This window comes from Gemmatimonadaceae bacterium, from assembly GCA_036504815.1.
Lineage (GTDB): Bacteria > Gemmatimonadota > Gemmatimonadetes > Gemmatimonadales > Gemmatimonadaceae > PNKL01.
The window spans coordinates 1-57,671 of sequence record DASXUN010000006.1; the positions used below are offsets into that span (position 1 = coordinate 1).

The 57,671-nt window shown below is 68.4% G+C and carries 52 protein-coding genes (1 of these 52 running past the window's edge); 28 read left to right on the forward strand and 24 right to left on the reverse strand.

Going from position 1 to position 57,671, the window contains the following annotated elements; translation table 11 throughout:
• On the reverse strand, positions 1 to 1,132 hold a 1,132-nt coding region (locus VGJ96_03045), incomplete at its 3' end, for an MtrB/PioB family outer membrane beta-barrel protein (protein ID HEY3286078.1).
• 17 nt (positions 1,133 to 1,149) lie between these two features.
• A complete protein-coding gene (locus tag VGJ96_03050) occupies positions 1,150 to 2,109 on the reverse strand; it encodes a DmsE family decaheme c-type cytochrome (protein HEY3286079.1) in 960 nt (319 codons plus the stop codon).
• Positions 2,110 to 2,489: 380 nt separating this feature from the next.
• Here VGJ96_03050 and VGJ96_03055 point away from each other — a divergent pair, with 380 nt between their 5' ends.
• From VGJ96_03055 to VGJ96_03095, 9 genes are all read left to right on the forward strand, one after another.
• Positions 2,490 to 4,049 (forward strand): M20/M25/M40 family metallo-hydrolase, encoded by a 1,560-nt coding sequence (locus VGJ96_03055; protein HEY3286080.1) that lies wholly within the window; start codon positions 2,490 to 2,492, stop codon positions 4,047 to 4,049.
• A 493-nt stretch (positions 4,050 to 4,542) separates the two neighbouring features.
• The gene (locus VGJ96_03060; protein ID HEY3286081.1) at positions 4,543 to 5,136 is read left to right on the forward strand and encodes a 2-oxoacid:acceptor oxidoreductase family protein; all 594 of its coding nucleotides are present in this window, start codon (positions 4,543 to 4,545) and stop codon (positions 5,134 to 5,136) included.
• Between the two features lie 4 nt (positions 5,137 to 5,140).
• Entirely contained in the window at positions 5,141 to 6,883 is a 1,743-nt protein-coding gene (locus tag VGJ96_03065; protein HEY3286082.1) for an NAD(P)-binding protein, read from the forward strand.
• Complete coding sequence (locus VGJ96_03070; protein ID HEY3286083.1) at positions 6,880 to 8,040, forward strand: hypothetical protein; 1,161 nt, start codon at positions 6,880 to 6,882, stop codon at positions 8,038 to 8,040. Before VGJ96_03065 ends, VGJ96_03070 begins: the two co-directional genes overlap by 4 nt.
• Positions 8,037 to 8,945: a thiamine pyrophosphate-dependent enzyme gene (locus tag VGJ96_03075; GenBank protein ID HEY3286084.1), complete on the forward strand. Its 909-nt coding sequence runs from the start codon at positions 8,037 to 8,039 to the stop codon at positions 8,943 to 8,945. The genes VGJ96_03070 and VGJ96_03075 overlap by 4 nt, the downstream gene beginning before the upstream one ends.
• Before the next feature lie 385 nt (positions 8,946 to 9,330).
• Positions 9,331 to 10,731, forward strand: coding sequence for an NADP-specific glutamate dehydrogenase (gdhA, locus tag VGJ96_03080; protein ID HEY3286085.1), 1,401 nt, complete (start codon positions 9,331 to 9,333; stop codon positions 10,729 to 10,731).
• Positions 10,732 to 10,907: 176 nt separating this feature from the next.
• The gene (locus VGJ96_03085) at positions 10,908 to 13,889 is read left to right on the forward strand and encodes a PEP/pyruvate-binding domain-containing protein (GenBank protein ID HEY3286086.1); all 2,982 of its coding nucleotides are present in this window, start codon (positions 10,908 to 10,910) and stop codon (positions 13,887 to 13,889) included.
• A gap of 165 nt (positions 13,890 to 14,054) precedes the next feature.
• The gene (locus tag VGJ96_03090; GenBank protein ID HEY3286087.1) at positions 14,055 to 15,503 is read left to right on the forward strand and encodes an aminotransferase class V-fold PLP-dependent enzyme; all 1,449 of its coding nucleotides are present in this window, start codon (positions 14,055 to 14,057) and stop codon (positions 15,501 to 15,503) included.
• A gap of 118 nt (positions 15,504 to 15,621) precedes the next feature.
• Complete coding sequence (locus VGJ96_03095; GenBank protein HEY3286088.1) at positions 15,622 to 16,017, forward strand: plastocyanin/azurin family copper-binding protein; 396 nt, start codon at positions 15,622 to 15,624, stop codon at positions 16,015 to 16,017.
• A 9-nt stretch (positions 16,018 to 16,026) separates the two neighbouring features.
• On the opposite strand, the gene glpK is transcribed toward VGJ96_03095, so the two are convergent.
• Positions 16,027 to 17,505, reverse strand: a complete 1,479-nt coding sequence (glpK, locus tag VGJ96_03100; protein HEY3286089.1) for a glycerol kinase GlpK — start codon at positions 17,503 to 17,505, stop codon at positions 16,027 to 16,029.
• A 234-nt stretch (positions 17,506 to 17,739) separates the two neighbouring features.
• Here glpK and VGJ96_03105 point away from each other — a divergent pair, with 234 nt between their 5' ends.
• On the forward strand, positions 17,740 to 19,182 hold the full coding sequence (locus VGJ96_03105; protein ID HEY3286090.1) for an amidohydrolase: 1,443 nt from the start codon (positions 17,740 to 17,742) through the stop codon (positions 19,180 to 19,182).
• Here the strand turns inward: VGJ96_03105 and VGJ96_03110 are convergent.
• Complete coding sequence (locus VGJ96_03110; GenBank protein HEY3286091.1) at positions 19,170 to 21,902, reverse strand: alkaline phosphatase family protein; 2,733 nt, start codon at positions 21,900 to 21,902, stop codon at positions 19,170 to 19,172. The two genes, VGJ96_03105 and VGJ96_03110, sit on opposite strands and share 13 nt — an antisense overlap.
• Positions 21,903 to 21,979: 77 nt before the next feature.
• Between VGJ96_03110 and VGJ96_03115 the strand changes: the two genes are divergently transcribed.
• From VGJ96_03115 to VGJ96_03130, 4 genes are all read left to right on the forward strand, one after another.
• Positions 21,980 to 22,870: a c-type cytochrome gene (locus tag VGJ96_03115; GenBank protein ID HEY3286092.1), complete on the forward strand. Its 891-nt coding sequence runs from the start codon at positions 21,980 to 21,982 to the stop codon at positions 22,868 to 22,870.
• A 113-nt stretch (positions 22,871 to 22,983) separates the two neighbouring features.
• Entirely contained in the window at positions 22,984 to 23,898 is a 915-nt protein-coding gene (locus VGJ96_03120) for a c-type cytochrome (GenBank protein ID HEY3286093.1), read from the forward strand.
• A 140-nt stretch (positions 23,899 to 24,038) separates the two neighbouring features.
• Entirely contained in the window at positions 24,039 to 24,734 is a 696-nt protein-coding gene (locus VGJ96_03125; protein ID HEY3286094.1) for an HNH endonuclease signature motif containing protein, read from the forward strand.
• Between the two features lie 104 nt (positions 24,735 to 24,838).
• Positions 24,839 to 25,240 (forward strand): hypothetical protein, encoded by a 402-nt coding sequence (locus VGJ96_03130; protein HEY3286095.1) that lies wholly within the window; start codon positions 24,839 to 24,841, stop codon positions 25,238 to 25,240.
• A gap of 53 nt (positions 25,241 to 25,293) precedes the next feature.
• On the opposite strand, the gene VGJ96_03135 is transcribed toward VGJ96_03130, so the two are convergent.
• From VGJ96_03135 to VGJ96_03145, 3 genes are read right to left on the reverse strand one after another with little or no spacing between them, the layout of a single operon-like run.
• Entirely contained in the window at positions 25,294 to 26,385 is a 1,092-nt protein-coding gene (locus VGJ96_03135; protein HEY3286096.1) for an AI-2E family transporter, read from the reverse strand.
• 15 nt (positions 26,386 to 26,400) lie between these two features.
• On the reverse strand, positions 26,401 to 26,865 hold the full coding sequence (locus VGJ96_03140; protein HEY3286097.1) for a response regulator: 465 nt from the start codon (positions 26,863 to 26,865) through the stop codon (positions 26,401 to 26,403).
• Positions 26,862 to 28,031, reverse strand: a complete 1,170-nt coding sequence (locus VGJ96_03145) for an ATP-binding protein (protein HEY3286098.1) — start codon at positions 28,029 to 28,031, stop codon at positions 26,862 to 26,864. Before VGJ96_03145 ends, VGJ96_03140 begins: the two co-directional genes overlap by 4 nt.
• A 261-nt stretch (positions 28,032 to 28,292) precedes the next feature.
• Here VGJ96_03145 and VGJ96_03150 point away from each other — a divergent pair, with 261 nt between their 5' ends.
• The 11 genes from VGJ96_03150 to VGJ96_03200 all read left to right on the forward strand — a co-directional run bounded on the left by VGJ96_03150 (position 28,293) and on the right by VGJ96_03200 (position 36,694).
• Positions 28,293 to 28,943: a response regulator transcription factor gene (locus VGJ96_03150; protein HEY3286099.1), complete on the forward strand. Its 651-nt coding sequence runs from the start codon at positions 28,293 to 28,295 to the stop codon at positions 28,941 to 28,943.
• 184 nt (positions 28,944 to 29,127) lie between these two features.
• A complete protein-coding gene (locus VGJ96_03155) occupies positions 29,128 to 29,352 on the forward strand; it encodes a hypothetical protein (GenBank protein HEY3286100.1) in 225 nt (74 codons plus the stop codon).
• A 2-nt stretch (positions 29,353 to 29,354) separates the two neighbouring features.
• Positions 29,355 to 29,933: a porin family protein gene (locus tag VGJ96_03160; GenBank protein ID HEY3286101.1), complete on the forward strand. Its 579-nt coding sequence runs from the start codon at positions 29,355 to 29,357 to the stop codon at positions 29,931 to 29,933.
• 271 nt (positions 29,934 to 30,204) lie between these two features.
• Complete coding sequence (locus tag VGJ96_03165; protein HEY3286102.1) at positions 30,205 to 30,858, forward strand: hypothetical protein; 654 nt, start codon at positions 30,205 to 30,207, stop codon at positions 30,856 to 30,858.
• A 49-nt stretch (positions 30,859 to 30,907) separates the two neighbouring features.
• Positions 30,908 to 32,965: an ice-binding family protein gene (locus VGJ96_03170; GenBank protein ID HEY3286103.1), complete on the forward strand. Its 2,058-nt coding sequence runs from the start codon at positions 30,908 to 30,910 to the stop codon at positions 32,963 to 32,965.
• 69 nt (positions 32,966 to 33,034) lie between these two features.
• A complete protein-coding gene (locus VGJ96_03175) occupies positions 33,035 to 34,078 on the forward strand; it encodes an OmpA family protein (protein HEY3286104.1) in 1,044 nt (347 codons plus the stop codon).
• A gap of 104 nt (positions 34,079 to 34,182) precedes the next feature.
• Positions 34,183 to 34,473: a transposase gene (locus VGJ96_03180; protein ID HEY3286105.1), complete on the forward strand. Its 291-nt coding sequence runs from the start codon at positions 34,183 to 34,185 to the stop codon at positions 34,471 to 34,473.
• Positions 34,474 to 34,491: 18 nt separating this feature from the next.
• On the forward strand, positions 34,492 to 34,635 hold the full coding sequence (locus tag VGJ96_03185; protein ID HEY3286106.1) for a lmo0937 family membrane protein: 144 nt from the start codon (positions 34,492 to 34,494) through the stop codon (positions 34,633 to 34,635).
• A 12-nt stretch (positions 34,636 to 34,647) separates the two neighbouring features.
• On the forward strand, positions 34,648 to 34,866 hold the full coding sequence (locus VGJ96_03190; GenBank protein ID HEY3286107.1) for a hypothetical protein: 219 nt from the start codon (positions 34,648 to 34,650) through the stop codon (positions 34,864 to 34,866).
• A 62-nt stretch (positions 34,867 to 34,928) separates the two neighbouring features.
• Positions 34,929 to 35,612 (forward strand): OmpA family protein, encoded by a 684-nt coding sequence (locus VGJ96_03195; GenBank protein ID HEY3286108.1) that lies wholly within the window; start codon positions 34,929 to 34,931, stop codon positions 35,610 to 35,612.
• 29 nt (positions 35,613 to 35,641) lie between these two features.
• On the forward strand, positions 35,642 to 36,694 hold the full coding sequence (locus VGJ96_03200) for an OmpA family protein (protein ID HEY3286109.1): 1,053 nt from the start codon (positions 35,642 to 35,644) through the stop codon (positions 36,692 to 36,694).
• A 168-nt stretch (positions 36,695 to 36,862) separates the two neighbouring features.
• Here VGJ96_03200 and VGJ96_03205 read toward each other — a convergent pair whose 3' ends face one another.
• The 6 genes from VGJ96_03205 to VGJ96_03230 form a co-directional block, all read right to left on the reverse strand.
• A complete protein-coding gene (locus VGJ96_03205; GenBank protein HEY3286110.1) occupies positions 36,863 to 38,656 on the reverse strand; it encodes a hypothetical protein in 1,794 nt (597 codons plus the stop codon).
• Positions 38,656 to 39,048, reverse strand: coding sequence for a cupin domain-containing protein (locus VGJ96_03210; protein HEY3286111.1), 393 nt, complete (start codon positions 39,046 to 39,048; stop codon positions 38,656 to 38,658). Before VGJ96_03210 ends, VGJ96_03205 begins: the two co-directional genes overlap by 1 nt.
• Before the next feature lie 127 nt (positions 39,049 to 39,175).
• Positions 39,176 to 39,913: a DUF4397 domain-containing protein gene (locus VGJ96_03215; GenBank protein ID HEY3286112.1), complete on the reverse strand. Its 738-nt coding sequence runs from the start codon at positions 39,911 to 39,913 to the stop codon at positions 39,176 to 39,178.
• Between the two features lie 227 nt (positions 39,914 to 40,140).
• Positions 40,141 to 40,545 (reverse strand): hypothetical protein, encoded by a 405-nt coding sequence (locus tag VGJ96_03220; protein HEY3286113.1) that lies wholly within the window; start codon positions 40,543 to 40,545, stop codon positions 40,141 to 40,143.
• Positions 40,542 to 40,901 (reverse strand): phage holin family protein, encoded by a 360-nt coding sequence (locus tag VGJ96_03225; protein ID HEY3286114.1) that lies wholly within the window; start codon positions 40,899 to 40,901, stop codon positions 40,542 to 40,544. The genes VGJ96_03220 and VGJ96_03225 overlap by 4 nt, the downstream gene beginning before the upstream one ends.
• 20 nt (positions 40,902 to 40,921) lie before the next feature.
• Positions 40,922 to 41,251, reverse strand: a complete 330-nt coding sequence (locus VGJ96_03230) for a hypothetical protein (GenBank protein HEY3286115.1) — start codon at positions 41,249 to 41,251, stop codon at positions 40,922 to 40,924.
• 145 nt (positions 41,252 to 41,396) lie between these two features.
• Here VGJ96_03230 and VGJ96_03235 point away from each other — a divergent pair, with 145 nt between their 5' ends.
• Both VGJ96_03235 and VGJ96_03240 read left to right on the forward strand, forming a co-directional pair.
• On the forward strand, positions 41,397 to 41,981 hold the full coding sequence (locus tag VGJ96_03235) for a DUF1003 domain-containing protein (GenBank protein ID HEY3286116.1): 585 nt from the start codon (positions 41,397 to 41,399) through the stop codon (positions 41,979 to 41,981).
• Between the two features lie 102 nt (positions 41,982 to 42,083).
• Positions 42,084 to 43,703, forward strand: a complete 1,620-nt coding sequence (locus VGJ96_03240; GenBank protein ID HEY3286117.1) for a GMC family oxidoreductase — start codon at positions 42,084 to 42,086, stop codon at positions 43,701 to 43,703.
• Between the two features lie 37 nt (positions 43,704 to 43,740).
• Here VGJ96_03240 and VGJ96_03245 read toward each other — a convergent pair whose 3' ends face one another.
• From VGJ96_03245 to VGJ96_03265, 5 genes are all read right to left on the reverse strand, one after another.
• Positions 43,741 to 43,920: a helix-turn-helix domain-containing protein gene (locus tag VGJ96_03245; GenBank protein ID HEY3286118.1), complete on the reverse strand. Its 180-nt coding sequence runs from the start codon at positions 43,918 to 43,920 to the stop codon at positions 43,741 to 43,743.
• 482 nt (positions 43,921 to 44,402) lie between these two features.
• Positions 44,403 to 45,536 carry a ketoacyl-ACP synthase III gene (locus VGJ96_03250; GenBank protein ID HEY3286119.1) on the reverse strand — a complete coding sequence of 378 codons (1,134 nt, stop codon included), beginning with the start codon at positions 45,534 to 45,536 and terminating at the stop codon, positions 44,403 to 44,405.
• Positions 45,537 to 45,645: 109 nt separating this feature from the next.
• Positions 45,646 to 46,710 carry a hypothetical protein gene (locus VGJ96_03255; protein ID HEY3286120.1) on the reverse strand — a complete coding sequence of 355 codons (1,065 nt, stop codon included), beginning with the start codon at positions 46,708 to 46,710 and terminating at the stop codon, positions 45,646 to 45,648.
• Between the two features lie 133 nt (positions 46,711 to 46,843).
• On the reverse strand, positions 46,844 to 48,682 hold the full coding sequence (locus VGJ96_03260; GenBank protein ID HEY3286121.1) for a hypothetical protein: 1,839 nt from the start codon (positions 48,680 to 48,682) through the stop codon (positions 46,844 to 46,846).
• 115 nt (positions 48,683 to 48,797) lie between these two features.
• The gene (locus VGJ96_03265; GenBank protein HEY3286122.1) at positions 48,798 to 50,963 is read right to left on the reverse strand and encodes a protein kinase; all 2,166 of its coding nucleotides are present in this window, start codon (positions 50,961 to 50,963) and stop codon (positions 48,798 to 48,800) included.
• A 98-nt stretch (positions 50,964 to 51,061) separates the two neighbouring features.
• On the opposite strand from VGJ96_03265, the gene VGJ96_03270 reads away from it, so the two are divergent.
• Complete coding sequence (locus VGJ96_03270) at positions 51,062 to 51,571, forward strand: hypothetical protein (GenBank protein HEY3286123.1); 510 nt, start codon at positions 51,062 to 51,064, stop codon at positions 51,569 to 51,571.
• 137 nt (positions 51,572 to 51,708) lie between these two features.
• On the opposite strand, the gene VGJ96_03275 is transcribed toward VGJ96_03270, so the two are convergent.
• The 6 genes from VGJ96_03275 to VGJ96_03300 form a co-directional block, all read right to left on the reverse strand.
• Entirely contained in the window at positions 51,709 to 52,650 is a 942-nt protein-coding gene (locus tag VGJ96_03275; GenBank protein ID HEY3286124.1) for a hypothetical protein, read from the reverse strand.
• A gap of 136 nt (positions 52,651 to 52,786) precedes the next feature.
• The gene (locus VGJ96_03280) at positions 52,787 to 54,667 is read right to left on the reverse strand and encodes a serine/threonine-protein kinase (GenBank protein ID HEY3286125.1); all 1,881 of its coding nucleotides are present in this window, start codon (positions 54,665 to 54,667) and stop codon (positions 52,787 to 52,789) included.
• Between the two features lie 22 nt (positions 54,668 to 54,689).
• On the reverse strand, positions 54,690 to 55,190 hold the full coding sequence (locus tag VGJ96_03285) for a response regulator (GenBank protein HEY3286126.1): 501 nt from the start codon (positions 55,188 to 55,190) through the stop codon (positions 54,690 to 54,692).
• The gene (locus VGJ96_03290) at positions 55,187 to 55,531 is read right to left on the reverse strand and encodes an Hpt domain-containing protein (GenBank protein HEY3286127.1); all 345 of its coding nucleotides are present in this window, start codon (positions 55,529 to 55,531) and stop codon (positions 55,187 to 55,189) included. Before VGJ96_03290 ends, VGJ96_03285 begins: the two co-directional genes overlap by 4 nt.
• Before the next feature lie 71 nt (positions 55,532 to 55,602).
• Positions 55,603 to 57,162: a M20/M25/M40 family metallo-hydrolase gene (locus VGJ96_03295; GenBank protein HEY3286128.1), complete on the reverse strand. Its 1,560-nt coding sequence runs from the start codon at positions 57,160 to 57,162 to the stop codon at positions 55,603 to 55,605.
• 206 nt (positions 57,163 to 57,368) lie between these two features.
• Positions 57,369 to 57,671, reverse strand: the 3' portion of a protein-coding gene (locus VGJ96_03300) for an amidohydrolase family protein (protein HEY3286129.1). The gene runs 1,248 nt beyond the window's last position; 303 of the gene's 1,551 nt are visible here — the last part of the coding sequence; its start codon lies off the right edge, out of view; its stop codon occupies positions 57,369 to 57,371.

The window sequence follows — 57,671 nt, forward strand, 5'->3', positions numbered from 1 at the left end:
CGTTGAGGGCATCCACCTGGCCTTCGGCGGTCGGGCGGTGCAGGGACGCCAGGCCGGGGAAGAACGCGTAGGTCGCGGGCTGCGCGATCTTCGTGTTCGTCGTGAACGGCAGGAGGTCATCGTCCTGCGTCATGCGAATGAGCGCGATCTGGCCGTTCAGCGTCGTGTGGTTCGGCATCTTGTACAGCGCCGTGAGCTTCAGCGTGTTCATCGCGCTGCTCGGCGCCATCGACATGCGGCCGAACGCCGGGCCGTTGCCGTTGGAATAGCCGCTCGGATCCCACGGACCGGCCGGCGGCGTCTTGCCGTTGTCGAAGTCCGTCGCGCGGAGCGGGTTGTCCCATTCCATCGAGGCCAGGTTCTGCTTGAAGAACGAACCCTGGTACTCGGCGCGGACCATGCCGTACTCGTTCTTGGCGAGCTCGAGGCCGGCGGTGATCTCATTGACGCCGTTGTCGAGCGTCATGGGCAGTTCCTGCGCGTCGCTGAACGCGAAGGCCGCGCCCCACGGCTGGTTGCCCGACTTCTGCACCATCTTGTAGCTGAAGTCGACGCTGGCCAGCTTGTTGAGCGTGTACTTGAGGCCCATGTCGAGCGTGTTGCGCTGCGCCGACATCGGGAACTCCGTGGCGATCGACCGGTAGATCGAGGCCACGTTGGTCGCGGCCGTCGTGCCGATGCCGACCACACCCACTTCCTTGTTCTGCACGCGGGTGCGGAGCGCCGGGTCGAGCGTCCACTTGTTGTTCCCGGCGTCCCGGAAGGGCGTCAGGGTGTTGAACGCATAGTTCAGCGGCTGGCCATTGAAGTCGAGCGTGAACTTCGCCTTGCCATACCGGTTGTAGCTGAACGAGAAATTCTGATCATCGTACCCGACGTTCGCGGCGCTGAAATCATAGGCCACGGCGTCGGTTTCCTTGCCGATGAGGATCTTGCTGGCCAGGCCGGACTTGAGGTCCTCATACCGCTGATAGCGGCCCTCGTCGCCGGTGGTCGTCGTGGACCGGAAGCCGAGCTCCCAGGTCTGTTCCCAAGCCGGCTTTGCCGGCGCCGCCGCCTTCTGCTGCGCTCCCGCCACGCTGGCGGAAGCGAGCACGAGGAGCGCGGCCGAGAAAATGTAGCTAGTGCGCATCTCTGTCTCCCTCTCCCTTAGCGTAGGAACGCCTTGCCGTTGGGGTTGTTGGAGCCGTGAATCTGCTGGTGGCAGTTCAGGCACGAGCGGCCCGTGATCTTGTTGGCGTTCGACGAATTCTGGAGGACGAACTTGTCGTAGACCGTTGGCGGATGGCGTGACGTCACGTGGCAGCGCTGGCAGATGCCCGGCTGCTTGGCGACGAGCATGCGGTCGTTGCTCGATCCGTGCGCGTCATGGCACGTCACGCACGAGTTGGCGACCGGGGCGTGCTCCCACAGGAACGGACCGCGCTTCTCCTGGTGGCAGCTGACGCAGCTCTGGTCGATGTTCGTGCCGGCCTTGAGCATCCGGACGTTGGCCGAGCCGTGGACGTTGTGGCACGACGAGCATGCCATCTTGTCCTCGCGCACCGGCATGTGATTGAAGCGCTGCACCTTGTTGGCAATCGCCTGGTGACAGCTGCTGCACAGCTTGGCCTGCGACGCTTCCTTCAGCTGCGGCGCGCCCTTGGGGCTGTGCACGCTGTGGCACGAGACGCAGCTCACGTTGCGCGCTTCGTGCTTGCTGTTGGCCCAGAAGGCGTGCTCGCTGCCGCTGTGGCACGACGTGCAGGCCGCCGAGGCCTCCACCGCGCTCGCCTTGTTGAACTGGAGCGGCTTCACCTTTTCGGGATCGTCCGCGTGCTTGCTGCCCGGACCGTGGCAGGACTCGCAGCCCTTGCCGCCGGCGGGCGTGCGGAGGTCGGCCGCCTTGGCGTGCAGACCGGCCGACGCCACCTTCTCATGGCAACCGACGCAGGTCTCCTGACCGACGTAGGTCGCACCCGAGACGGCAGCGTCCGCTTTCTGCGCCTTTGCCTGGCCGCTCGCCGCGACGGGCGCAAACGCCACCGCCGCCACGAGCGCACTGCCGACGAGCCAAGTCAGCGGCCGCATCGAGCGAATGCCACTTCCTCGAACGTTGAAAAATGTCATGGCACCCTCCTGAGGTGCACACACGAGTGAAATGCTCTTGCTGCCCGCTACTTATTGATCCAGCCCTGCCGAACGGCAGTCGGGCAGCAAGAAATGTGCAGGTGAGAGTGATGCTCATCTGTCGGGTGGCATACCTAAATCGAACTGGGACATAGTTATACAGCGATTGAGGGATTCCTTTACGTAGTCTCACTAACCCCCAATCGCTGCCTCCGAAGGTGGTGAAATGGCACGACGTTACCCGGCGTATGCCTTCATGCAACGTGAAAGAAGACAAACGTTTACGCATCGACACGCCGCGTCGAACCGTGCCGTCGCATCTTCAGCGCTTCTGCTGCACTTTCGTCACCACGCCGTCGCCACGCCTTCACTTCGAACCCGTGATCATTCCCATGAACGCCATTCGCCGCATCGCGATCCTCGCCCTGTTGCTGGGCACGACTGCCGCCGCCGCTGGCGGCCCCGCCTCCGTCGACTGGGCGATGGTCGCGAAGATCCGCGAGGAGGGTCTCCAGCGCTCGCGCGTGATGGACCTCGAGTCGTACATGACCGACGTCCTCGGCGCGCGGCTCACCATGTCACGCGACATGCAGCGCGCGCAGCAGTGGGCGTCCGCCGAGATGACGCGTATCGGGCTCGTGAACGTCGCATTCGAGCCGTTCATGGACTACGGCGTCACGTGGGACAACGAGTACGTCTCGCTGCACCTGCTCGCGCCCGACTACACGCCGATAACGGCCTATCCGATCGCGCACACCAACGGCACGAACGGCAAGGTGGTGGCGGAGGCCGTGCTCCTGGACCTGCAGTCACGCGCCGACCTGGAGAAGTACCGCGGCACGCTGCGCGGCAAGGCGGTGCTGGTCACGCCGCCCGCGCCGGTGAACACCGACGCGATGGCGGCGGGCACGCCGCGGCTCACCGAGGCCGAGCTGGCCGCGATCGAGCGCACGGTGATCGTGCCCCCGCGTCCGGCGCCGCCACGCACGGTGCGGAATCCGGAGCTGCTCTCCGCGGTGGAGAAGACGGCGTTTTACGCCGCGGAGGGCGTGGCCGTCGTCCTGCAGAGTGAAAGCGGCGGCGTCGGCTACGTGCGGGGCTTCTCTCGTCCCGGCTCACGCGAAGACGGATGGGCGCGCGCCGGGATGCTGGCGTCGCCGGCCATCGTGGCCGTCACGCCCGAGCACTACAACCGCATGCATCGAATTCTCACGCGCGGCATACCCGTGAAGATCGAGGTCGAGGTGCGCAACCGGATTGGCGAGAAGGTGGAGCAGGCGGCCAACCTCATCGGCGAAATCCCGGGCACCGACCTGAAGGACGAAGTCGTGATGATCGGCGCCCACTTCGACACCTGGCACGCCAGCCCGAACTCGAGCGACAACACTTCCGGCGTCGCGGTGGCGCTCGAGGCGGCGCGCATCCTGAAGGCGGTGGGCGTGAAGCCGCGGCGCACCATCCGCGTGGCGCTCTGGAACGGCGAAGAGCAGGGGCTCTGGGGATCGCGGGCGTACGTGCGCACGCATTTCGGTTCGCCTCGCGACTCGCTAAACCCGCCCAAGCCGGCGTACGAGAAGCTCTCGGCGTACTTCAACCAGGATTACGGGGCGGGGCAGTACCGCGGCATCTACCTGCAGGGGAACGAAGCGGCGCGCACGATGCTCGCCGCGTGGATGGAGCCCTTCCGCGACTTCGGGATGACCACCGTGAGCAACCAGAGCGTCGGCAGCACCGACCACGTGCCGTTCGACGACGCGGGGCTGCCGGGCTTCCAGTTCATCCAGGACCGCCTGCCGGGGAGCGCCGGGCACACCAATCTCGATTACCTCGAGACGATCAATGCCAACGACCTTATGAAGAACGCCGTCGTGATGGCATCGTACGCGTATCATGCGGCGATGGCGGATGAGCGCGTGCCGCGGAAGAAGGTTGCGAAGTGAACGGAACGAGGAGGGGGGGGTAGAGGCGAAACCCTCGATCGGAACGAGGAGGGGGTAGAGGCTACGGAACGAGGGAGGAGAGGTGGAACGAGGAGGGAGACCTGGTGCGCGCCAGTGATCTTCCTCCTCGTTCCGTTCGGTTTGACTTTCGCTTGTGCGGCTATCTCGTACGTGAATGACAGGCGTTCGCCCCACCATCCTTTCCCGACCCCTCCGTTAGTATGACGTTGTCGGCGGTCAAATGACCGCTGCGTCCAAACGGAACGGGAAGGGATCATGAGCGTCGCCCCGGCAGTTCCTGCGCGCGCCGCGGACTCTCCGCAGTCCGGCACTGGCGTGCCCTGCCAGATTGCGCAATCCGACGGCGTTCCCTGCGCCGCGGTCCGTGTCGACTGCGAGCACTGCGACCGATCGACGAACGGCGTGTGCGACGAACATCGTGACGCCACCGGTGATGCCGCCGGCGAGCCAACCCGACCACAGAAATCCACCCATGCGTGAACTCCGACTGCACGGCCGCGGCGGACAAGGCACGGTCATCGCCTCGAAGTTGCTTGCCGTGGCACTCTTTCTCGAAGGGCGAGAAGTCCAGTCCTTCCCCATGTTCGGCGTCGAGCGCCGCGGTTCGCCGGTGACGGCCTTCCTGCGCGTCGACGACGAGCCGCTCAAGCTGCGCTGCGAGATCCACGAGCCCGACGAGCTGATCGTGCTCGACCCGACGCTGATCGGGACGACGGACATCACCTCGGGACTCAAGCTCGGCGGCCGCATCCTCATCAACACCGAGCAGGCGCCGGGGGATTTTCCGGACCTGCTGGCGCGGGCGCACGTGAGCACCGTGGACGCCACCGGCATCGCCGTGCGGCACGGCCTGGGCGGCAAGGCCCAGCCCATCGTGAACACGGCGATCCTCGGTGCCTACGCCGCCGACACCGGCCTGATCTCGGTTGCGAACATGATCAACGCCATCAAGGAAGAGGTGCCGGTGCAGATCGACGCCAACATCGCGGCCGCCATGGAGGCCATGGTGGCCGTGCGCCATGCGCCGATGGGAAGCGCCGACGTGCGGGAGGTGGCCCGTGTCTGAGTCGATGACGACGACCCCGGGCCCGCATGCGGTGCCGCAGGTGGCGATGAGCAGCACCTCCACGCTGGTCACGCGCACGGGATCGTGGAAATACCAGATGCCCGCCTACCACGACCGCGTGGCGCCGTGCAACGCGCGATGCCCGGTGGGGATCGACATCGAAGGGTACATGAACCTGCTCCGCGAGGGGCGGGTGGACGAGGCGCGCGACCTGCTGCTCACGGAGAATCCCCTGCCGGCCGTGACCGGACGGGTGTGCCATCACCCGTGCGAGAACGCGTGCAATCGCCACGCGCTCGACGGCGCGGTGGCCATTCACGCCGTCGAACGCATGCTGGGCGACCTCGCGCACCAGCGTCCCGCGCCGGTGGTGCGGGGGACGCCGCGCGCCGAGCGCGTGGCGGTGGTGGGCTCGGGACCGGCGGGACTGGCCTGCGGCTATCATCTCGCCCGGCTCGGGTATGGCGTCACCATCTTCGAGTCGGCCGATGCGGCCGGCGGCATGCTGCGCCTCGGGATCCCCGAGTATCGCCTGCGGCGCGACGTGCTCGACCGCGACATCGCGCGCGTGGCGGCGCACGGGGTCGAGATCAAGTGCGGCGTGCGCGTGGGAACCGACATTGCGTGGAGCGAGCTGACCAAGTCGTTCAACGCGGTCTGCATCTCGACCGGCGCCCACACGAGCCGCGCGCTCGGGGTGCCGGGCGAGGACCTGGCGGGTGTCCGCCCCGGACTGGCCTTCCTGCGTGAAGTGAACAGCGGCAAGCGCCCCGCCCTGGGCCAGCGCGTGCTGGTCGTGGGCGGCGGCAACACCGCGATGGATTGTGCGCGCTCGGCGATGCGGCTCGGCGCCAAGGTGACCGTCGCGTATCGTCGCACGCGCGAGCAGATGCCGGCCATCAAGGAAGAGATCGAGGACGCGATGCGCGAGGGGGCGGAGTTCGTCTTCCTCGCCAACCCGCTCTCGTTCAATGAAACGAACGGCCGCGTCAGCGCCATGGTGTGCGAGCGCATGGCGCTGGGCGAGCCCGATGCGAGCGGCCGCCGCCGTCCGGTGCCGACCGGCGAGCAGTTCACGCTCGAGGCCGACACGGTGCTGACGGCGATCGGCGAGTCGTCCGCGTTGCAGAACTTCTTCCCTGACGTCGAGGGGTCCGACTCCGGCCTGCGCGTCGACGCGCTGGGCGGCACGACCAGGGACCTGCTCTATGCGAGCGGGGACGTGACCGATCTGGAGCGCACGGTGGCTGACGCGCTCGGCGCGGGCAAGCGCGCGGCGATCGGCATCGACCGGCACTTGCGGCATCATCACGGCGACACGGCCGAGCTCAACGCGCTGCGATTCGCCGAGGGCAACCTGAGCGCCGCGCGCTGGAGCGGACGCGATCCGATTCGTCGCACGGCGCCGCTCAACACCGTGGTGAAGCCCGACGACCTGAACTTCACGCAGTTCCGCCGCGTCGAGCGGCACGCCGATCCGCACCTGCCGAGCGACCTCGCCGCGCAGGGCTTTGACGAGGTGAACGCGGGGCTCTCCGCCGCGGACGCGATGGACGAGGCGCAGCGCTGCCTCAACTGCGGCGTCTGCACCGAGTGCGACGTCTGCCTGATCTTCTGCCCGGACGCGGCCATCACGCACGCCGAGGGCGGCGCGTATGTGGTGGCGATGGACTACTGCAAGGGATGCGGCATCTGCGCCGCGGAGTGTCCGCGAGGGGCGATCACCATGACGCAGGACCGGCCATGAAGAAAGTGATGGTGGGAAACCACGCCGTTGCCTGGGGGGTGCGGCTGGCGCGCGTGGAGGTGATCTCCGCGTATCCGATCACGCCGCAGACGCAGGTGGTGGAGAAGCTCAGCGAGATGTGCGCCGACGGCACGCTGCCGGCGCGGTTCATCAAGGTGGAGTCGGAGCATTCGGCGATGGCCGCCGTCATCGGGGCGAGCGCCACCGGCGTGCGCACCTTCACGGCGTCGAGTTCGCACGGCCTGCTCTACATGCACGAGATGTTGCACTGGGCGGGCGGGGCGCGGCTCCCCATCGTGATGGTGGACGTGAACCGCGCCGTCGGCGCGCCGTGGAACATCTGGACCGACCAGAACGACAGCCTGTCGCAGCGGGACACCGGGTGGGTGCAGCTATACTGCGAGCACAACCAGGAAGTGGTGGACACGACGGTGATGGCGTTCAAGCTGGCGGAAGCGCTGGACGTTCCCGTGATGCTGATGCTCGACGGCTTCTACCTGTCGCACACCGCGGAGCCGGTCGACATTCCGGACCAGGAGATGGTGGACCGGTTCCTCCCCAAGCGCGAGGCGCCGTACCGCCTGGACACCGAGCACCCGCACGCGTTCGGCGGCCTGGTGAAACCCGACGCGTACATGGAAATGCGCTGGCTGCAGCAGGAGGCGCTGAACCACGTGCCCGAGACGCTCGCGGCGATCGAGAAGGACTGGCAGCGAATGTTCGGCCGCTCGTATGGCGCCATCGAAGCCTATCGCGCCCAGGACGCGGAACTGCTGCTCGTGACGAGCGGGACGGTGACGAGCACGGCGCGCGCAGTGGTCGATGCGCGGCGTGCGCAGGGCGAGAAGATTGGCGTGCTGAAGGTGAAGATGTTCCGCCCGTTCCCGTCGGCGCTGCTGCGCGATGCGCTGCGCGGCGTGCCGCGCGTGGCGGTGCTCGACCGCAACGTGTCGCCGGGGCACGGCGGCATCTTCGCCGAGGAGCTGCGCTCGGCGCTGTACGACCTGCCCGATGCGGAGCGTCCGGAGCTGTTCGGTTTCGTGCTGGGGCTTGGCGGCCGCGACATCACGCCGGCGGTGATTGACGACGTGATCGCACAGACGCGCGCGGGGCAGGTGCCGTCGCGCGAGGACCTTTGGGTGGGGGTGAATCCGTGAGCCAGGTGCGCATCGACCAACTCATCCCCGAGGGGAAGCTGCTCGCCTCCGGTCACCTCGCGTGTCCCGGCTGCGCGGCACCGCTGGCCATGAAGCTCGCGCTGAACGCGCTTGGGCCGAACACGGTGGCGGTGATCCCGGCGAGCTGCTTCACGATCATCTCCGGGCCGTGGCCGCAGAGTTCGCTGCAGGTGCCGGTCTTTCACACCGCGTTCGCGACCGGCCCCGCCGTGGCGTCCGGCGTGCGCGCGGCGCTCGACATGCAGGGGAAGCACGACACAAACGTGATCGTCTGGGTGGGCGATGGCGGCACGTTCGACATCGGCCTGCAGTCGCTGTCGGGCGCGGCGGAGCGCAACGAGAACATCATGTACTTCTGCTACGACAACGAGGCGTACATGAACACCGGCATCCAGCGCTCGTCGGCGACGCCGTGGGGCGCGTGGACGACGACGACGCCGGCGCAGTTCCCGGAGGCCTCGCCCAAGAAGGACATGCTGGCGATCATGGCGGCGCACGGCATCCCATACGCGGCGACGGCGACGCCGGCCTACCCGGCCGACTTCATCGAGAAAGTCATGAAGATGAAGCAGGCGCGCGGCACGCGGTTCATGCATTTGTTGTCGCCGTGTCCGCCGGGGTGGAAGTGCGGCGACGACGAGGGACTCGAACTCGCGCGCCTGGCGGTGCAGAGCCGCGTCTTCCCGATGCTCGAGGTGGAGTACGGACAGCGCTGGCGGCTCACGATGGATCATGCGGGCGATCCAGTGGAGCCGTACCTGCGGCGCCAGGGGCGGTTCCGCCACCTGAACGCCGAGCAGGTGACGCACATCCAGTCGGAGATCGACGCGCGGTGGGCGCAGTTGCAGCGGCGGCTCGACGCGGAGACGCTCGCTGCCGTGTGAGTCGCCGTGCGGTGCGCCGGCCTTCATCATCACGGAGGCACGGAGCACTGCCTGAGGGCCACGGAGGACTGCAACTGTGTGGAGAAACGGCGCGCGCCACCCAAACATGTGCGTGGCGCGACGTCTTTGACCCCAGTCTTTGCAGCTCTCCGTGGCCCTCTGGCAGTGCTCCGTGCCTCCGTGGTGAAAGAGCCCAGGTGGCGCACCGCACCGATCGGCCGGCGGCAGGGTTGGACGATGCAAGCCCGACTTTACCTTATACGGGGATGGCAACTTCCCTGTCGCCGTCCTGCGGCTCCAGAAGGTATTCTCCAAGGCAGTCGCAAACCGTGTCCCCGTCACCATCGTGCTCTTCGGAGCTCTTCATACACAGGAAGCGGACCACATGACCGCCATACCCCCGCGCGACGCGCGCTCACTCAGCCAGTTGAAGAACCTCGCCGGCAAGGCCTACGTGGCCGCCATCATGGAAAAGGTGGTCGCGCAGAATCCGGCCGAGCCTGAGTTCCATCAGGCGGTGCATGAGGTCGTCGACTCGCTGAGCCTCGTGCTCGACCAGCATCCGGAGTACAAGGCCGCGCACATCATGGAGCGGATGATCGAGCCCGAGCGCGTGATCCTGTTCCGCGTGCCGTGGGTGGACGATCACGGCGAGATCCAGATCAACCGCGGCTTCCGCATCGAGATGAACAGCGCGATCGGCCCGTACAAGGGCGGCCTGCGCTTCCACCCGTCGGTGAACCTCGGCATCCTGAAGTTCCTCGCCTTCGAGCAGGTGTTCAAGAACTCGCTCACCACGCTCCCGATGGGCGGCGGCAAGGGCGGCAGCGACTTCGACCCGAAGGGGAAGAGCGACACCGAGGTGATGCACTTCTGCCAGAGCTTCATGACGGAGCTCTTCCGCCACATCGGCGCCAACACCGACGTGCCCGCCGGCGACATTGGCGTGGGTGGCCGCGAGATCGGCTTCCTGTTCGGGCAGTACAAGCGGCTGAAGAACGAGTTCACCGGCGTGCTGACGGGGAAGGGGCTCAACTGGGGCGGCTCGCTCATTCGTCCAGAGGCCACGGGCTTCGGCGCCGTCTACTTCGCGCAGGAGATGCTCGCGTCGAAGGGGACGGATTTCCAGGGCAAGCTCGTGGCCGTGTCGGGCTTCGGCAACGTGGCGTGGGGCGCCGTGAAGAAAGTGGGAGACCTGGGCGGCAAGGTGGTCACGATCTCGGGTCCCGACGGCTTCGTGCACGATCCCGACGGCATCGCCGGCGAGAAGTGGGAGTTCATGCTCAAGCTGCGCGCGTCGGGCCAGGACGTGGTGGCGCCGTACGCGGACAAGTTCAAGGGCGCGAAGTTCCACGCCGGCAAGCGTCCGTGGGGCGTCAAGGTGGACGTGGCGCTCCCCTGCGCGACACAGAACGAACTCGACGGCAACGACGCGGCGGAGCTGGTGAAGAACGGATGCCTCGCGGTGGTGGAGGGCGCCAACATGCCGAGCACGCCGGAGGCGGTGGAGGCATTCCAGAAGCACGGCGTGATGTTCGCGCCGGGCAAGGCGGCGAACGCCGGCGGCGTGGCCGTGTCGGGGCTCGAGATGTCGCAGAACAGCATGCGCTACAACTGGTCGCGCGAGGAAGTGGATGCCAAGCTGCACGGGATCATGAAGAGCATCTACAAGGCGTCGAGCGAGGCCGCCGCGGCCTATGGCTCGCCGGGCAACCTGGTGAACGGCGCGAACATCGCCGGCTTCCTCAAGGTGGCCAACGCGATGATGGATCAGGGCGCGGTGTAACGGCCGGCGGTTCCTGGCGGTAGACGAGCGCGGGGTGGGCGGGTGCCACTCCGCGCTCTTACATTTGGGGGTCATCGGCCATCCGCCATCGGCCATCGGCCATCTGTGGCGGGGCGGCCGATGGCTGATGGCGGATGGCCGATGGCGGATGGGAAAACCGTGATTGCGGAGGGCGCGTGGCTGAGCGAGTGCCGGTGACGAAACTGGACGATGCGCTGCCGAGCGAATTGTTCCAGGACCTGATGCCGTACCGCGTGCAGGATATCCTGCTCGTGTCGAGCCTGTACGACGCGTTCACGCTGCAGGAAGACGGCCGGCTGAACGAACTCGTGATGCGCGAGTTCATCGACCTCGATACGCATCACACGCCGCACATCACCCACGTCTCCAGCGGCGCCGAGGCAATCACCAAGGCCAAGGCGCAGCGCCAGTTCAACCTCGTCATCACGACCATCAATCCGGGCGACATGGACGCCACGGAACTGGCGCGCCGGCTGGCCGAGGCGGGGCTGGACGTGCCGGTGCTCGTGCTGGCCTACGACCACCGCGAGTTCAAGGACTTCGAGTCGCGCGCGGACCTGTCGCTCATCGACCGCTGCTTCATGTGGCAGGGCGATGCACGCATCCTGCTGGCGATGGTCAACTACGTGGAGGACCAGCGCAACGTCGCGCACGACACGGCGACCACGGGCGTGCGCGTCGTCCTCCTCGTCGAGGACAGCATGCGGTTCTACTCGTCGCTGCTGCCAAAGGTCTACACCGAGATCATCCGGCAGTCGGCGAATGCGCTGGGGGAGGGGAGCAACCTCTCGCACAAGCTCGTCCGCCTGCGGGCGCGTCCCAAGATCCTGCTCTGCACCTCCTACGAAGAGGCGTGGGCGCAGTGGTCGCGCTATCGCGAACATGTGCTGGGCGTGATCACCGACGTGGAATTCCCGCGAGACGGGACGCTGGCGCGCGACGCGGGGTTCGCGTTCGCGCGCGCCGTTCGCGTGGAGGCGCCGGACGTGCCGATCCTCATGCAGTCGGGGCGCGCCGATTACCAGGAGCGGGCGACAAGCGAGGGACTGCCCTTCGTGCTGAAGGGATCGCCCACGATGCTGCACGAACTGCACGGCTTCATCGTCGAGCACTTTGCATTTGGCGATTTCGTCTTCCGCCTCGCCGACGGCCGCGAAGTGGGGCGCGCGGAGGACCTGCGCGACCTCGAGGTGAAGGTGGCCACCGTCCCGGCCGAAAGTCTCGTCTACCACGGTGAGCGCCACCACTTCTCCACGTGGCTGGCGGCGCGCGCCGAGTTCGACCTCGCCCAGCGCCTGCGGGCGCGCCGGGTGTCGGACTATACGTCGCCCGAGGACCTGCGCACCAAGCTCATCGCCGCCATCGCCGAATATCGCGACGACCAGTCACAGCTCCAGGTGGGCGACTTCGATCGCGAGGTGTTCGACGCCTCGGTCCCGTTCTTCGCGCGCATCGGCGGCGGCTCGATTGGCGGCAAGGCGCGCGGCCTCGCGTTCGTGCGGCGCCTTGTGGGACTGCACGGCGTCCATCGCAAGTTCGAGGGCGTGCGCGTGGGCGTACCGCCGGCGGTCGTGCTTGGCACGGACGTCTTCGACCGGTTCCTGGCCGACAACGACCTGCTGGAGATCGCCATCCACGGCTCGGATGACGACGAACTGTTGCGCCGGTTCCTCACGGCGCGGCTCCCCGACGAGATCCTCGCCGACCTTGACGCCTTCCTGCGGCAGGTGCGCTGGCCGCTGGCCGTGCGCTCGTCGAGCCTGCTGGAGGACTCGCAGTACCAGCCGTTCACGGGCGTCTACGACACGTTCATGCTGCCGAACCGGCATCCCGACCACGACGAGCGGCTCGCGCGGCTGGTCGAGGCGGTGAAGCGCGTGTATGCGTCGACCTTTACGCGCAACGCCAAGGCCTACCTCCGGGCCACGCCGTACCGCCTGGAGGAAGAGAAGATGGCGGTCATCATCCAGCGCGTCGTCGGCGCGGAGCACGGGCCGCGCTTTTACCCGGATTTCTCGGGCGTGGCGCGCTCGTACAATTTCTATCCGGCGGCGCCGCTTCGCGCCGAGGATGGCGTCGCCGCCGTCGCGCTCGGCCTCGGCCGGGCGGTGGTGGAAGGCGGGCGCGTCCTGACGTTCTGCCCGCGCGCGCCGCGCAACATCATCCAGTTCTCGTCCGTCAGCGACATCCTGGCGAACTCGCAGCGGAATTTCTGGGCGGTGGACTTTACGGCGGGCACGGGCACCGGCACCGGCACGAGTGCGGACGAGGGGCTGCGCGAGCGCAACTACGAACTCGAGGTGGCTGAGGAAGACGGAACGCTGCGCGCGCTCGGCTCGACGTACTCGGCGGAGAACGATGTCATCTACGACGGACTCTCGCGGCCCGGTGTGCGGCTGGTGAGCTTCGCGCCGATCCTCAAGCACGGGTTGTTCCCCCTGGCGCCGCTCGTGACGGACCTGCTCGAGATCGGCGCCGGCGGCATGAACCGCGCGTGCGAGATCGAGTTTGCGGTCCGCCTCTCCCAGGGTCCCGGGGAGCCGCACGAGTTCGGCTTCCTCCAGCTGCGGCCGCTGGTGCTGTCGCGCGAGATGCACGATCTCGATGTGTCGAACGTCGATGCCGCCACGGTGCTGTGCCGCAGCCCGCGCGTGCTGGGCGACGGCATCATCGACAACCTGCGGCATGCCGTGGTGGTGGACTTCCATCGCTTCGACCGGGCGCAGACCCGCGACGCGGCCCGCAGCATCGCCCGCTTCAACGCGACGCTCGTGGATCGCGGCGAGCCGTACCTGCTCGTTGGCGTGGGGCGGTGGGGATCGGCCGATCCGTGGCTGGGCATTCCGGTGCGATGGGACGAGATCTCCGGGGCGCGAGTGATCGTCGAGGCCGGATTCCGCGACTTCCGCGTGGCGCCGTCGCAAGGAAGCCATTTCTTCCAGAACCTCGTGTCGTTTCAGGTGGGGTACTTCACGACGAACCCCGAGTTTGGCGACGGGTTCGTGGACTGGGAGTGGCTGGCCGCGCAGCCGGCGGTCGCCGAGGACGGCCACGTGCGGCTGCTCGAGTTCGAGAAGCCGCTCGGCGTTCGGATGAATGGCCGCACGAGTGAAGGGGTCATTCTCAAGCCCACGTAGGCCGGCACGCCGACCAACGGGCGCTGCGCGCGGCGTTTGATTTCGCGATCCTCGTCACCCAGGATCAGCGCGATGTGCGCCAGTTCTGCCCGGTAAGCGGGGGGGCGGGGGCGCGAGTCTTGGATTCGCGCCCCGACTTCTTCGCTCTCCGATATCTTTCGTGCCATGTCTGCCCTCAACGCTCCCTTTGCGCCGCTGGGTGACGCGGCGAGTCTTGAACTCACTCCCGCGCAGATGCGTGCGATGGGACAGGCCGTGGTCGAGCGCGCCGTCGCGCACCTGGCGTCACTCGACCGCCAGCCGAGCCGCGGCGACATTGACGCCGCCGAGCTGTGCCGCGCGCTGCGCGAGCCGCTGCCTGAGCACGGAATGGCGCTCGATCCACTGCTGGATCAGCTCTTCGACGAGCTGATTCCGCGGTCCTTCACGACGCCGGGTCCCGGCTACCTGGCGTACATCCCGGGAGGCGGCGTGTATCCGGCCGCGCTCGCCGACTACATCGCCGACACGACGAACCGGTACACCGGCGTCTGGCAAGCGTCGCCGGCGCTCGTGCAGCTCGAGGCCAACGTCCTGGAATGGCTCCGCGACTGGATGGGCTTTCCGCCGGGGGCCAGCGGACTGCTGACGAGCGGCGGCTCGATGGCGACGCTCAACGCCATCCTGTGCGCGCGCGAACGGCACCTGGGGCCGGAGATCCGCGGCGGAACGCTGTACACCTCGGACCAGGGGCACCACTGCATCGAGAAGGCGGCGAAGCTCGCCGGCATCTTTCACGACCGCGTGAGAATCATTCCCAGCGACGGCCAGTTCCGCATGCGCGTCGACGCGCTGGCGTCTGCAATCGCCGCCGACCGCACGGCCGGGCTGCAGCCTTTCATGGTGGCGTCGTCGGCCGGGACCACGAATACCGGCGCCGTCGATCCGCTGGATGCCGTGGCCGACCTGTGCGCGCGCGAAGGACTGTGGCATCACGTCGACGGCGCGTACGGCGCGTTCTTCCATGCGGTGCCGGAACTCCGGCCGCTGCTCGCGGGCCTGCCGCGCGCCGACTCGCTCACGCTCGATCCGCACAAGGGGATGTTCCTGCCATACGGCACCGGGGCGCTGCTGGTGCGCGATGGCGAGGCCCTGCGCGCCGTCCACGCGGCGACGGCGGGGTACCTGCCGGCCCAACAGTCGGAGTTCTACGACCCGAGCCAGTACGGTCCCGAGTTGTCGCGCGGCTTCCCCGGCCTCCGCGTCTGGATGGCGCTCAAGCTGTACGGCGCGGCCCGATATCGCGCCGCGATCGCCGAGAAGCGGACGCTGGCCGTCTGGGCGGCGGAACAGGTGGCGAGGATTCCGGGTATCGTGATGGACGCGTGGCCGCAGCTGTCGCTGTTCGCCTTCCACCTCGAGGGGCCGCGGCTGCGCACGCTGGAGGCGCGCAATGCGGCGACGGCGGCACTGATGGAGCGCGTGACGGCCCGCGGACGGGTGATGCTGACCGGATGCACGGTGGATGGCAAACACTTGGCGCGCATCTGCGTCCTGAGCTTCCGGACGCGCCTGGCGGAAATGGAGGCCTGTGTGAGCCAGATCACGGAAGAAGCGCGCGACCTGGTGGCATAGAGGACGGGTCCTGGCGCCGGATCGATCACTGTGGTGACACGACGGACCGTCAGCAGGTAATATCTCAGTTGTAGGATTGTCAGTAGTGAAGAAGTGTACCTTACCCCCCGGAGGTCACATGTTCGCGACGTTGCGGAGTCGTGCAGCACTTGCTGGTCTGGTTCTACTCGCCGCCTGCGGCGGCGGTGGTGGCGGCTACAACTCGCCGACCGCGCCGTACTCCCCGTCACCGTCCCCGACGCCGGCTCCGACCGCGCCGGCCGCGAATGAGGTCATCGCGACGACCTCCAACACCTTCACGCCGGGCACGCTCACCGTGTCGAAGGGCACGACGGTCACCTTCACGTTCCAGTCCACCACGCACAACGTGATCTTCGCGAACGTGGCCGGCGCGCCGGCGAACATCGGGAACACGTCCAATAGCGGGGTCCAGCGCGTGTTCTCCACCGCCGGCACCTTTGGCTACGACTGCAGCCTGCACTCGGGCATGGTCGGCACGGTGGTCGTGAACTGACGTTCGCCGCTACTTTGCGCTCCATCCCTTCGCGCGGAGCAGCGCCTGGCGCCAGCCGACGGCGAGGGCCTTTCTCGCCGCCGGCGTGATGGCTGGTGCGAAGCGACGGTCCGCCTGCCACTGGCGCGCGATGTCCGCTCGGTCCTTCCAGTAGCCTACGGCGAGCCCCGCCAGGTAGGCGGCGCCGAGCGCGGTCGTCTCGGCGACGACGGGCCGGACGACGGGAACGCCGAGCAGGTCGGCCTGCATCTGCATGAGCAGGTTGTTGGCGCACGCGCCGCCATCCACGCGCAGCTCGCGCAGGCGGATGCCGCCGTCCGCCTGCATGGCGTGCAGCACGTCCATCACCTGCAGGGCGATCCCTTCGAGCGCCGCACGCGCGATGTGCGCGCGCGTCGTCCCGCGGGTGAGGCCGACGATCACGCCGCGTGCGTACGGATCCCAGTGCGGCGCGCCAAGCCCGGTGAACGCCGGCACGAAATACACGCCGTTCGTCGTGGAGACCGAGGCCGCGAGCGGCTCCACCTCGGCGGCCGATCGAATGATGCCGAGTCCGTCGCGCAGCCATTGGACGACGGCGCCGGCGATGAAGATGCTTCCCTCGAGCGCATACTCGGTGCGTCGGCCGAGGCGCCAGGCGACGGTGGTGAGCAGCCGGTTCTTGGACGCGATGGGTGTGGTGCCGGTGTGCATCAGCATGAAGCAGCCGGTGCCGTACGTGTTCTTCACCATGCCGGGCTTCGTGCAGACCTGTCCGAAGAGCGCCGCCTGCTGATCGCCCGCGATCCCCGCGACCGGAATGGAGCCGCCGAGGAGCGCCGTGTGGCCGTAGACCTCGCTCGACGAGCGCACCTCGGGGAGCATGGACCGAGGGACGCCGAAGAGCCGCAGCAGTTCGTCGTCCCAGTCACCCGTGCGGATGTCGTAGAGCATCGTGCGCGATGCGTTGCTCGCATCGGTCACGTGCACGGCGCCGCCGGTGAGTTTCCAGACGAGCCATGAGTCCACGGTGCCGAACGCGAGCTTGCCCGCCTTCGCCCGGGCCTGCGCGCCCGGCACGTGCTTGAGGATCCACTGCACCTTGGTGGCCGAGAAGTAGGCGTCGACGACGAGCCCGGTCTTTCGGCGGATTATCCGGTCGAGGCGTCGCTGGCGGATGGCGTCGCACATCGGCGCCGTCCGGCGATCCTGCCAGACGATGGCGTTGGCGACCGGCTGTCCCGTCTCGCGGTCCCAGACGATGGTCGTCTCGCGCTGGTTCGTGATGCCGATGGCGGCGATGTTCGACGCGCTGGCGTTGGCCTTCTGCATCACCTCCGCCGCGACGCCAAGCTGCGTTGCCCAGATGTCGGACGGATCGTGCTCCACCCAGCCCGGCTTCGGGAAGAGCTGCGGGAACTCCTTTTGCGCGACGGCGACGACGGCGCCGGCGTGGTCGAAGAGAATGGCGCGGGAGGAGGTGGTGCCTTGGTCTAATGAGAGAATCATTGGGGCAGAAGACGACAGAATAGGACAGAGTACGACAGAGTACGACAGAGTACGACAGAATGCGGCGGCGCGGGATGGGGCGCGCGTCAGAAGGTGTCCGACACGGCTGGCAGAACTTATCACGCTTTTCCGGTCGGGGAGGGCGGTGCTTGCCGGAGACGGGTCCGGGGGCCAGCATTCCTCTTCCGCCGTGACAGATCCGCGATCCCCCAAACGTCTGCCGGGTTCCGAGCCATGCGCGCACTCCTCGCCCTCGTCGTCCTCTTCAGCGTCCTTTCCGCAGGCGCCCAGCAGCCGAAGCGTGCGGATCGGGCTCCCGGCATCATCGCGTCGATTGACGCCCGGGCGGCGCACTACTCGGACGTGGCGCACCAGATCTGGGGGTTTGCCGAGGTCGGCTACCAGGAAGTGAAGAGCAGCGCGTTGCTGCAGCGCGAACTGACGGCGGCGGGCTTTGCGGTAAAGCCCGGCATTGACGGAATGCCGACCGCGTTCACGGCGGAGTTCGGCCGCGGCAAGCCGGTGATCGCGGTGCTCGGCGAGTTCGATGCGCTGCCTGGCCTCTCGCAGGACACGATACCGGAGCCGCATCCGCTGGCCGCGGGGGCGCCGGGGCACGGCTGCGGACACCATCTGTTCGGCACGGCATCGGCCGCCGCCGCGATCGCAGTGAAGGAGTGGATGGTGGCCAACCAGGTGGCCGGGACGCTGCGCTTCTACGGCACGCCCGCCGAGGAGGGGGGCGCGGGCAAGGTGTACATGGTGCGTGACGGGCTTTTCGACGACGTCGATGTCGCCATCGCCTGGCATCCGGATGACCGGAACAACGTGACGGCGACGAGCTCGCTGGCGAACATCTCGGGCAAGTTCCGATTCCGCGGCGTCAGCGCGCATGCGGCCGCGTCGCCGGAGCTGGGCCGGTCGGCGCTGGACGCGGTGGAGGTGATGGACGTCATGACCAACTTCATGCGCGAGCATATCCCGTCGGACGCTCGCATCCACTACGTCATCACCAATGGCGGCCGCGCGCCGAACGTCGTCCCCGATTTCGCCGAGGTCTATTACGTGGTGCGGCACCCGGACATTCGCGTCGTGGACCAGATATGGGCGCGCGTGCTGGACGCGGCGAAGGGCGCCGCCCTCGGCACCGGTACCACGCACGAGGTGGTGGTGACTGGCGCGGTCTACAACCTTCTGATCAACAAGACGCTCGCCAAGGTGCAGCAGCAGTCGCTCGAGCGCGTGGGCGGATACTCCTACTCCGCCGACGAGCGCGCCTGGGCGGAACGGCTGCAGCAAACGCTGCCGGGTTCGGCGGTGCCGCTGGAAGCGGTGCAGCGGATCCAGCCGCTGGACTTCACGCCGGCCGCGTTTGCCGGCTCGACCGATGTCGGCGACGTGAGCTGGCGCGTGCCGACGGTGCAGATGGGCGCGGCGACGTGGGTGCCCGGCACACCGGCGCACTCGTGGCAGGCGGTCGCCGCCGGCGGCATGTCCATCGGCAGCAAAGGGATGATGGTCGCGGCCAAGACGATGGCGCTCACCGCCGCGGAGCTGTTCTCCAGTCCGGCGACGGTGACCGCGGCGCGTGCCGAGTTCGAGCAGGCGCGCGGCCCGAACTTCCGGTACGCGACGCGACTCGGCACGCAGAAACCGGCGCTCGACTACCGCAAGTAGGGAGGGCGCTCCTCGCGTTCGTCGTCGGCCAGATGAAGGCTGAGCGGAAAGAAGACCGCCCGGCGCACACCCGGATATGCCACGCCCCATCCGCGGGCGTCATGCCAGAGAATGCGGTTCAGGCGATCTGTAGGCGCGGCATCCGGGTCCGAGAAGTTCATGCGCGCGCTGGCCAGCGCGGCGGCGCGCCGCTCCTTCGCAAAAGGTCCGGTGATCGCGCCAACCTTCACGTTGACCTCATCCAGTCGCTGCCGCGGGGTGAGCGCCTTGAATGGCGTGAAGTCCGGCGTCTCGTTGGGACCGATGAAGCTCGCGCGCATGTCGGTCGCGACGAGGTCGAACATCGACAGCGCGGGCAGGCCAAGCATGAGCTCGATGGTCTTCACCATCGACGGCTGGCTGTAGAACGTGCTGTCCACGATGCCGCGCCGCGCATAAGGGCTCGCGACGAGCGCCACCGTGCGATGCCCGTCGATGTGGTCCACCGCATCCTGGGCGTCGTCCTCGACGACGAGGATCGCCATCTTGGGCCAGAACGATGAGTGACTGAGCCCCTCGACAATGTTGCCCAGCGCGAGATCGTTGTCGGCGACGCAGGCCTTGGGGACGCACCATCCTTCGCTCGTCCCCATCGTGTGGTCGTTCGGGAGAATGACCATCACGAGGTGCGGCATGGACCGGGCCGCCTCCCACTGCTTCAGGTGATCGAGGATGATCTCGGCCTTGGCCACATCGGGCACGCCCATGGACCACCCCGGATATTCGCGCACGAGCACGCGGTCGAGCGAAGGAATCTCGCTGCGGGTGTTGTAGAGCGCGGCGAACCGCCTGCGGAAATGTCCGGCGGGGAGCGAGGCGCGGTTCATCCAGTCGGCGAGGACGTCGCGCGCCACGGCGGACTTCTCGTTGCGCGGCGAGGGGGCGTACTCTCCGAAGATCGTCACCGATTTCTTCATTCGCTGCGCCGCTTCCCACAGGAAGCCGCCGCTGGAGTAGGTCAGTGGATCTTCGCCCTCGCTCGGGTAGCTGCGACCGTAATAGAGTGGCCAGTACGGATAGTCGGTTTCATTGGCCTGCGTGAGCCACTGGTGCCCGTCGGCGCTGTTGCCGCCGCTCGCGAAAAAGTGATCGAGCGTCACGAACTGCTCGGCAAGCGCATGCGTATTGGGCGTCACGTCGCGTCCGTACAGCACAAGTGACGGGTCACCGGCGCCGCGGCCCAGCGCGCCGAGCACCTGATCGTACGTGCGGTTCTCACGGATGATGAAGACGACGTGCTCGATGGGGCTCGGCTCGCCAGGACGTTCGGGGACCGCGCGCGCGGTGGCGTTGCGACGGGGCGTGAGCGTGCGCGCCGTGTCGCGCGCCAGCGTGAGCCGGTTGTTCTGCGCGACGCTGGTGCTGTACGCGGCCAGCTGCGCCGGGGACGGGACGGCGATCACGTTCACCGAGCCGCGATTGGCATGCACGTAGCTGCCGCGCGCTCCCGGATGTCCCGACGTCTGACCCTGTCCGGAGCCGACGCCGAGCAGTGTCCCCACGGCGATGGTGCCGCCGTCCGGACTGACATCAATGGACGTGGGATACCATCCGGTCGGAATGAGCCCGAGCAGCGTGGCGGCGGGAGTGCCCGCGCTGACGTCGAGCATCGCGACGGCGTTGATGCCGCCCAGCGTGACGAAGAGGGTGCGTCCGTCGGGGGCGAGCGCCACGGCGGTGGGGGCGAAGCCGATGAGGCGCTCGTGGAACGGCGCGATGGCGATGGCGCCGAGTCGGCGCGCGGTGCGCGTGTCAATGAGCGTGACGTCGTCGGAGTTGCCATTGGCGACGTAAAGCAGGCCGCGTCCCTGGTCCCAGGCGAGGCCCGTCGGATGCAGCCCCGCCTCGACCGTGGCGGTCACCTGTCGCGTGGCAAGATCGACGCGCGCCACGCTGCCTCGCTCGGCGATGCCGCGGGCATCCACCCGCACGCGTTCGGCACGCGGATCGCAGCACTGGGCGGCGGCGCGGCTGCGGCTGGTCGGCTTCGGTCCGCCGAAGACGCTGACCCACGCCGTGCCGCCGTCGTCGCTGGTGACGCTGGCGACCGGGAGCACGCCCAGGGGGACGCCGCCCAGCGATGCGCCGTCGTCGGCGTCGAAGATGGCGAGATGATCGTTGGCGGGAAGCGGCACGACCAAGGGGCGATGGCCGGTGGCATTCGGGCGCTTGGCCACCGAAGGCGAGCCGGCGAGGTAGTCGCCAATCGAGTCGGAGCGAAACGCAAGGGCGGCGCGGGGCGGCGCGCCTGGCGCCACGGACGGTTCGCCGCCGAGCGCGAAGGCGCGGACCTGGGCGATGACGCGGGCGCCGGGTTTCTCCTTCTCACCCGGCAGCCGGTTGGGGGCCGGGAGGCGCCCGATGCTCGTGACGTAGGCGCGATTCGTGGACGGGTCGAAGGCCACGCCCTGCACGCCGGCGCGACCGTCGTACGGGGCATGCGCGATGACGCGGTTGTCGGTCCAGTTCAGGCGGTAGGCGCCGCCCGGTGCGCCCACCCAGATCTCCGAAGCCGTGGCGCCAAAGCGGACGCCGCCCACGCGCCCCGTGAAGACCGACTGCACGCCGGCGGGGGAAACCCGCTGGTCGGTGGCGATGACACCGCTGTCGGGGACGACGCGGCGGGGAAGCGGCGGCACGGCCGCGCGAGCCTGCAGGGCGATGGCGAGCGGGATTAGCATGATGCTGAATTGGCGGTGCGCCCGCGCGTTGGGGAAGTGCTGTTGCCGCGGCCCTCGCTTGCGACGAGAATTACCGCATGCACACCTCCCAATTCGCGTACGCGCTCGCCCTCGTGTCCCTCATCACGGCGTGCGGTGGTGAGGCCGGCCGCGGCGTGGCCCGCGGTGGGTCGTCGGAAACGGCGGCGCTCGACACCATGCGCATGGCGGCGCCTGACACGACCACACTCGGCCACGATCCACTATCGCGCTCAATCCGCCGCGGACTCGCGCTGGTGCGGGCGGCGCGCGATTCGCTGCCGGGGCACGTGGGCAGCCAGCTGCGCTGCGTGTCGTGTCATCTGGAGGATGGACGCCGTGCGTACGCGATGTCGTGGGTCGGCGTCTACGGTCGCTTCCCGCAGTACCGGTCGCGCTCGGGGCGGGTGGCGGGGCTCGAGGAGCGCATCAACGACTGCTTCAGCCGGAGCCTGAACGGCCGGCCGCTCCCGCTGGACGGCGATGACCTGCGCGACATCACCTCGTACCTCTCGTGGCTGTCGCGCGGCACGCCGTCGGGCGCTCGTCTCCGTGGCAGCGGCATCGACTCTTTGGCGCCACTCGTCCCCGACACGGCACGCGGCGCGCTGGTGTATGCGCAGCACTGCGTGCGCTGCCACGCTGCGGACGGCGGCGGGATGCTGGGACGTGGACTGGCGAATGCCGGGCCGCCCCTCTGGGGGCCGGGCTCCTTCAACATTGGCTCGGGGATGGCGCGGGTGCGCGTGATGGCGGCATTTGTGCACCGCCAGATGCCGTTCGACCAGCGGGGGACGCTTACGCCGCCGGACGCCTTCGCCGTGGCGGCGTACGTCGTCTCGAAACCGCGACCCGATTTCCCGGGAAAAGAACTCGACTGGCCCAACGGCGATCCGCCCGTGGACGTCGCCTATCGGACGACCGCGCGCCGACCCGCCGCCAGACCTTGAATGCCCCGCGCGTCGTCGGCCGGCGATGCGTGCATTCGTGGCTCGGGTGGTCTGGTGCGAGGGCTGGCACACGGACAGAATTCGGTATCCTCCACTGAACTCGAGGTCAGGTAATGCATCAGGATGTGCATCCGGTGAACACCGCGAAGGGTCGGGCACTGTCGCGGTTGGGGCTCGCGGTGACGATCGCCATCGCCGCCGCGTGCGGCGGTTCGGGTGAACAGGCGGCCACGACGGTCGCGGCGGCGCCCGACACCATTCTGCGCGCGCCCGCCGAGTCGCTGCTCACGCAGGATTCGGCGTCCGTGTCCATTCGCCGCGGTCTCGCGCTGCTTGTGGCCACGCGTGATTCGCTGCCGTCGCACGTCGGGAACGACCTGCACTGCACCTCCTGCCACCTGAACAAGGGACGGAAGCCGTTTGGCAATCCCTGGGTGGGCGTGGCGAACCGCTATCCGGCCGAGTGGGCGCGCACCGGCACGACGGTGACGCTCGAGGATCGCATCAACGACTGCTTCCGCCGCGGCCTGAATGGCAAGCCGCTCACGGCGGGGAGCGCGGAGATGCGCGACATCGTGGCGTACATGACGTGGCTGTCGAAGGAGCTGCCGAAGGGAGCGCACAAGGGATTGGGGGTCGACTCGATCCCGCTCATCGCTCCCGACACGGTGCGCGGCAAGACGCAGTTCGCGATGTACTGCTCGCGCTGCCACGGGGCCGACGGCCAGGGTGGCAAGAACCTGGGCGTCGAGCACCCCGGACCGCCACTCTGGGGGCCGCGCTCGTGGACGATCGGATCGGGGATGGGACACCAGCGCATCATCGCCGCGTTCGTCCATCACCACATGCCGTTCGATGCGCCGGGGTTCGTGGCCGATTCGATCGCGAACGACGTGGCCGGGTTCATCCTGTCGCGTCCGCGGCCGGACTTCCCGGGGAAGGAACTCGATTGGCCGAAGGGTGGGGCGCCGGACGACCTGCCGTACAGGGTGAAATCGCAAGCGGCCGCGGCCGCGGCCAAGCAGTAGCCGACGCTCGCTGTCGGCCAGCGCGCCCTGTGCTCGTGCACGGGGCGTGCCGCATTGCACGGGGTGCCGTTCCTGTTGTCGCGCACCGCCGCGCCCTATCTTGAAAGGATGATGGCTCGAAACTTCAGCTCGATGACCCGATGACCGCCAAGCGACCGGGAGGCGCACGCCGCGGGCGTTCGCGCCGCGGCAAGGGTGGCGGCGCCTACGCGCCAGCGCCGAAAGTGACGCTCACCTCGCACCCGACGGGACGCGCGGCGTACAGTGACACGCGGGAGTGGCTGCTCGAACAGCACGGCCCCGTCTGCGCGTACTGCGAAAGCGTGATTCCCGTGCGCTCGGTGACGCTGGACCACGTGACACCGCGGCGCGGACAGACCGCCTACGACCGGCGCGACAACCTGGTGCTCTGCTGCAAGGCGTGCAACGCGGCCAAGAAGGACCAGGCGATTCTCGCCTTCCTGCTCGGCAACCGAAAGCGCGTGGTCGCGCTCTACAAGTACGGACAGCATCTCAGCCATCAGCTGGTCGAGATGGTGAAGGACCTGCTCCCGCCCGCCGAGCGTCCGCCGCTGCCCACGATTCCGCACGCCAAGCGCGTGCGCCGCAAGACCGCCGCTGAGGTCTTTGGCGATGCAGGAACGGGCGCGTCGCCGTATCTGGACGACGCCCCAATGGCGCACGCGGTGCATCGCGCAACGCCGCAACCGACGCATCGCGTCACGGCGGCCCCGCCGGTGCACACCGATGCGCCAGCGGCGAAAGCTCCGGCCGCGGCGGCGCCCAAGAAGAAGCGCAGCCGCCGCGGCGGCCGGGGGCGCACCAAGAAGGCGTAGCCGCGCGCACTCGAGGGAGTACGCCTTCGGTGCGATGGTTCCCGACAGGATTGAGGGCTACTCATTCGGGACAGCGCCACGTCCCGAATCCCGGAGGGGTTCTCATGTCCAGCAACAGGATCTTCAGTGCGGCGATCGCCGCAGTACTTCTCGCCTCGCCCCTCGCGGCGCAGCGCGTGACCGATGCACCGCAGGCGGCGCTCCTGACGCCGTCTGCGATGCAGGCGGCGCTCGAGGTCGCCCCGGCCCAGGCCGCAGCTCCGGCCGCCGCGATGTCGCTGGCCTCGACCCAGTCGAATGCCGCGGTCGGTGTGCGTGCGATCACGATGGCCACGCCGTTCGCCCCGGTCCCCGTGCCGCGCGCGTACGGCCGCAGCCCGGCGCTGATGATCGTTGGCGGCGTGATGCTGCTGACCGGCGCCGTGATCGGCGGGGATTCGGGCACCATCGTCATGCTGGGCGGCGCCGGGATCGGGCTGTTCGGCCTGTGGAACTACCTGCGCTAGTCATTGGCAGGGAAAAGGGGCGTCGCGCTTCCATGAGCGCGGCGCCTCTTTCATTAATGTCCCAGCAGTTCGCCCACGTGCGCCAGCGACGGGACGTGATCGCACACCAGCTTGACGCACACGGTGAGCGGGACGGCGAGCACCGCGCCGGGAATGCTCCACATCCAGCCGAAGAACAGCAGGCCAAGAAAGATGGCGACCGTGTTCACCGGCAAGTGACGCCCGAGCAGCGAGGGCGTGACGAAGTTCGTCTCGATCATATGGATGACGTAGAACGCGGCGGGGGCAAGGAACGCCCGCGCCGGCGCGTCGACGCTGGCGAGCGCCGCGAGGGCGATGATCGTGGCAGTGACGATGGGACCGAGGTACGGCACGAAGTTCAGCACGGCGGCGACCGTGCCCCACAGCAGCGGACTGGGAACGCCGACCGCCCAGAGCACGAGCGCCGTGAGGATGCCCACGCCCGTGTTGACGGCCACGACGGTGATGAGGAAGTGCGAGGTGGCCAGCTCAATTTCACCGAGCAGATGCTCCCGGCGCGCCAGTTCATCCTTGCCCGGAAGCAGGCCGGCGAGTTTCCGGCGAACGAGCGGGCCGCTGGCGAGCAGGAAATAGGTCAGGAAGACCACGGCGAGGGCCACGGGCGCGGCGGTGGCGGCCTCGGCGGACACCTTGGCGAAGATCCCGGGCGTGACGACCTGCACCTGTCGTGGCGCATCGGCGGTGGCGGGGCCGGTAGCCTGCTGCATCCGATCAGCCGAGCGTTGCAGCGCGAGCAGCGGCTTGGCGAGCGTCCGCACCTTGGCCTCGAGTTTCGCCATGGTCTGCGGCGCCGAGGAGAGCAAGTCCATGGCGGGGGCGACGAGCGAGGCCGCGACGCCGAGGAAGATGGCCACCGCGCCGAAGACCACGATGGCGGCGGCCAGGCGCCCCGGCACGCGCCGGAGCTGCAGCCAGCGTACGGGCGTCGTGAGCATCAGGGTGAGCAGGACCGCGATCACGACCGGCATCACGAAGGCGCGCCCGAGCCGCAGCGTGGCGATCACCAGCAGCGTGCCGATGACGACCGACATCGTGGCCGGCGCGTGGCGGTCTGCGCGATTCGGGGCCGCGGCGACCGCCTCTGCGCCAGTGGGGGAGGTCACGACGCTCACGAGCGGCTACGCCAGCCCGGGCGGAAGCTCCACGATCTCCAGCCAGTAGCGGCCGAGGACCTGCATGGCGGCGACAAGACCCGTGAAGGTGACGGGCTTGGTGATGTACGAGTTGACGCCAAGCTGGTAGCTGCGGGCGATGTCCTGCGATAGAGACGAGGTGGTGAGCACGACGACTGGGATGTCCCGCAGCGACGGTTCGCTCTTGATGATCTTGAGCGCCTCGCGCCCGTCCATCTTGGGCATGTTGAGGTCGAGCAGGATCAACCCGGGGCGCGGGGCGAGCCCCAACTCCCCGCCGAAGGGGCCGCGTTGATACAGGTAGTTAAGCAGCTGTTCACCATCCTCCACGAACCGGAGGTCGTTGGCGATGTGCGCATCCTCCAGGGCTTGGCGTGTCAGTGTCCGGTCGTCTTCGTCGTCGTCGGCGATGAGGATCGTGACAGGGATCTTGTGCTGATGGAGGCTCATGACATCAATCCAGAGACGTGCTGCGTGACCGGCAGGGTCACCGTGAATGTTGCACCCTGGCCGGCACTGCTCGCCGCGGCAATGGTGCCGCGGTGCCGCTCGACGATCCTCCGGCAGATCGCGAGTCCAATCCCGGAGCCATCGTATTCGCTCCGGCCGTGCAGCCGTTCAAACATGCGGAAGATCCGGTCGGCGTGGTCCTGGTGAAAGCCGATGCCGTTGTCCGCTACGGTGATGATACAGCATTGCGCATCGGGACGCTCGGCGCGGAGACTGACGCGCGACGGCACGTCCGGGCGGCGGTACTTGATGGCGTTCCCCAGGAGGTTCTGAAAGAGCTGTCGCATCTGCAGCGCGTCGGCGTCAATGACGGGGAGTGAGCCGACCTCGACGCGTGTCCCGGCTTCGGCAACCGCAGTCTCGAGGTCGGCCAGGACGTCGCGGGCAACGCCCGACAAGTCGGTGGGGGCAAAGGACTGGATGTGCGTGCTGACCTGCGAGTAGAGGAGCAGGTCGTTGATAAGCGCTCGCATCCGCAGGGCCGCGCCCATCACGCGAGTTAGGTAGCCCGTCGAAGCCTCGTCGAGCGCAGGCCCCGCCGAGAGCTGCAGCCGCTCGCCGAAGGAGAGAATCTTGCGCAGCGGTTCCTGCAGGTCATGCGACGCGACGGAGGCGAACTCGTTGAGCGCGGCGTTGGAGCGCTCGAGCTCGAGGCGCTGCTCCTGGAGCCGCAGCTCGGTGAGGCGGCGCACCGTCACGTCCTCAATGGCGACGAGGATGATGCGGGGCATCTCCACCCCCTGGCGCACCACGCGTGCGTTGAGGCGCATGATCCGCCGGCCGATGCCGGGGAAGACGTGGTCCACGTCGAAATCATTGACGGCGGCGGCAACGGCGAGCTTGTCGCGCAGCAACTCGCGGAGGGCCGGGATGTCCCACTGGCCGTCGCCGAGCGCAAAGAGACTGCGCCCGACGGTGTCGGCGGGCTCCACTTGAAACGAGCTGAAGAAGGCGCGATTGGCCCGTGTGACATGGAACGCCGCGTCGACCACGATGAGGGGTTCGCGCACCGTGTCCATGATGTCGAGCAGAAGTTGCTCGGCAGCGGGAACGTCAGCCAGCGGAGTGCCCCAGGGCAGTCCGGTTGAGCTCTTGAATGGTGACACGGGCACTCCGCCGAAATGAGGATCGCGGTCGAGCGAAGCCGGACCGAATGCGGTGCGGCGCCTATGTCGGACTGTAGGGGACTGTGCCGACGCGTCGCAATCGCTCAATAGAGGTAGGCCGACGGCGCCGCGCGGATCGCGCGCGAGTTCGTCGCGAGCTTGGCATGCTTGATGCTAGGGGGGGGGACGTTGCAATCCGCACGCCCAACGCCAATGTTGAGGGTGGCGCGTGCGCTGATTCTCCCACCCTTGCCGAGCTGCATGACACCGAGTTCTTCGATCACCGTCGCGATCATCGACGACAACCGGCTGGTGCGCGAAGCGCTCACCTCCCTCTTGGGCCGACTCCCGGACCTTCGCGTCGTGGCGGCGGCGACGGCCTCGCCCGCGTTCCTCGCGGAGATGGCGCCGCACGTAGTGCTGCTCGACGTCGGATTGGGCGAAGAGGACTCGCTGGGCGTGGCGACCGCCATCCGCGACGCGGCGCCTGAAGCCCGGGTCGTGGTGATGGACCTGATCCCCGTGAACGGGGAGATCATCGAGTTCGTGAACGCCGGCGTGTGCGGCTTCGTGCTGAAGGACGCGACGTTCGATGAGTTCGTGGCGACGATTCGCGCCGTGGCGGCGGGCGAGAAGGTGCTGCCGCCGCGCCTCACGGAGTCGCTGTTCTCGCAGATCGCGCAGGAAGTGGACAGCCGCGGCCGTGAGCACGTGATGGAAGACGTGCGGATGACGCGGCGCGAGCGCGAGGTGATTGAGCTCATCGGCGAAGGGCTCAGCAACAAGGAGATCGCCCAGCGGCTCAACATCGCGACGCACACCGTCAAGAGTCACGTGCGCAACGTCATGGAGAAACTCGCGCTGCACACGCGCCTTCAGATCGCGGCGTACTCGCATCGGGCGCAGAACTAGCCGGTTGCCGTCCGGCGCGGCGCCGTCGAGGCGCCGCCCCGCCCGTCGTCCTTCGCCGACGTCGCGGCTGGCCCGGCGAGCGCCGACCCCCGTTTAGCGTAGCTCCGCTTTCATCCTTTTGGGCGATGGGTGCGTGCCGTGGTGTCCCGTAGCGTTGGGGGACACCACTCAAGGGAGCGCGCACATGAGAAAGGAAGATCGCGTGATCGCGGCGGCGGCCGCCGCAGCGAAGGTGAAGGCTGGCAAGGTCATCGATGCCACCGCTGGCCTGGCGACCGCGGCGGTGACCAAGGCGGCAGAAGAAGTGCACCGCGCGGGTGAGGCGCTGAATACCGCGAGCCTCAAGCTCGCGGCCTCGGTGGAGGCGCCCACGCCGTCCGTGCCGCAAGCGCTCAAGCTGGTGGACTGACCATGCGCCATCTCTGGCTGGCAGTCGCGGCGCTGGGGTTCGCGCCGATGGTCGTGCAGGGGCAGGACGGCGGCTTCGGCATCAAGGGGGGCCTGTCGTATGGCAACGTCTCGAATGGCGGTGCCCTGCCGGGGTCGGTCACGCAGCGCTCCGGATTCGCGGTGGGCGTCAGCGCGGTGAGCGGCGGGATGATGGGCTTCGGCATCGAGGCGCTGTATGCGCAGCGCGGCGTCACGAGCCATATCGCCGCCGACCGCTGGCACCTCGATTACCTCGACATCCCGGTGTACGTGCGCCTGGCCATGCCGAATACGGTGGTGACGCCATTCGCGTACGTCGGCCCGCAGGCGTCCTTTGAACTCAAGTGCGGCGCGGGGAGCTTCAACTGCCCGGACACCGGACGCCCCAAGGCGATCTTCGCCGGGGTGATCGGCGCGGGCCTGCGACTGCGCCAGCTGCACGGCCTATCCATCGAAGGCCGGTACATCTATGGCCTGACGGACCTCAAGCTCAGCACCGTGTCGTCGTCCAGCAGCTACCAGACGCGCTCGTTCCTGCTGCTCGCCGGCATCGGCTTCTAGCGCCCGGCGGTCCCCCGGAACGAATCCCTCGTCGGCACTGCCATGCCGGCGGGGGATTTGTCGTGCGCAACCACGCAGGGGTTACGCAACGCTAATCCGCGCGGCCTACGCACTCTTTCATCCGTTCGTGCGATGGGTTGGCCATCCCGCGACCCGTACCGTCCAGCATGTGCCAAGGGTTCAGGCGAACCGTTGCGCCCATCACGTCGCTGCCGGCCTACCGGAAGGACGCGGTGTCCACAATCCACGCAAGACGGACGGAGCGAACATGATGCGATCACTGCTGGCAGGTGCAATGGTGCTGGGTCTCGCGGCCTGCGGGAACAGCGCGGCCAAGGATGTGCCGCCGGGCGCCGATGGCGCGGCCGGCGGAACGGCGCGAACGACGGCGAGACGATCGCTGGAGTCGGGCACGCGCGTGGGTGCCACGCTGCAGACGGCACTCTCGTCGCGCACGAACAAGGCGGGCGAGACGGTGCGCGCGGTGGTGAGCGCCAACGTCACGGATTCGCGCGGGCGCGTGGTCATTCCCGCCGGGTCGAACGTGGTGCTGGGCATCGTGCAGCTCGAGCCGGGGAGCGAGCAGATCCGTCCCGAGGGACGCCTGGTGCTCGCGGTGCAGTCGGTGGAGATCGGCGGGGTGACGCACCCGATTTCGGGGACGCTCGCGCCCATCGCGCACCACTTCGAGGGGCGCGGCATCACCAAGGATGAGGCCGCGCGCATCGGCGCGGGGACGGCGGTCGGCGCAGTCGCCGGCCAGGTGATCGGCAAGAACACGAAGAGCACGGTGCTGGGCGGCGCGATTGGCGCCGTGGCGGGCACGGCCGTCGCGGTGCGCTATGCGTACCACGACGTCGTCGTCTCGGCCGGCACGCCGATCAGCTTCACGCTCACGAATGGACTCACACTCGCTGCGAAGTAGGGGACGGCGTCCCATGCTCGCATTCACGCAGGCTGCAGGAGGAGTTGCTATGACGCATCACCTGAAGGACCGTATTCGCCGGGCGTGGTCGCCCATTCGAGGGAACGCGCGGGCCCTGCTGGCCGCGACGCTGGTCGTGGCATTTGCCGCGGCCTGCGACGTGCACGGAATCTCCGATCCCGGCACCCTGGTCAGTATCGCCGTCAGCCCCAACGCGACGTTGATCGTCGGTGGTACGCAACAGATGGTGGCGACGGGCTACGACGCGGCAGGGCGCGTCGTCGCGATCAACCCGACGTGGTCCATCGCCGCGGGCGGGGGCACGGTCGCCGCGGGCGGCCTGTTCACGGCCGGCACCGTGTCCGGCGTGTATGCGAACACTGTCGTCGCTACCGTCGGCTCCATCAAGGGGCAAGCTTCCATGACGGTCACCGCCGGTGCATTGGCGACGATCACGATCGTCCCGAGCCCGGTGACGCTGGCCGTCACCGCGACGCAACAGTTCATCGCGGTCGGCAAGGACGCGTCAGGGAACATCGTCAACATCACCCCGACCTGGTCGGTGGTGGCGAGCGGCGGTTCCATTGATCAGGGCGGCATCTTCAAGGCGGGCAACACCGCGGGCACCTACGCCAACACCGTGCAGGCATCGAACAACACCATTCGCGGGTTCGCGACGGTGATTGTGACCACCGGTCCGCTGGCATCGATCAGCATCACGCCGAACCCTGACACGCTCGTGTCCGGTGCGACGCGACAGTTCATCGCCACCGGCAAGGATGCGGGCGGCAACACCGTGCTCATGGTCCCGACGTGGTCCGTCGTGGCCGCGGGCGGCACCATCGATGGGGGCGGCATCTTCACCGCCGGCCTCGCCCTAGGCACGTACGCCAACACGGTGAAGGCGACGAGCGGCACGCTTTCCGGCACGGCCACCGTCGTGGTCAAGGCCGGACCGCTGGCCACCATCGTCGTGACGCCGAATCCGGCCACGATGGTGGTGAACGGCACGCAGCAGATGACGGCAGTCGGCACGGACGCGGCTGGTCATGAGCTCGTGATCGTCCCCACCTGGGATGTGGTCACCGCCAGCAACGGCGCCAGCATCACGGCCACCGGCCTGTACTCGGCGGGCACGCTCACCGGCACCTTCGTCAACAAGGTGCGCGCCACCAGCGGCGCGATTGCCGGCTTCGCCACGATCGTCGTGACCGCGGGTCCGTTGGCCTCGATCACCGTGACGCCGACGCCCGTGACGCTGCCGTACAACACGATCCAGCAGTTCACGGCGGTCGGGCGCGACGCCAACAACAACATCTTCGTCATCACGCCGGTGTGGGGCGTGGTGAATGGCGGCGGCGTCATCAGCGCCTCCGGCCAGTTCACCTCCGGCGCGACCGCCGGCACCTTCCTGGCCACGGTCCGGGCGACCTCCGGCGCGATCTTCGGCTCGGCCGATGTGATCGTGACGGCGCCGGCCCCGCCGCCGCCGCCGATCGGCCTGCTGGGCGCGGCCGTCATGCCAAATGGCATCATGGCGGGCCTCAGCGTGACGTGCTCCGGCTTGGGCATCATCAATGCTGACATCTCCATCAGTCCGGGGAGCACCCTGAGCGGCTTCGGTCCGTGCGTCTACACGGGTGTCACCCACCTGGGCGACCCGACGGCGCTGACGGCGCAGAACCAGCTGACCGCGGCGTACAACACGCTGATGGGCATGTCGTGCCCCGCGGCGAACAACTTCGGGACGGTCGACTACGCGGGCAAGGTACTGCCGGCCGGCGTCTACTGTAGCCCGAGCACGATCGGCGTGACGGGGAGCCTGACGCTGAATGGCGGCGGTGATCCGAACGCGGTGTTCGTCTTCCAGGCGGGGAGTGCGATTACCGGCTCGGCGAACATCGTCCTGACCGGCAGCGCGCAGGCCAAGAACGTCTATTGGGTTGCCGGCAGTTCGGCCACGCTGAATGCCTCAGCCTGGAAGGGCAATGTCATCGCCCTCTCGAGCGTGAACCTCCTGGTGAACACCAACCTGGTCGGGCGCGCGCTGGCGCGAAACGGGTCGGTCACACTGGATGCCACGAGCAACGTCATCACACTGCCATAACGCTGGGGCACGCCGGGGCCGGACGTCCGTCCGGCCCTGGCACTGCACCGGATCACCGGGAGACTTCACATGTTACTGAGAGCATTTACCATTGCCGCAGCGGTCCTGTTGTCGTCGGCGACAGCCGCCGCGCAGCAGCGCGGCACCATTGAGTTCGGCGCGTTCGGCAGCGCCGGGCGGTTCGACAAGGCCCTGACGCTCGACCAGGGGATGGGCGCGGGCGGGCGCATTGGCGCCTTCCTGACGCCGCGCACGTCGCTCGAGTTCGAGAAGAGCGAGATGCGAGCCGGCCGCACGCTCGGGCTGAAGGACGTGAACGTCGGGATCCTCTCCGCGCGCCTCACGCAGATCTTCGCCCGCACGGGCGCGCTGTCGCTGCTCATTGGCGCCGGCGCCGGCGCCAGCACGGAAACGAACTTCATGCACACCTACGGCGTCAATGCGCTGGTGGGCGCCAAGCTGGCGCTGAGCCCGAACGCGGCGTTGCGCGCCGACCTCATTGGCGACTGGCTGGCCAACGAGGACTGGAAGTCCTATCAGAGCCTGCACGTGGGGCTCAGCCTCTATCGCAACCCGAGCCATGTCACGCGCATCGTGAAGGTCGAGGCGCCGATGATGATGCATAGCGACTCGGTGAGCGCTGAGGAGCAGGCGCGTCGCCGCGGGGTGGAGGCGGCGTATCTCACCCTCCGCGATTCGCTGAACCGCCCGCGTCCGGCAGTGGCGCCCTCGTCGGGCGCCGCGCTGGCGACGATGGAAGAGAAGATCCACTTCGAGACGGACAAGTCGGACCTGACCGCCGAGGCGGTGGGCATCCTGGATTCGAAGGTGAAGGTGTTTCTCGCCAATCCGGATATGCGGATCGTGATCGTGGGCGCCGCCGATGAGCGTGCCCCGGACGCGTACAACATGCTGCTGGGCCAGCGGCGCTCCGATGCGGCGAAGGCCTATCTCGTGACGAAGGGCATCGACCCGGTTCGCATCGAGGTGACGACGGTCGGCGAACGTCAGCCCACGGCGGCTGGCGTGACACCGGAGGCGCAGGCGTTGAACCGCCGCGCCGAGTTCCGGCTGCTCATCGCGTCGGGTTATCTCGTAGCGCCGAAACCGTAAGCCGGGCGCGGTGAGCTGGTCATCAACTCACCACCCCGGTGGCTGGCCGGAGGCAGGGAACCGCCTCCGGCCGGTACGGACTCGGCACGGGACAGGGAGACCCCATGCGACCGAGCAGGTATTCCGACGACCAGATCCGGCAGGCGATCGCGCGAGTTGCGGATGGCACGTCGCTCGCGGGGATGTGCCGGACGATGGAAGTCACACCGACCACGTTCTATCGATGGCGCAGGAAATATGGCGACGGCGGCGCGGCGGGACCCAATGAAACGCGCGCGCTTCGGGACGAGAACCGCCGCCTGAAGCAGCTCGTGGCCGATCTGTATCTCGAGCAACAGGTGCTGCAGGCCTCCATTACCAAACACACACAAGCCGACCGCCGCGCGCGGGGCTGAGGAGCGACACTGATGCTGATGACGATTCTGATAATCCTGGTTCTCCTCTGGCTGCTGGGGATGGTCACCTCGTACACGATGGGCGGCCTGATCCACATCCTGCTGGTCATCGCGGTCGTGGTGGTACTGGTTCGCGTCATCCAAGGACGCAGGCCCTTCTAACCGGGACAGACAATGCATGCACGCAAGGGCGTAGCGGTCGCGCTGATCGTCGTCGGCGCCGCCGGGCTGTTCTTCGGCGACTTCAGCTGGACGCGGACGACGCAGGCGGCCCAGATCGGACCGCTCGAACTGCAGGTGAAGGACCGGCGAAGCGTGAACATTCCCGTCTGGGCCGGCATGGCGGCCATCGTCGTCGGCGCCGGCATCCTGCTGGTGCCCATTCGCAAGTAGGCCATTCGCGCGCCGATGTGCAGTCGCACCTCGGCGCGCCTCACGATCTTCACGAGGCATAGATGCGGTATCATGAAATGCTGTCCACGGTTCGTCCGCGGCGCGGTGCGGCGGTGGTCCTGCTGCTCGCGCTGAGCGTATCCGCCTGTTCGATGCTGAACAAGAAGGGGCAGGGGGCGCTGGTGGGCGCCGGGGTTGGCGGCGCCGTCGGCGCCGTCGTCGGCAACCAGACCGGCTCCACGGCACGCGGCGCGATCATCGGGGCCGCCGTTGGTGGGCTCGCCGGCGGGATCATCGGCCACCAGATGGACCAGCAGGCAAAGGAGATCCAGCAGAACATCCCGGGCGCGACCGTCCAGCGCGTGGGTGAAGGCATCGCGGTCACGTTCGCGTCGAGCATGCTGTACGACTTCGATTCCGACGTCGTGCTGTCCGCCGCGGCGACGAACCTGCGCAATCTCGCCGCGAGCCTTGGCAAGTACCCGAACACCGACATCCTGATCGTCGGTCACACGGATGCCACAGGCAGCGCCGACTACAACCAGGGGCTCTCACAGCGTCGCGCGACCGCGGCGGCCAACTACCTCATTGCGCAGGGCGTCGCCGCAACACGCGTGCGCACCGCGGGACGCGGCGAGATGGAGCCGATCGCCACGAACGACACGGAGCTCGGTCGGCAGACCAACCGCCGCGTCGAGATCGCGATCGTCGCGAACGAGGCGACGCGCAAGACCGGCGGCAACTAAACGTGTTCTCACTCTTCCGGAATTCCTTCATGCAACGACAGATCACCCTGCTGGCGGCGGCCCTGCTGCTGACCGCGACGGCGTCCGAAGCCCAGCGCGCCGAGGCCGCGGAGGTCGGCGTCTTCGGGCAATACTCGAAGTACGACGCCTTCACGCACCTCAAGAACGGCGTCGGGGTCGGTGCGCGGTTCGGCATCTATCCCTTCAAGAACTTCGCGCTCGAGTACGAAGCCGACATGACCAAGACGAGCAGTTCGCTCCTCGGCGACCTGACCGCGTGGAACAACCGCATTGACGGCATCTTCTACTTCCCGATGAGCCAGAAGCTCAAGCTGCTCGCGGGCGGCGGCTGGACCGGCACGCGGTATTACTCGGATACGACGCTCAATGAATTCGACTCCGGCGGCAACGCGGTGGTCGGCTTCAAGTACTGCTTCAACGACCGGTGGGCCATGCGCACCGACGTCAACGCCGACTTCAAGGATCCGTCGGATCAGACGCTGTCGGGTGAGCGCACGCGCACGTACAATGTGCGCCTCGGCTTCAGCCGCTTCCTCGGCGGCCCGTCGCGCAACAGCCCATGCTATATCGCCCCGCCGCCTCCGCCTCCGCCGCCGCCGGCTCCGGTGAAGGTCACGCCGGCCCCGGCCCCGCCGCCGCCGATGCCGCCGACGCCCGTGCTGCAGGAGACGCCGACGCCGCAGCAGCCAGCTCCGGCCCAAAAGCCGGCGCCGACGCGCCGCGAACTGCTGACGCTGCGCGGCAATGCGTTCGAGTTCGACAAGTCCAGCCTCACGGCTGGCGCCAAGGACACGTTGCAGGTGGTCGTGAATTCGCTGAAGAACTTCCCCGATGCCAAGATCGAGATCCAGGGGCACACGGATTGGATTGGCAGCGAGAAGTACAACCAGGCGCTGTCCGAGCGTCGGGCGAATGCCGTGCGGGATTACCTCATCACGCAAGGCATCGCCGCGGGACGCATCACGACGATCGGCTACGGTGAGACCCAGCCGCTCGCAACCAACGAGACAGCGGCGGGACGTGCGCTGAATCGCCGAGTGGTGATCATCGAGGTGCCGTAACGACCGCGTGCCTCCGTGTCTCCGTGCGCTTCATCACGGAGGCACGAGGGAGCACGGAAGGAATCGGAGCAGCGGAAAGACTGCGGGGGCGTGGCGGGAGAGTTCCCCGTCACGCCCCCCTTTCCGTCCGCCATCCGCCATTCGCCATCTGCCGTCCGTCTCCCTCACCTACCATTTCATCAGACTGGCCGGCATCGCGCCCGTGCGGACACGCGCCACGTCGGCGGGTTCCCGCCACAACAACCGCGTGCGGTCGGTGGAGCTGACGCGGAGTTCGAAGCGTGACTCGCCCGGCCCGGCATTCAAGGGGAAGGCGAGGTCGGCGCGGAACGTACGCTTCCCGCCGGGTGAAGCGCCGAGCAGCGTGATCCCGGCGGCCGTGCGAATCGGAGTGGTGCGGCCGAACGGAACATCGCCCGCCAGCAGCCGGCCGGCCGTGATGAAGAGACCGACGGCCGCATCCGCGCGCGAGCCGAAGGTATTCACCAGGCGACGTTCTTCCATCCTGGCCACGAGGCGCTGGCTTCCGGCGTCACGGCTGCCGCCGAAGCCCGGCAGGCCACCCTCCGGGTCGCCGAAGGTCAGCTGGGCGGGGAAGGCCAGATGCTGGACACCGGCGATGTCGAGGCTGGCGAGATGCGCGCGCACGCCGGTGAGATTGCGGTACCACGCCAGGCGGCCGCTCACCACGACGCCATCCCAGCGGTGTGTGCGGTGGACCCCGCGCGCCTCGGCGAGCGCGCGGACCATGCCGAAGGACGCCGGACCGCCCATGCCCGCATACAGATCGCCGGCCAGGAAGATGTCCCCCTCGTGCGCCGGCGCGAGGACACTGGAGCCGGCGAGCACGTTGAGTTGCACGCCCACGCCCATATCCTGCGCGGCGGTGAGGGCGTCGAAGCCGCTCACCGTGATGAATCGCAGCGCGCGCAGCCCGCCGATGGCCGCGAGACGCGTGGTGGCGAATGCTGGAAACCGGAACGGGTTGGCCGGCCCTTCGACGAGCCCGGTGTCGCTGACGACCACGAATCCCGGCGTGGTGCGCACATCCTCACCCAGCAGGGCACCTCCGACGAGCGCCACCGTGCCGCGTCCGCTCGGGCGGCCCAACCGCGTCACCCAGCCCATGTCGTACGAGGTGCGTCGCACGAAAAGCGAGACAGCATCGCCGATGGGGCGCCGGAGACCGGTGTACCCGCTCGTCATGCCGGCGCGGGCGTGGAAGGCGCGCCGCTGCAGGTCCGTGAGATATGGCCAGGCGAGCTCCAGTCGCACGACCTGTCCGTCAATCGCGCGACGCTCCGCCTCGAGCGCCACGAAGGCGGGCCGGCCGAACAGCCCGTACTGCACCGCGCTCATGCCGTAGCCGCCGCGGTAGGCAAAGCCACGTTCGCCGTGGGCCGACAGCGCGAGGCCGCGCCCCTGGTAGTCCTGCGTGCCGAGCAGCAGCGACGACAGCGTGCCGCGGCTGACGCCAACGCCGCCCATCAGGCGCAGTTCGTCCACCACCTCGACCGTGAGGCGGACTTGCCGGGTCGCGACGCGCACGGCGCGCACGGAGGCCTTTGCGATGAAGGGCTGCGCGCGTAACAGGCGCTCCGATTCCAGCCGGTCCCGTTCGGTGCAGACACTGCCGACCGCGAGACGGAGGTACGCCGCAATCACCTTCGGTCGCGTCGGCACGTGCGGGGCATGGAGCGCGCGGGCGGTCAGGGCGCGCGCGTCGCGCGCCAGTCCAGTGACGTTTGCCGCCTGCGACCGGATGTCGATGGCGATGACGGTGTCACCGTCGCACCCCACAAAGGCCGGCGCCTCGGTCATCGCGCGCGTGGCCGGCCGTCCGGCGAAGTCCGGCGATGTCGGAGCATTCGTCGAGGTGCCCTGCGCGGTCGCGCCGCGGGCGGCCGCCACGGCGAGGAAGCCGAGCGCCACACGGCGCACCCGCGCGCATCGCGCGGACACTATGCCGTCGTCACGCCGTCGAACTCCTCTGCGTCGGCGACGGCGTCGGCGCGGGTCTTGTGCACGACGCCGTCGCGATGGTTCGGCGGCGAATACAGGGTGGTGAGCTGCAACGGCGCGGCGCCCGTGTTGATGATGTTGTGATTCGCGCCGGCCGGAACGAGCACCGCGTGGCCGACGTCGACGGCCGTGCGCACCCCGTTCAGCTCGGCGATGCCGGTGCCGGCCTCAATCCGGAAGAACTGGTCGAGCGGATGCACCTCGGCGCCGATCTCCTCCCCGGGCTGCAGCGCCATGACGACGAGCTGGCTGTGCGTGGCGGTATAGAGTACGCGGCGAAAGTCGGTATTGGCGACGGTGAGTTGCCTGATATTCTGGATGAATCCGTGCATGGTCACTCCGGGTTGTAATAGGGCAGCAAACGGGGTCGCTCCCCTGTGCGAACGGGACCGCACAAGGGAGCGTGACACCGGGATCGGCACGGACGTTACCAAGACGCCATGCGTCGCCCGGTGTGTCCTACGACTTCGGCGTCGGCGCCATCAAGGCATCGGTGAAGGTGAAGTACGCCAGCTTGCCGGCACCGGTCACCACGAGCGTGGTCGCCGTGCCGCGCTTCAGGTCGATCTTCGGGATGGTGAGCAGCACCTTCGGGTCCCCCGTCGACCGGAGCTGCAGCGTGACCACCGCGGGCGTCACGTCGGCATAGCCGGCCTCTTTCTTGAACCCCACGTCCTTGAAGAGCGGCGCGGTGGCGCCGAGCAAGGCGAGGTCGAAGGCGGGAGCGCCCGGCGCGGCATTGAAGACACGGAGGCGGGCCTTGCCACTGTCGGGAATCACGTTGTCCTTCACCACGCGCAGCGACGTCTTCGCGACGTCTTCCGCGACGAGGAAGATGCTGTAGCGATCGCCGTCGAGCAGAAGCTTCTCCGTCTCTGCGAGCGTGACGCCCTCGGCGCGCCCGGCGGCGATGACGGTGAAGTCGGCGAGGTTGTTGGCAATCTCGCGATAGTCGGTGACCGAGCCCGGCTTGACGTCATTGAAGAGGGGCATCTGGCTGAGCTGCACCGACACGTCACCGCCGCGCGCGGCGTTCACGACGCGGACGAGCGACTTGCCCTTGGCGGCCATCGAATCGGCCGGCGACGACACGTTGGTCTCGCCGGAGCTCGTGGTCTTGATGGGGGAACTGTCCTTCTGGCACGCGCCGGTCGCGAGCACCGCGGCGGCGACAAGGAATGGAATCGAGCGGTTCATATGCGTGGGACTCGGAGGGAGGAGGTGCAGCGCCGCGCCGGATGCGGTGCGGGAGTGGCGACGAAAGCACTAACTCGGCACGGGGCCTTGTGGATCGTGACCGCGGGCGGCTGCCCTGCCGTCCGGCGATCCGATGTCGGAGGTTACGAGCGTCCGACAGATGCCACCATCGCACGTTGGGCTGATTCCGGACGTACGCCGGGAGACGGATCGGGATGCGGACCCGATCACGGCGCCTCTCGTGCCGGCCGTCGCGATGTATCCGCGCCGGCCGGCGGTTCGGACAGCGCCGGCATCGCCACGCCGATCGCCGCGAACAGCCGCTCTGCCGCCACGACGGCCAGCGCCGAGAAGATGCGCTCGACGATGGGATGCGCGAGCAAGCGGGCGGGCCGGGCGTCGGCGTCGCTGGCCGGGTTTGACGTGGCCGCATCGGGTCGTCCGCTCGTCACCAGGGCCAGCAGCAGCCCACCGGCCGCCGCCACCCCAACGGCGGCGAGGGGTTGCTTGCGCACCCGACCCCGCCAATCGGTGAGCGCCCGGGCCCGGTCTTCGAGGAGAGCGAGGTTGGCGAGCAGCGCGGCCCGTTCCGCGGCGATCTCCCGTTCGAAGCGTGCAATGTCGGATTTCATGCGTCACTCGAAGCGTCGGGCCGCAGGTCCGGCACGGCTGGTGGGTGAGTCTCGGCGAGGTGCGCCCGGCCGTGCACATACAGCACCGCGGCAGCGGCGGCGGGAAGCGTCGCGATCACGAGCGCGGCGAGCCAGAGCGGAAGCAGGCCCGCCAGCGCGAACATCGCACCAAGCAGCACGAAGAGCGCGGCGATGGTCGCGGCCACCGCTGCGGTCACGAGGAACACGGAGACTTCCCCGTACTCCTCCATTCGGGCGCGCAAGCCGGCAATCGCCAGCCGCAGCTCCGTGCGCGCGATGCGGTCGACGTTGCCGCCGATGTCACGCACCACCGCGCTGATGGACGATGCCGTCATGTGATGGCGCCGGCGATCGCCTAGCTGCGCCGAAAGGCGCGCCCGGCGAAGAACCCGAGAATCGCGGCGCCAAGCAGCGCCTTGCCGGGATGCGCCGTGATGAGCGACTCGATGTCGTCCACCATCCGGCTGCCGTCGTGCTTGCGGACGTACTTCGCCGAGGTGGCGAGCGAATCGGCGGTGTTGTGTGCAAGGTCCGCCACGCGGTCCCCACCGGCGTTGATGCCATCGGCGGCGGCATCGAGTCCGTCGGCGGTGGCGATGCGGCCGGCGCGGAAGGCTCCGGCCGCTTTGTCCTGAAGGTTGGACGAGACGTCGGCGAGGTTGGCGGACAGGGAGGCGGAGGACACGGTGGAGCTCCTGGCTGGATAGGCGGACGACGGCATCAAGGCCGATACGCCAGTATGGCGCCACGCTCTCACGCCGGGCATCCGGCAAAGGGGTGAATGAGGAGGTACGTCGATCAGGCGATACCGCATCACGCGAGCGCGCCCTATGCTGCGAGACATGAGAACCGCCAACGACGTCGCTGCAGAACTGCTGGGGGTGTCGTACGAGGCGCTGGACGCCCAGGCCCAGAAGGTCGCGAGCCACATCGCCCAGCGCCTGAGCATCGCGCGGAACGCGGCCAAGGAATACGAGGCCGCCGCCACGCTGGGCCAGCGCGCGGCCGATGCGGTGGCGCTGTTTGGTGGCTCGTGGACCTTCATCGCCCTCTTCGCGGCGATTCTGGTGGCGTGGGTCGGCCTCAACTCGTACTACCTGGTGCGACATCACGACGTCTTCGATCCGTACCCCTATATCCTGCTGAACCTGTTCCTCTCGATGCTCGCCGCCATTCAGGCGCCCATCATCCTGATGTCGCAGAACCGACAGGCCGAGAAGGACCGGATCAATGCCGAGCATGACTACGAGGTCAACCTGAAGGCCGAACTCGAGATCATGCTCCTGCATGAGAAGATGGACCTGCTGCGGCAGGGACAGTGGGCCGACCTGCTCAAGTTGCAGACGGAGCAACTGCAGCTGTTGGCGACGCTCACCGGAAAGGCGTCCACGGAGGGGCGGGGATCGTCGGACTGAGCCGCACGTGCCGGCCGGCGCGGCCGTGAGGCTCGCGCCCGTTGCCGCGAGTCCATAGTTTGCGCGCATGCTCGGACCTCCTTGCGCGCGGACGCACGGCCCATGACGGCGCCCGACTTCGACTACGACTGGATCGTCGTCGGCTCCGGCTTTGGCGGGAGCGTCTCGGCGCTGCGCCTGAGCGAGAAGGGGTATCGCGTGGCCGTGCTCGAGGCGGGACGCCGCTACGCCGATCACGAGTACGCCGAGTCCACGTGGCAGCTGCGACGCTGGCTGTGGGCGCCGTCGCTGGGAATGCGCGGCATTTTCCGGCTGACGCCGTTCAAGGACATCTTCATCGCCAGCGGTACGGCCGTGGGGGGCGGGAGCGCCGTCTACGCCAACACGTTGTATCGTGCGAAGCCGGCCTTCTTCGAGAATCCCCAGTGGCAAGGCCTCGCCGACTGGGCGCGTGAGCTGGCGCCGCACTACGACACCGCGGAGCGGATGCTCGGTGTGCAGACGGTGCCGTTCGCCTCGGATGGGCAGGAGCTCCTGAAGGCCGCGGCTTCGCATTTCGGGGTCGAGCACACCTTCACGCGCACCCCGGTGGGCGTCTTCTTTGGCAAGGCCGGCGAGACCGTCACCGATCCGTACTTCGGGGGCGAGGGACCGTCTCGCACCGGATGCACGCGCTGCGGCAGTTGCATGGTGGGGTGCCGCGAGGGAGCCAAGAACACGCTGCTCAAGAACTATCTGTGGTTCGCCGAGAAGAAGGGCGCCACGATCCTCGCCGAGCACGGCGTCGTTGATGTCCGCCCGCGCGGCGCGAGCGACGGGCGCGATGGCTACGTGGTGACGAGCGAGCGCCCCGGCGCCTGGTTCCGGAAGAACCGCCGCACCTTCACCGCCCGCGGCGTGATCTTCTCGGCGGGAGCGCTGGGGACGGGCGAATTGCTGGCCAGTTTGAAACACACCGGCTCGCTACCGCGCATCAGCGACCGGCTGGGCGACCTGGTGCGCAGCAACAGCGAGTCGATTCTTGCGCTCACCCTGCCGGACGACACCACGAAGCCGTGGGCCGACGTGGCCATCAGCGCCAGCATACATCCCGACGCCGACACGCACATCGAGTTGTGCACGTACGGCAAGCACGGGGATGCGATCGCGCTACTGCAGGCGCCGCTCACGGGCAACGGAACGCGCTTCACGCGCCCGCTGATGCTTCTCTGGCAGTGCCTCCGGCATCCGTGGCGCGCGCTGCGCTCGCTCTGGCCGGTGGGGTGGAGCAAGCGCTCCCTGATCATTCTCGTGATGCAGTCGAGCGACAACGCGATGGCCTTTCGCGCGAAGAAGCGCTGGTTCGGAGGCGGGGTGCGCATCGGGACGGAACAGGATCCCGAGAAGCCGAACCCGACGTTCATTCCGCTGGCCAACGCGACGGCCGAATTCCTGGCGCGGCACACCGGCGGGATGGCCCAAAGCAGCCTGCTCGAGTCCGCCGCCAACATTCCCACGACGGCGCACATCCTCGGCGGGGCGGTGATTGGCGCCGACGCGTCACGCGGCGTGATTGACCGCGACCATCGCGTCTTCGGTTATACCAACCTTTTGGTTGTGGACGGCGCCGCGATGCCCGCCAATCCGGGGGTCAATCCATCGCTGACGATCACCGCGCTCGCCGAGCGCGCCATGGCTCAGATTCCAGCGCGGCAGGCCGTGTCGTCGCACGAACGCCAGTAGTCCAGCGGTACGTGCGGTTCCGCACGGCCCCCTTTTCCTACTCGCTCCTCGCAACGGCAGCTTCCCTGTCCATCACCCTGAGCTTTCGGCGCAGTGTCCGGACATGCATGCCGAGCAGGGTCGCCGCCGCGGTGCGATTGTTGCCGGCGCGCTCGAGCGCGCGGCGAATGAGCTGCCGCTCGGCCTCTCTGACGTCGAAACTCCTGAGGACCAACACGGCCGCGTCTGTCGGGAGCGTCGCGGGCAGGATGCTATGTCGTGGGTCACCCCACGTATCCTCGCGAGTCATATCCGCCGGGAGTATCGACGGTGCGTCCGCCGCGTTGCTATCGGCGCGACTTGTGCGCGGTTCCGTACGGGTGCGGTGAGAATTCAGTGCGGACGACGGTCCGAGTGAGGATCCAGTGGTCGTTGGCAACGGTGGAGTGTCCATGGCATTCGATTGAACGTGGCGATGAGCGCTCGCCCACTGGGGCGACCGTTTGTGAACAGGCGGGATTCTATCGGGTCTGAACATTCCGTCCCATGCCGTGGCGGAGCTGCAACGTCACGCTGTGACGCTTTTTGCCGTCGCATGACGGGAATTGTGAACCCGCAGTGACATGACGTCCGCCGCGCCCCACGCGCCGACAAGAAGCGGCGGGCGCTTCGACCGATCGCCGGTCGAAACGCCCGCTCGTCCTGCTGTCGTCGTGCCGCTTAACTCGCCGTCGCTTCCGCGAAGACCGGCGACATGAGTCCGTCGCGCGAGCGTCCGTTCGGATCCTGGCCGGCGCGGATCGCGTTGACGATCTCCAGCGCGGTCTTGGTGCAGGGCGGGAGCTCCCGATCCGAGACGCCGAGCGGCGTGACGCGATCGCCCCACTTGACGACGAGCGAGCAGAAGGTGAGTCCGCCGCCGAAGGCGGGCATCAGCAGGGTGGCGCCGGGGCGCACGCGCCCCAACTCGAGCGCCTCGACGAGCGCCACCGGCACGGTGGCGGCGCTCATATTGCCGTACTGCTGTACGGTCAGCATCACCTTCTCCATCGGGACGCCGGCGTACTTGGCCACGCCCTCGATGATGCGCAAGTTCGCCTGGTGCGGCACGACGAGATCGATCTGCTCGGCGGTGATGCCGCAGCGGCGCATCACCTTCTCCGAGGCCTCGCTCATCCCCTTGATGGCGCGTTTGAAGATCTGCGGCCCGTCAAAATCCCAGAGCGTGTCGCCCAGCGTGATGCCGCGGTTGGCATAGCCGCAGCCGAAGCCGCGCACGCGCAGCACGGCGCGCGCCTCGGCGTCGCAGCCGAGCACGCTCCCCAGCACGCCTTCCTCCCGGTCGGAGGCCTGCAGCACGACGGCGGCGGCGCCGTCACCAAAGAGCACCGCCACATTGCGGTTGCTCCAGTCCATGAAATGGCTGATCAGTTCCACGCCGATGACCACGGCGTTGCGCACCATCCCCGTCCGGATCATGCCGGCCGCCGAGGAGAGGCCGTACAGGAAGCTCGTGCAGGCGGTGTTGACGTCCATCGCGGCGGCATGCGTGGCGCCGAGTGAGACCTGCACGCCGGATGCGCTGTTCGGCACCTGCTCGTCGTAGCTGCAGCTGCCGTAGACGATGAGATCGACGTCGGCCGGCGTCAACCCGGCGCAGGCGATGGCGCGCGCGGCGGCCACCGTCGCCAGCTCCATCGCGGTCACGTGCGAGATGCGTCGCTCCTTCATGCCGGTGCGCGACGTGATCCACTCGTCGTTGGTGTCGAGGAACGTGGAAAGATCGTCGTTGGAGAGCACGGCAGGCGGCATGCACTTGCCCCAACCGGTAATGGCCGCGTAGGTCGACGTCATCGGGACTCGGCGCGAATTGAGGTGGATGGCCGACGGTCCGGCCGCGAGCGCTGACCGAAGAAGATGGCACCGGCGGCGGGATTCCCACAGCCCCCGGGGCGGCCGCGCCCTACTGGTACTGGATGTAGATCGGCCGCGGATTGAGGCGCAGGATCTCGGCGATGGACGTCCGTGGATTGTCGTTGCGCGACTTGTAGAACTGCTTCCACCCCACGAACTGGACCGGTTCCGCCTTGATCCACGACCGGAACGTGGCGCGCTTGAGCCGCGGCGGGCCAAAGCCATCCATGTGCATCACGATCTGCACGCGCGGATCGAGCTTGATGGCCGGCGTATTCGTCACGCCGTTCCGGGTGAAGCGGTGCACCACCAGGACCTTGGGCGGCACCTTGTAGCGCGTGACGATGTCCTGCAGGAAGCGCGAGGCGTAGTTGACGTCGGCCGCGTCGTACGTGCCGATCTTCTTGCCGGGCAGGCCGCCGTTCTTCATGGAGAACTCGGGGTCGATGCCGAGATGGAAGTTCGGTCGCGACAGGAATTTCTCGAGCCGTGGGAGTTCCTGCGCCAGCGTGCTGCGTCCCACCTGGATGTCGAGAAAGACGAGCGCGTTGCGGCGCGCGGCCCAGCTGGCGACGCGTTCGATGAGTTCGTCGGGCATGCGCGCCCGATACATGCCGTCTGGGCCCGGCCCCGCCTGGGCCACCACCGCGATAAGGTGCAGGGCCGGCTGCACCGGCGTGCTCGGGTCGGCCAGCGTCCACGCCTTCACCTCGGCGTCGAGCATCGAGAGCATCTGGTCGGGTTCGTACTCACCCAGCACGCCCATCCGCTTGGAGAAGGGATTGCCGTAGTACGCGACGATGCGCTTGTACGGCAGGATTGAACCGGGAAGCGGGTCCGGTCCCTTCACGGGCCAGCGCAGATCGTACATCGAATCGAGGCGGGCCTCGCTGTCGACCGGCACGGCGGTGGATTTGCCCTTCTTGCGGGCGTTCTTCTTGCGTGCGGTGGTCTTGCCCTTGGCGGCGGGCTTCACCTGCGACGCGGGCTTGTCATTCGTTGCGGCGGGCGGCGCGGCGGTGGGCGCACCGGCAGGGACACTTCCCTGGGCAGCGGCGGAAACGGTCGCACCCACGAGGGCAGCGGCCAGGGCAAGCAGGCGGAGACGGATCATGTCAGGGCGTGGGGAGCGGCAGCGGCCACGGGTGTGGCCGCAAACGAATTATAACGGCGGCGCAACGCATCACGGCCGTCGGTCACAGGTCGCAGTCATCACCCAATGGACGACCGTCCGCCACCGCACGCCACTACTGGTCGATGATCTCGATGCGGTGGTCGGCGCGGAGCGGATACTGGCCGTTCACCTCGATCTCGAGCTGGACGATGTACGCCCCCTTCTTGAGCGTCGAGATGTCGAGCTGCACCGCGCGCGGCGAGGTCGTGCGGCCGCGCGCCGTCATGTCATTCACGGTCACGCTCACCGGAGTGGCCTGGCGCACCAGCCGAAGCTGCTGGTTCTTGCGGCGCAGGAAGCCGCCCTCTTCCACCTCACGCACGACAGTGACCGTGAGCTTGATCTGCTCGCCCTGGACGTCCGTGCCATACGTCTCCCAGTAGACGCCGAGCGGGGCCGACGAACGCACACGCTCGGTGGGGAGGGCGAGGGCGAGCGCCTCTTCCACCGACGTGGGCGGTGCGCCCGCGGGTCGGTAGAACAGGAGATCCGACACGGTCACGCGCGTATCCACGGCATACGGGGGATGCACACCATACCGTGCCCGGGCGACGATAGCGGAATCAGGGGCCCAGACCTCGCCGCTGAACAGCAGCGGCCCCCAGGCGGCGCGCACCGACATCGTATCGGCGACCGCCGCGCGCGCGCGCGCGGTGCCGCGCGGCGCTGGTTGATCGCCCGGAGTGACGGTCATGGCGGCGCGGCGATGGCTGGCGCCGGCCAGCGCCGGCACACCCGAGACGTCGTACGACATCACGAGGAGCGCCGAGTCGCCGCGGCGGAACATCGCCTGCTGATGCTCGAGCGGAACGAGACGCCGGGCGTAGGGCGGGGCGTAGCGGCCGATGACCGGCGGCAGGTGCAGGCGCCACTGGGCCGAATCGGAAAGCGCCGGATTGCTCAGCACGTTGCCCGCCGGAATGTAGCGGTAAGCCGGCGAGGCCTCGTCACTGACGATGCTGAAGCCGCCCGCGCGCGGATCGCCGGGGCCCTTGGCCCAGTAGCGCGGCCAGCCGAAGCGCAGCAACAGCTCGCGCTCGTCGTCGTCGAAGCCGAACTGATGCGCCCCGGGCGCGTCCTGGTACAGGCGCACCATCAGCTGGCGCGCGTTCCATTCGGAGCGCGAATCGTTGCCGCGCAGGCCGTAGAGGGTCCGCGAGAAGAACCAGACGCGGTCCTCGAAGGCCTCGCGCTCCGGCCCGCAGGGCATGCGCCGGTAGGGCTGGCGCGTGTCGTCGTCGATGAGCAGCGAGATGTCGCGCCAATTGCAGCGTTCGCGCTCACCCATCATCGACTGGACGACGCGGAAACCGCTGTCGGCCGCCGCATAGTCGCCGCGCAGGTGCTGGCTGAAGGCCACGAGGGCGGCGCACCACCAGCCGTCGGCGCGGCACTGCCGCGCCGATGCCAGCGCCTCATCATCACGCCCCGCCTCGGCGAAGTAGCGCACGCGCTGTCCCGCGATCCAGCGATTGGACGGGACCAGGTGCCCCAGTGAATCGAGCCGCCGCAGCAGGGTGTCGCGGGCCAGCGTTACGATCGGAAGCTCGATCGACTTGGGGGCCTTCTCGTCATACCAGTAGCACCACCGTCCCACCTGCTCGTCGCAGTTGCCAGGGCGCACGCTGTGGGCATTCGGCAGGTTGTTGCGACGCAGCAGCTCGAAGCGCCGCTGCGCGGCGCGCGCCGCGCCCTCCGGCGTGGTCGTGTCGCCCACGATGGGCGGAAGGGGCATCGGCTCGACCCGGTCGCCGCGAGGCGGTTCCGGACGCATGCCGCCGCCCGGGGTCATGGGCCGCTGGGCCGATGCGGCGTCAGCAACTAGCAGCACCGTCGCGATGACGATGCCGGCGCGGCGCGCGGCGGTGCACGACCACGAGGAGGGAGCGCGGCAGGCGGCGACAGGAAGCATCACGATAGGGTCGGAGTCGGCATTCTGTTAATATGCCCCCCGGACCCCACTGTTCCCCAGTAGCGCGCTGGCGAATTTGCCCGACGGGGCGTCTGCACCGAACGCGCCGTGCGCGTCAGCCCGCGACGCCCGCTGCCGCCCCGACCAATGCCTCGAACCGTGGATGGTCGCGCAGCGAGGCCATGTCGGGGTCGCGGGCGATCCACTCCACGTTGCCGAACCCGAGGCGCACGCAGTCCTCCAGGCAGTCGAGCGCGTCCTCCGCGCGGTTCTCGAGCGCGTAGAGACAGGCGACGTTGTAGCGCACGCCGGCGTCCTCCGGGTCGATCGCGAGCGCGCGACGCGCCCACTCGAGCCCTTCGTCGGGGCGGCCCAGGCGGCAGAGCGCGACCGCCCGCATGGTCGCCGTGCGCGGATCATCTGGGTGCAGCAGCAAGTGACGTTCGCTGACGCCCAGCGCCGTGCGATACGCGGCCATCGCGTCGTCGTGCAGCCCCTCGGCTTCATACGCCTGCGCGGCGAAGAACCGCGCCTCGGGACTCTCGCGCACCCGCGCTGCCTCCTCGAACCAGCGGGCCGCCTCGGTCAGCTGGCCGCGCTGGAAGCACTGCCGTGCGCAGAAGTAGCGCGCCTCGAACTGCGCGGGGTCCAAGCGAATGGCCGTCTGGAATTCCGCCGCCGCGTCATCATGCCGCTTCAGCTGGAACAGGGCGAAGCCGCGCGCCGCGTGCGCCTCGGCGAGATCCGGGGCCAGTTCCAGCGCGCGCCGGCTGGCCCGGTCGGCCTGCTCGAGTTCCGGCGCCGACGAGGGGTAGTACATGTGCAGCAGCGAGGAGCAGTCCGCGATGCCGGCATGTGCCAGCGCGAAATCCGGATCGGCCTCGATGGCGCGCGTGAAGAGCTCGCGGGCGTACTCCAGGCTCTTCTTGCGCGCCTGATGGAAGAACTGGCGCCCGCGCAGGTAGTACTCGTACGCCGTCGGGTCGATGGTGGGCGCGCGGCCGACGGCGACGATCTCGGCGTCGCTCAGGGTCAGTCGCATCGTCGTGATGACGTGGCGCGCGATCTCGTCCTGGATGGCCAGCACCTCGCGCATCGGCCGCTCGAAGGTCGCCGACCAGCGCAGGTAACCATCGGTGACGTCGATGAGCTGGACGGCCACACGCAACTGGTCGTCGCGCAGCCGCACGCTCCCCTCCAGCACGGCGTGCACGCCGAGTTCCCGGCCCACGCGGCGGGCGTCGCCGCGATTGTCCTTGAAGATGAACGCGGCGTTGCGCGGGGCCACGCGCAGGGTGCGGACGCGCGTGAGGGCGTTGATAATCTCCTCCGCCAGCCCCTCACCCAGCAGCGCGTCGGCCCCGTTCCCCGACGACGCGGCGAATGGGAGGACGGCGATGGCGGGATGCCCGTTGTGCCGCACCACCGGCTCAATGGCCCGGAGCGCCGCGCCCAATGCCGCGGCGCTCTCGTACCGCTCCTCCGGAAAGACCGCCAGCGAGCGGGCGATCACCGCTTCCAGCGCACGCGGCACGGCATCGAGCCGCTCCCGAGCGGCCGGGGAGACGCCGGCCACGGTTCCCGTTCGGGCGGCCTCGCGATCAAGCAAGGTGCGCGGTCGCGTGCCGACGACCATCTCGTACACGACGCAGCCCAGCGAGTAGAGGTCGGCGCGCGGGTCGACGTCCATGATGCCGCTCGCCTGTTCCGGACTCATGTAGCCCGGGGTGCCGAGCACCAGCCCCGGACCGGTGTCGTGACCGCCGGCGTGCACGGCGCGGGCAATGCCGAAGTCGGTGACCATCGCCTCGTCACCGGCGAGCATGATGTTCTCGGGCTTGATGTCGCGGTGGATCACGCCGCGGCCGTGCGCGTAGCTCAGCGCGGAGGCCACGTCTTCGGCAATGCGAATGATCTCGTCCACCGCGAGCGGGTTCGTCGCGCGCAGCCGTTCGCGCAGCGTGACGCCCTCCACGAACGGCATCACATAGTAGAGCAGGCCGTCCTGCTCGCCCGAATCGAACATCGGGACGATGTGCGGGTGGCTGAGCACGGCGGCGATGCGGATCTCGCTGAGGAAGCGCTCGGGGCCCAGTGCGCTCGCCACCTCCGGGCGCAGCACCTTGAGCGCCACGCGACGGTCGGCGTGCTTGCGGTCGCGGGCGAGAAAGACCGACGACATGCCGCCTTCGCCCACGGCCCCTTCGAGCGAGTAGCGGCCGGAGAACACCTGCTGCAGGTGCTCCGGAATGCCGGTGATTGGCGGCACTGAGAAGTGCATAGGCCCGTCTCCGAGTCTACGACAGGCGCCCGGCGGCGGATAGGGCGCGGCTATGGTACATTCCGGCACCGATTTCCCCGCACCCTGTCTCGTCCCACGTGCCCCAGACTTCCATCATCTTCGAGCCGCTCCACGCGGATGTCGTGCCGCCGGCCAGAGCCACCGCCCATAGCGCCGGCTATGACCTGGCTGCCTACCTTACGGGGCGCACGGTGCGGGTGTTTCTCAACGGCGTGATGTCGGAGCGCGCCGTGGAGACGCGCAACGGCAGGGCGGTGCTGGTCCTGCACGCGGACGAGCGCGCCCTCGTGCCAATGGGCTTTCGCGCGAAGCTTCCCGTCGGCATCGAGGCGCAGATCCGGCCGCGGTCGGGGACGAGCCTCAAGACCGACATCGTCATCGCCAACGCGCCGGGCACCATCGACGCCGACTATCCGGAAGAGTGGTGCACCCCCGTGCGGAACGGCGGGCCGGGCGACCTCGTGATCACGCACGGCGAGCGCATCGCGCAGATGGTGCTGGCGCGACACGAAGTCCTGCCGTTTACCATCGGACCAGTGCGGGCGACGACGGAGCGGGTCGGAGGTTTCGGCTCAACGGGAAGCTGATTGAGGATCGGGAATTCGGATTTGGATTGAGGATTCCGATTGAGGATTCCGATTGGCGATGGCGAGTGGCGATCGTGATCGGATGTGCAAACGAGGAGCCGGTGACGGCTCCCCGTTTAGCGACTCGCGGCGACTGCCTACGCGAGCTTCTTGTGTGTGAGTTTGCGCTCGGCGGCGGCGGTCTTGGCCGCGGTGCTGCGCGACTTGCTCAGTGAGCGGCCCTTGCCGAGCGCATTCGCGAGCTGGCTCACCGCGCCAAACGGGCTCACGCGGGCGACGTCGGCGAACGTCGTGCCGATTCCCACGGCCATCGCCCAGCTGCGTACGCCGTCAGCCGTTCCGGTGCTGCCGCTCACCGTCAGTGCGGCGGCCCCGCCAAGGGGGAAGGATGCGCCGCCGGCGAAATTCTGGGAGTGCGTGGTGCCGACCGGCATCACGCCCATCTCCGTCGAGTATCCAAGGTTCAGCTCGGCGTGGCCGACCGAATGCGAGACGTCGAGCGAGACGGTCGTTGGCGCGATCGACCCGAGCCCTGAGGCGTATTCGTTCGAGAGTGTATGCCCGGCGCCGGCGCCGAACGACCACCCCTCGACGGGAGCGACGCCGACGCCGATGTTCGCGCCAAGGCCCACTTCGCCCGATCCCACCTTGGTCGTGTCCCCGATCGGCAGGGTCGCTCCGAGTGAGACCGAAAAGCTGGGAGACCAGGCGCCCGGGAGGGCGTGGTAGAAGCCGACGTTGACAGGCAGGTCCGCCAAGCCGTGAACGAGCGGCGGAGTCACCATCCGGCCGGTAATCGCATCCGCGGTCGGGGCCGCCTGCGCCCAGGCAAAGGTCGGATTGACGCTCAGCGAGAAGCCGTGCGACAGTGAGGCGGCGATCGCGGCCGAGACGGCCCGCTCATAACCCCCGTCGCCGAAGTGCATTACGCCGCCGGAGACGCCGAAGCTGGCGAAGCGCGGGTGGTCGGCCTGCTGAACGGTGTCGGGCGCGGACTGGCCGCCGGCCGATGCGGCGATGGCGAGCGAGAGAATCAGTGCCGACGTGAAGGGTCGCGTGAATGAGAGCGTGGCGCGCATGAACTCGGCCTCGGGCTGGAAGGGGGGCCTGCCGATGAACTGCGTAGCATACCCTGCAAAACATGGAAAGTTCGGGGGTGCGCCGGCCGGCGAGGTTCGCGGCAAACCGTCAACGCGCGAGCGTCGCCGGATCTCACTACTCGTCGCGCCTCACGAGCCGCCGCACCTCATCCTGGGCGGCAAGCAGGCGCTCGACTTCGGCCGAGACGTCCGCCGCGAGACCGATGTGCGTCGTCAGGCTCGCGACCGACAGCGACCCGGCGTGCAGGCGCAGGAGGTTCAGGCGGATGGTCTCGAGCGCGGCGACGGTCTCCCCGAGCTTGGTCTTCAGGGCATCGCGGTCGCGGCGCACCGGCTCATAGGCCGCGGCGCTGGCGTCCTCGCCCGCGTCGTTCAGGAGTTCCTGCAACTCGTCGAGCGGGCGGCGCAGCGCCTGGGCATCGTCCTGCAGGCGATGCAGCAGGGCGGGGAGGTCGCCGAGCTGCTCACGCGTGGACTTCGGGAGGCCCGCGAACAGGCTCTCGGCGGCCATGCCCAGCGAGAGCTCCGTGGCGCGATGCGTTACCGCCGATTCCGTGACCGGACCGCGAATGAGGCGGCGGCCGACGGCCCAGGCGGTGCGGCCGATGGGACCGTTCCAAATGCGCGCCCAGAATCCAGTGTCCACGTCGCGACGACGCTGGAGAAGGGCGAGATAGCCGAGGCCGCCGAGCACGAAGACCGACCATGAACCGGCGAGTACTTGCGCCAGCCATCTCCAATGACTGGACCAGGGCATGTTGAAGACCATGTACATCACGCCGGCGAACGACCCGACGGCGACGGTCCCGCTCACCTGTACAATCCGTTTCAACCATCGCTCGGCGCGCGTCGCCTCGCGCGCGTGCTCCACGGCCAGTTCCTCGCGCGTCGCGTCAGCTTCCGCCTGAAATGCGGGCGCAAGATCCATGTGCGCGAATCCCATGCGTGCCAGCCGCCGTGCCGACGCCGTAAGCGCCGCGAACGGTAGCATCGTCGAGCCGACAATCAGCGCGCCGAGTCCGGCCAACCCGCCGAAGAGCGCAGAGACGCTCGTTGACCCCAGCAACAATGCGCCCGCCACCAGCACCGTGCCGCCGCCATCGAGCCGCCCATTGCGCTTCACGAACGCGCGCAGCGCCACCGGAATCTCCCGACGCTGCTCGAGCGCAACGCCGAGTTGCTCGGCGAGGGTGGTCGCATTGGCCGGACGATGCGCCGGGTCCTTGGCGAGACAGCGATCCACGAGCGACGCCACCTTGCGCGGTACGGGCAGTCCCAGCGATGCGAGCGGGGGCGCGGGTTCGGTCACCTGCTTCGCGAGCACTTCGGTGGGCGTGGCGCCCTCGAACGGCAGGCGGCCGGAGAAGGCGAAGAAGGCGGTGGCGCCGAGCGAGTACAGGTCGCTGCGCGCGTCGAGTTCGTTGCCCAGCGCCTGTTCGGGGCTCATGAACTCGGGCGTGCCGCTGATCCCGTCGCCATCGTCGTCGCCCATCGCCGCCGCGATGCCGAAGTCGGCGACGAGCACGCGCTGCGTGGCCGATTCGATGAGGATGTTGTCGGGCTTCACGTCGCGGTGCACCACGCCCTGCGCGTGCGCGCTCGCGAGCGCCCACGCGGCCTCGCGCAGCACCCGCGATCCCTCGGTGGCGGGGAGGGGACCGCGCGATCGCACGCGCTGCGCCAGCGATTCGCCATCCACGTAGGTCATCACGTAGTAGACGAAGTCGCCAACCTCGTCCACAGCGTGGATCGGAATGATGTTGGGGTGCGACAGCTTCGCGGCGAGCCGCGCCTCGCGCAGGAAACGACCGCGCAGCGTGGCGTCGAGGGCGCGCTCCGGTGGCAGCAGCTTGATGGCCACCGGGCGGTCCAGGTGCACCTCGCGCGCGAGATACACGATCCCCATCCCGCCGCGACCGATCTCGCGGTCAATCGAATACCGCCCAGCGAGCGCCGTCTGAAAGGCGACGAAGAGGTCGTCGACCGGGGGCGTCATGGGGCGCGTACCCTTGCGGGTTCTACGGTGCGCCGGCGGGTGGCGATGCGGGCGGCGTCGAGCCACCAGATGCGGGTGGCGATACCGGCGGCGTCGAGCCACCGGGCGCGGGCGGCTCGCCGGACGGCGGACTGGCGTTCGCAGGCGTCTCGAGCCCGAGCGCGCGCCGCAGCGACGCATCCAGCTTGTCCACGTCCACCGGCTTCGTCAGGTAGTCGCACGCGCCGAGGGCCTTCACTTCCTCGATGATGCGCCGGTCGGAGTGTCCGCTCAGCACGATCACCGGAATCTTCCTGGTCTTCAACGATCCCTTGAGCCGCTCGAGGACGGCCTTGCCGGTGCCGCCGGGCATCTGGATGTCGAGGACCACGACATCCGGCGGCGCCCGCATCACGACCATCGAGGCATAGGTCGCGTCGTAGGCGGCCGCGACCGCGTATCCGCGAGCGCGCAGCTGGTCCGTGAGCATCACGGTCTGGACCTTGTCGTCGTCGGCGAGCAGCACCGTGTACTTGCGCTTCATGCGGTCATCTCTCGCAGGACGGGAGTCAGGCGTTCCAGGGCGGTCTCGAGTGCGCGCAGCGCTTCGGGGGCCGAGTGCAGATCACCGGCGCGGCCGAGCTGCTCCAGGCGGAAGGCCGCCGCGAGCGACTCCTCGGCCACGAAGTTCCCGACCGAACCCTTGAGCAGGTGCGCGGCCTGCGTCAGCCCCTCGGCGTCACCGCTGGCCACGGCGCGCCGCACGCCGTCAAGCTGGCTTGGAAGTTCCTGCAGCATGACCGCCGCCATCGCCGCCGCCAGCGCGGTATCCCCGTGCAGGCGGTCCATGAATGCCGCAACGTCGATGGGATGGGCTGGCGCCAAGCGTGGATTTCCGGGTGAAGTCGAAGTTCCGAGTGAAACTAAGAATAGCGCCATCCCAACTCAATTGGCGGTCACGGTGTCAGCTTGGGCCAGTGCGCGTCCAGCCGGGTCATGATGGCCGCGAAGGCCTCGATGCCGTCCCACAGGTTCTGGAGCCGCAGGTTCTCGTCCTTGGCGTGCTGATTGTCGTCGTGGTTGGCGATGGGGAAGATCACGAGGGGCACGCCCAGCGCATGCTCGATCATGCTCGTGGGGAGGGATCCCCCCAGCGTCGGGACGCGCAGCACCGGCTTGCCGAGCATCTCGTCGAGCGTCGCGGTGAGCGCCTGCGACACGGGCTGGTCGAGGCTCACTCGCGTCGCCTCGTCACCCTCGCCCCAGGTCATCCGGACCACCTTGCGGTGCCCCAGTCGTTCGGCGTCCGTGGCCGCGGCGTGCGTGACATACCAGCCGTTCGCCTTCAGGTGCGCCTCCACGAGTTCGCGCACGTGCGCCGGCGTCTGCTTTGGCACGAGGCGGAAGTCGAAGGACGCCTTGGCTTCCGTCGCAATGGCGTTGGCGGCGAGCCCTTCCACTTGCCCGACGCGCAAGCCCCTCATGTTGATCGCCGGAAGCAGGATCCGCTCGGCGAGGAGCGCGTTGTCCGCCTCGGTGCCGCCGAGGAGCAGTTCACGGCGCAGGGCGCTGTCCACCGGCGGGAGGGCGCGCACGGCGGCCAGTTCCCGGGCCGTCGGCGGCACCACGTCGTCGTAGTAGCCCTTGATGAGGATGCGTCCGTCGATGTCGCGCATCGAGCGCGCGAGGTCGGCGAGGAGCATCCCCGGATTCGGCGCCCAATTGCCATAATGCCCGCTGTGCAGCGCCTTGGCGGGACCGTACACCGTCAGCTCGAGCCCCATCGCGCCGCGCGCGCCGAAGGCCACCTGCATGCCGCGGCTCTGGTGCGTGGGGCCGTCGCAGAAGAGCCAGGCGTCGGCCGCGAGCAGCGCCTTGTTCGCCGCGAGGATCTGCGGCAGGTGGGCGGAACCGGATTCCTCCTCACCCTCGAAGAAGAACTTGACGTTGATCGTGGGAGACTTGCCGAGCGCGCGCAGCGCGTCGAGCGAATTCAGGATGGCGTTGATGGGCGCCTTGTCGTCGCCCGCGCCGCGCGCAAAGATGCGCGCCTCGGGGTTCAGCCGTCCGCGCTCCGGAAGCGGCACGTCCACCCATTCGCCGCCGCGGAGTTCGCGCAGCTGCGCGGCATAGGGGGCGCCGCCCTTCCATTCCGTGGGATCCACGGGCTGGCCGTCGTAGTGCGCATAGACGACGATGGTGCGCGTCGCCCCTGGCGCGCGCAGCTCGCCGTACACCGCGGGCGGCCAGTTGCCGTTCTCGAGCAGCCGCGCCGCGACGCCGCGCCTGGCGAGCATGCCGACGATGGCCGTCGCGTTGCGGCGCAGCGCCTCGCCGTCGTTCTTGGTGTTCGGAATGGCGAGGAACTCGGCGTATTCCCGCACGATCTGCGGTTCGCGGGCCTCACGCCAGGTGCGCACCTGCTCGCGGAGCGTCTGGGCGCTGAGTGGCGAGGCGAGGACCGCGATCGCGAGCAAGGGATGGCGGATGGCAGAGAGCGGATGGCGGATCTTCATTGTCGCGGAGACCAGTGTGTACGGAGGTTCACGGAGACTGCAGGAATGATGGCGGTTGGAAACCCGGCGGGGGAGGGTGCCGGAGGGCTGATGGGCGGCTGATCCGATCGTGTTCTCCGGACAGCCGCCCATCGCCGGCAGCGACCGCAATCGCCAGTCGCAATCCGAGTTCGCAATCGTAAATCGGAATCCGAATTCCCAATCCTCTATCTCTTCCGAAGCCCCTTTCCCGCCATCACGCCCGTCGGCTGCCCCTCGGCCACCGCCGCCTTCCCGTTCACGAAGACCCACTGCATCCCCACGCTCAACCTCTCGGGCTCCACGTAGGTCGCCAGCTCGCGGATCGTCCTGGGGTCAAACACGATCACGTCCGCGTAGAATCTCGGTGCCAGCGAGCCGCGCTCCTTGATGCCGTAGACGTCGGCAACCTGCGACGTGGCCGACTGCACCATGCGCTCCATCGTGATGACGGGCTTGTCGAGCACGTAACGGCGGATCTTGCGCGGGTA

Coding starts and splice junctions, on each gene's coding strand:
- VGJ96_03050 (HEY3286079.1), bottom strand. CDS start 2,109: ATGACATTTTTCAACGTTCGAGGAAGTGGCATTCGCTCGATGCGGCCG.
- VGJ96_03060 (HEY3286081.1), top strand. CDS start 4,543: ATGCGTGAACTCCGACTGCACGGCCGCGGCGGACAAGGCACGGTCATC.
- VGJ96_03065 (HEY3286082.1), top strand. CDS start 5,141: ATGACGACGACCCCGGGCCCGCATGCGGTGCCGCAGGTGGCGATGAGC.
- VGJ96_03070 (HEY3286083.1), top strand. CDS start 6,880: ATGAAGAAAGTGATGGTGGGAAACCACGCCGTTGCCTGGGGGGTGCGG.
- gdhA (HEY3286085.1), top strand. CDS start 9,331: ATGACCGCCATACCCCCGCGCGACGCGCGCTCACTCAGCCAGTTGAAG.
- VGJ96_03090 (HEY3286087.1), top strand. CDS start 14,055: ATGTCTGCCCTCAACGCTCCCTTTGCGCCGCTGGGTGACGCGGCGAGT.
- VGJ96_03095 (HEY3286088.1), top strand. CDS start 15,622: ATGTTCGCGACGTTGCGGAGTCGTGCAGCACTTGCTGGTCTGGTTCTA.
- glpK (HEY3286089.1), bottom strand. CDS start 17,505: ATGATTCTCTCATTAGACCAAGGCACCACCTCCTCCCGCGCCATTCTC.
- VGJ96_03105 (HEY3286090.1), top strand. CDS start 17,740: ATGCGCGCACTCCTCGCCCTCGTCGTCCTCTTCAGCGTCCTTTCCGCA.
- VGJ96_03110 (HEY3286091.1), bottom strand. CDS start 21,902: ATGCTAATCCCGCTCGCCATCGCCCTGCAGGCTCGCGCGGCCGTGCCG.
- VGJ96_03115 (HEY3286092.1), top strand. CDS start 21,980: ATGCACACCTCCCAATTCGCGTACGCGCTCGCCCTCGTGTCCCTCATC.
- VGJ96_03120 (HEY3286093.1), top strand. CDS start 22,984: ATGCATCAGGATGTGCATCCGGTGAACACCGCGAAGGGTCGGGCACTG.
- VGJ96_03125 (HEY3286094.1), top strand. CDS start 24,039: ATGACCGCCAAGCGACCGGGAGGCGCACGCCGCGGGCGTTCGCGCCGC.
- VGJ96_03130 (HEY3286095.1), top strand. CDS start 24,839: ATGTCCAGCAACAGGATCTTCAGTGCGGCGATCGCCGCAGTACTTCTC.
- VGJ96_03140 (HEY3286097.1), bottom strand. CDS start 26,865: ATGAGCCTCCATCAGCACAAGATCCCTGTCACGATCCTCATCGCCGAC.
- VGJ96_03150 (HEY3286099.1), top strand. CDS start 28,293: ATGACACCGAGTTCTTCGATCACCGTCGCGATCATCGACGACAACCGG.
- VGJ96_03155 (HEY3286100.1), top strand. CDS start 29,128: ATGAGAAAGGAAGATCGCGTGATCGCGGCGGCGGCCGCCGCAGCGAAG.
- VGJ96_03160 (HEY3286101.1), top strand. CDS start 29,355: ATGCGCCATCTCTGGCTGGCAGTCGCGGCGCTGGGGTTCGCGCCGATG.
- VGJ96_03165 (HEY3286102.1), top strand. CDS start 30,205: ATGCGATCACTGCTGGCAGGTGCAATGGTGCTGGGTCTCGCGGCCTGC.
- VGJ96_03170 (HEY3286103.1), top strand. CDS start 30,908: ATGACGCATCACCTGAAGGACCGTATTCGCCGGGCGTGGTCGCCCATT.
- VGJ96_03175 (HEY3286104.1), top strand. CDS start 33,035: ATGTTACTGAGAGCATTTACCATTGCCGCAGCGGTCCTGTTGTCGTCG.
- VGJ96_03180 (HEY3286105.1), top strand. CDS start 34,183: ATGCGACCGAGCAGGTATTCCGACGACCAGATCCGGCAGGCGATCGCG.
- VGJ96_03185 (HEY3286106.1), top strand. CDS start 34,492: ATGACGATTCTGATAATCCTGGTTCTCCTCTGGCTGCTGGGGATGGTC.
- VGJ96_03190 (HEY3286107.1), top strand. CDS start 34,648: ATGCATGCACGCAAGGGCGTAGCGGTCGCGCTGATCGTCGTCGGCGCC.
- VGJ96_03195 (HEY3286108.1), top strand. CDS start 34,929: ATGCGGTATCATGAAATGCTGTCCACGGTTCGTCCGCGGCGCGGTGCG.
- VGJ96_03200 (HEY3286109.1), top strand. CDS start 35,642: ATGCAACGACAGATCACCCTGCTGGCGGCGGCCCTGCTGCTGACCGCG.
- VGJ96_03210 (HEY3286111.1), bottom strand. CDS start 39,048: ATGCACGGATTCATCCAGAATATCAGGCAACTCACCGTCGCCAATACC.
- VGJ96_03215 (HEY3286112.1), bottom strand. CDS start 39,913: ATGAACCGCTCGATTCCATTCCTTGTCGCCGCCGCGGTGCTCGCGACC.
- VGJ96_03220 (HEY3286113.1), bottom strand. CDS start 40,545: ATGAAATCCGACATTGCACGCTTCGAACGGGAGATCGCCGCGGAACGG.
- VGJ96_03225 (HEY3286114.1), bottom strand. CDS start 40,901: ATGACGGCATCGTCCATCAGCGCGGTGGTGCGTGACATCGGCGGCAAC.
- VGJ96_03235 (HEY3286116.1), top strand. CDS start 41,397: ATGCTGCGAGACATGAGAACCGCCAACGACGTCGCTGCAGAACTGCTG.
- VGJ96_03240 (HEY3286117.1), top strand. CDS start 42,084: ATGACGGCGCCCGACTTCGACTACGACTGGATCGTCGTCGGCTCCGGC.
- VGJ96_03250 (HEY3286119.1), bottom strand. CDS start 45,536: ATGACGTCGACCTACGCGGCCATTACCGGTTGGGGCAAGTGCATGCCG.
- VGJ96_03255 (HEY3286120.1), bottom strand. CDS start 46,710: ATGATCCGTCTCCGCCTGCTTGCCCTGGCCGCTGCCCTCGTGGGTGCG.
- VGJ96_03260 (HEY3286121.1), bottom strand. CDS start 48,682: ATGCTTCCTGTCGCCGCCTGCCGCGCTCCCTCCTCGTGGTCGTGCACC.
- VGJ96_03265 (HEY3286122.1), bottom strand. CDS start 50,963: ATGCACTTCTCAGTGCCGCCAATCACCGGCATTCCGGAGCACCTGCAG.
- VGJ96_03275 (HEY3286124.1), bottom strand. CDS start 52,650: ATGCGCGCCACGCTCTCATTCACGCGACCCTTCACGTCGGCACTGATT.
- VGJ96_03280 (HEY3286125.1), bottom strand. CDS start 54,667: ATGACGCCCCCGGTCGACGACCTCTTCGTCGCCTTTCAGACGGCGCTC.
- VGJ96_03285 (HEY3286126.1), bottom strand. CDS start 55,190: ATGAAGCGCAAGTACACGGTGCTGCTCGCCGACGACGACAAGGTCCAG.
- VGJ96_03295 (HEY3286128.1), bottom strand. CDS start 57,162: ATGAAGATCCGCCATCCGCTCTCTGCCATCCGCCATCCCTTGCTCGCG.